This is a genomic window from Ligilactobacillus ubinensis, assembly GCF_024160875.1.
GTDB classification, from domain to species: domain Bacteria; phylum Bacillota; class Bacilli; order Lactobacillales; family Lactobacillaceae; genus Ligilactobacillus; species Ligilactobacillus ubinensis.
The window spans coordinates 1-57671 of sequence record NZ_JAIULA010000013.1; the positions used below are offsets into that span (position 1 = coordinate 1).

The 57671-nt window shown below is 35.0% G+C and carries 50 protein-coding genes, 2 tRNA genes and 1 pseudogene; 39 read left to right on the forward strand and 14 right to left on the reverse strand.

Annotated elements, in window-relative coordinates; genetic code table 11:
• Positions 1-450, forward strand: a pseudogene (locus tag LB941_RS07300) (hypothetical protein); the annotation flags it as partial.
• A gap of 273 nt (positions 451-723) precedes the next feature.
• Here LB941_RS07300 and LB941_RS07305 read toward each other — a convergent pair.
• Complete coding sequence (locus tag LB941_RS07305) at positions 724-918, reverse strand: hypothetical protein (RefSeq protein ID WP_253360766.1); 195 nt, start codon at positions 916-918, stop codon at positions 724-726.
• Positions 919-1245: 327 nt separating this feature from the next.
• On the opposite strand from LB941_RS07305, the gene LB941_RS07310 reads away from it, so the two are divergent.
• The 3 genes from LB941_RS07310 (at position 1246) to dnaB (ending at position 5252) form a co-directional block, all read left to right on the forward strand.
• Positions 1246-3270, forward strand: coding sequence for a DHH family phosphoesterase (locus LB941_RS07310; RefSeq protein ID WP_253360768.1), 2025 nt, complete (start codon positions 1246-1248; stop codon positions 3268-3270).
• A gap of 17 nt (positions 3271-3287) precedes the next feature.
• Complete coding sequence (gene rplI / locus LB941_RS07315; RefSeq protein ID WP_253360770.1) at positions 3288-3737, forward strand: 50S ribosomal protein L9; 450 nt, start codon at positions 3288-3290, stop codon at positions 3735-3737.
• Positions 3738-3863: 126 nt separating this feature from the next.
• A complete protein-coding gene (dnaB, locus tag LB941_RS07320; RefSeq protein ID WP_253360772.1) occupies positions 3864-5252 on the forward strand; it encodes a replicative DNA helicase in 1389 nt (462 codons plus the stop codon).
• A gap of 180 nt (positions 5253-5432) precedes the next feature.
• Here the strand turns inward: dnaB and LB941_RS07325 are convergent, their stop codons facing one another.
• Positions 5433-6911 carry a DHA2 family efflux MFS transporter permease subunit gene (locus LB941_RS07325; RefSeq protein ID WP_253360774.1) on the reverse strand — a complete coding sequence of 493 codons (1479 nt, stop codon included), beginning with the start codon at positions 6909-6911 and terminating at the stop codon, positions 5433-5435.
• 122 nt (positions 6912-7033) lie between these two features.
• Between LB941_RS07325 and LB941_RS07330 the strand changes: the two genes are divergently transcribed.
• Positions 7034-7633 carry a TetR/AcrR family transcriptional regulator gene (locus LB941_RS07330; protein ID WP_253360775.1) on the forward strand — a complete coding sequence of 200 codons (600 nt, stop codon included), beginning with the start codon at positions 7034-7036 and terminating at the stop codon, positions 7631-7633.
• 193 nt (positions 7634-7826) lie between these two features.
• On the opposite strand, the gene LB941_RS07335 is transcribed toward LB941_RS07330, so the two are convergent.
• The gene (locus LB941_RS07335; RefSeq protein ID WP_253360776.1) at positions 7827-9257 is read right to left on the reverse strand and encodes an aspartate ammonia-lyase; all 1431 of its coding nucleotides are present in this window, start codon (positions 9255-9257) and stop codon (positions 7827-7829) included.
• Positions 9258-9413: 156 nt separating this feature from the next.
• Positions 9414-9854 carry an Lrp/AsnC family transcriptional regulator gene (locus LB941_RS07340; RefSeq protein WP_253360777.1) on the reverse strand — a complete coding sequence of 147 codons (441 nt, stop codon included), beginning with the start codon at positions 9852-9854 and terminating at the stop codon, positions 9414-9416.
• Between the two features lie 200 nt (positions 9855-10054).
• Between LB941_RS07340 and LB941_RS07345 the strand changes: the two genes are divergently transcribed.
• The 5 genes from LB941_RS07345 (at position 10055) to LB941_RS07365 (ending at position 14392) form a co-directional block, all read left to right on the forward strand.
• Positions 10055-11341, forward strand: coding sequence for a sensor histidine kinase (locus tag LB941_RS07345; protein WP_253360778.1), 1287 nt, complete (start codon positions 10055-10057; stop codon positions 11339-11341).
• Positions 11338-12072 (forward strand): response regulator transcription factor, encoded by a 735-nt coding sequence (locus LB941_RS07350; RefSeq protein ID WP_253360779.1) that lies wholly within the window; start codon positions 11338-11340, stop codon positions 12070-12072. The genes LB941_RS07345 and LB941_RS07350 overlap by 4 nt, the downstream gene beginning before the upstream one ends.
• A gap of 167 nt (positions 12073-12239) precedes the next feature.
• Positions 12240-12491 carry a hypothetical protein gene (locus tag LB941_RS07355; protein WP_253360781.1) on the forward strand — a complete coding sequence of 84 codons (252 nt, stop codon included), beginning with the start codon at positions 12240-12242 and terminating at the stop codon, positions 12489-12491.
• A 21-nt stretch (positions 12492-12512) separates the two neighbouring features.
• The gene (locus LB941_RS07360) at positions 12513-12809 is read left to right on the forward strand and encodes a hypothetical protein (protein WP_253360783.1); all 297 of its coding nucleotides are present in this window, start codon (positions 12513-12515) and stop codon (positions 12807-12809) included.
• 290 nt (positions 12810-13099) lie between these two features.
• The gene (locus LB941_RS07365) at positions 13100-14392 is read left to right on the forward strand and encodes an adenylosuccinate synthase (protein ID WP_253360785.1); all 1293 of its coding nucleotides are present in this window, start codon (positions 13100-13102) and stop codon (positions 14390-14392) included.
• A gap of 705 nt (positions 14393-15097) precedes the next feature.
• On the opposite strand, the gene LB941_RS07370 is transcribed toward LB941_RS07365, so the two are convergent.
• Positions 15098-15613 carry an acyl-CoA thioesterase gene (locus LB941_RS07370; protein WP_253360787.1) on the reverse strand — a complete coding sequence of 172 codons (516 nt, stop codon included), beginning with the start codon at positions 15611-15613 and terminating at the stop codon, positions 15098-15100.
• 288 nt (positions 15614-15901) lie between these two features.
• On the opposite strand from LB941_RS07370, the gene LB941_RS07375 reads away from it, so the two are divergent.
• The 5 genes from LB941_RS07375 to LB941_RS07395 all read left to right on the forward strand — a co-directional run bounded on the left by LB941_RS07375 (position 15902) and on the right by LB941_RS07395 (position 19416).
• Entirely contained in the window at positions 15902-17137 is a 1236-nt protein-coding gene (locus LB941_RS07375) for a NupC/NupG family nucleoside CNT transporter (protein WP_253360789.1), read from the forward strand.
• Between the two features lie 314 nt (positions 17138-17451).
• Positions 17452-18120, forward strand: coding sequence for an L-serine ammonia-lyase, iron-sulfur-dependent subunit beta (gene sdaAB, locus LB941_RS07380; RefSeq protein ID WP_253360792.1), 669 nt, complete (start codon positions 17452-17454; stop codon positions 18118-18120).
• An 11-nt stretch (positions 18121-18131) separates the two neighbouring features.
• Positions 18132-19007, forward strand: a complete 876-nt coding sequence (gene sdaAA, locus LB941_RS07385) for an L-serine ammonia-lyase, iron-sulfur-dependent, subunit alpha (protein ID WP_253360794.1) — start codon at positions 18132-18134, stop codon at positions 19005-19007.
• Between the two features lie 220 nt (positions 19008-19227).
• Positions 19228-19300 (forward strand) — tRNA-Lys (locus LB941_RS07390).
• Positions 19301-19343: 43 nt separating this feature from the next.
• A tRNA-Lys gene (locus LB941_RS07395) sits at positions 19344-19416 on the forward strand.
• 222 nt (positions 19417-19638) lie between these two features.
• Here the strand turns inward: LB941_RS07395 and LB941_RS07400 are convergent.
• Positions 19639-20196: an ECF transporter S component gene (locus LB941_RS07400; RefSeq protein WP_253360795.1), complete on the reverse strand. Its 558-nt coding sequence runs from the start codon at positions 20194-20196 to the stop codon at positions 19639-19641.
• A gap of 4 nt (positions 20197-20200) precedes the next feature.
• A complete protein-coding gene (locus tag LB941_RS07405) occupies positions 20201-21052 on the reverse strand; it encodes a pyridoxamine kinase (protein WP_253360796.1) in 852 nt (283 codons plus the stop codon).
• 356 nt (positions 21053-21408) lie between these two features.
• Between LB941_RS07405 and yycF the strand changes: the two genes are divergently transcribed.
• The 11 genes from yycF (at position 21409) to rlmH (ending at position 35069) form a co-directional block, all read left to right on the forward strand.
• Positions 21409-22122 carry a response regulator YycF gene (yycF, locus tag LB941_RS07410; RefSeq protein ID WP_253360797.1) on the forward strand — a complete coding sequence of 238 codons (714 nt, stop codon included), beginning with the start codon at positions 21409-21411 and terminating at the stop codon, positions 22120-22122.
• Positions 22123-22141: 19 nt separating this feature from the next.
• Positions 22142-24013, forward strand: coding sequence for a cell wall metabolism sensor histidine kinase WalK (gene walK / locus LB941_RS07415; protein ID WP_253360798.1), 1872 nt, complete (start codon positions 22142-22144; stop codon positions 24011-24013).
• Positions 24003-25319: a YycH family regulatory protein gene (locus tag LB941_RS07420; protein ID WP_253360799.1), complete on the forward strand. Its 1317-nt coding sequence runs from the start codon at positions 24003-24005 to the stop codon at positions 25317-25319. Before walK ends, LB941_RS07420 begins: the two co-directional genes overlap by 11 nt.
• Positions 25320-25334: 15 nt before the next feature.
• Entirely contained in the window at positions 25335-26132 is a 798-nt protein-coding gene (locus LB941_RS07425) for a two-component system regulatory protein YycI (RefSeq protein WP_253360800.1), read from the forward strand.
• 443 nt (positions 26133-26575) lie between these two features.
• Entirely contained in the window at positions 26576-26743 is a 168-nt protein-coding gene (locus LB941_RS07430; protein ID WP_253360802.1) for a hypothetical protein, read from the forward strand.
• Positions 26730-28580, forward strand: a complete 1851-nt coding sequence (locus tag LB941_RS07435) for a glucose PTS transporter subunit IIA (RefSeq protein ID WP_253360803.1) — start codon at positions 26730-26732, stop codon at positions 28578-28580. Before LB941_RS07430 ends, LB941_RS07435 begins: the two co-directional genes overlap by 14 nt.
• Positions 28581-28599: 19 nt before the next feature.
• On the forward strand, positions 28600-30081 hold the full coding sequence (locus LB941_RS07440; protein ID WP_253360804.1) for a glycoside hydrolase family 1 protein: 1482 nt from the start codon (positions 28600-28602) through the stop codon (positions 30079-30081).
• A gap of 390 nt (positions 30082-30471) precedes the next feature.
• The gene (locus LB941_RS07445) at positions 30472-31941 is read left to right on the forward strand and encodes a glycoside hydrolase family 1 protein (protein WP_253360805.1); all 1470 of its coding nucleotides are present in this window, start codon (positions 30472-30474) and stop codon (positions 31939-31941) included.
• 79 nt (positions 31942-32020) lie between these two features.
• Positions 32021-32836, forward strand: a complete 816-nt coding sequence (locus tag LB941_RS07450; protein ID WP_253360806.1) for an MBL fold metallo-hydrolase — start codon at positions 32021-32023, stop codon at positions 32834-32836.
• A gap of 106 nt (positions 32837-32942) precedes the next feature.
• Positions 32943-34259, forward strand: a complete 1317-nt coding sequence (locus tag LB941_RS07455) for a S1C family serine protease (protein WP_253360807.1) — start codon at positions 32943-32945, stop codon at positions 34257-34259.
• Between the two features lie 330 nt (positions 34260-34589).
• Positions 34590-35069 carry a 23S rRNA (pseudouridine(1915)-N(3))-methyltransferase RlmH gene (gene rlmH, locus LB941_RS07460; RefSeq protein ID WP_253360808.1) on the forward strand — a complete coding sequence of 160 codons (480 nt, stop codon included), beginning with the start codon at positions 34590-34592 and terminating at the stop codon, positions 35067-35069.
• Positions 35070-35162: 93 nt separating this feature from the next.
• Here the strand turns inward: rlmH and LB941_RS07465 are convergent, their stop codons facing one another.
• Both LB941_RS07465 and LB941_RS07470 read right to left on the reverse strand, forming a co-directional pair.
• Entirely contained in the window at positions 35163-35657 is a 495-nt protein-coding gene (locus LB941_RS07465; RefSeq protein ID WP_253360810.1) for a hypothetical protein, read from the reverse strand.
• Between the two features lie 68 nt (positions 35658-35725).
• The gene (locus tag LB941_RS07470) at positions 35726-36196 is read right to left on the reverse strand and encodes a nucleoside 2-deoxyribosyltransferase (protein WP_253360812.1); all 471 of its coding nucleotides are present in this window, start codon (positions 36194-36196) and stop codon (positions 35726-35728) included.
• A 196-nt stretch (positions 36197-36392) separates the two neighbouring features.
• Here LB941_RS07470 and LB941_RS07475 point away from each other — a divergent pair, with 196 nt between their 5' ends.
• Positions 36393-37124, forward strand: a complete 732-nt coding sequence (locus tag LB941_RS07475; RefSeq protein ID WP_253360814.1) for a deoxynucleoside kinase — start codon at positions 36393-36395, stop codon at positions 37122-37124.
• Between the two features lie 203 nt (positions 37125-37327).
• Here LB941_RS07475 and LB941_RS07480 read toward each other — a convergent pair whose 3' ends face one another.
• Positions 37328-38689 carry an MATE family efflux transporter gene (locus LB941_RS07480; protein WP_253360815.1) on the reverse strand — a complete coding sequence of 454 codons (1362 nt, stop codon included), beginning with the start codon at positions 38687-38689 and terminating at the stop codon, positions 37328-37330.
• A 280-nt stretch (positions 38690-38969) separates the two neighbouring features.
• Here LB941_RS07480 and LB941_RS07485 point away from each other — a divergent pair, with 280 nt between their 5' ends.
• Entirely contained in the window at positions 38970-39446 is a 477-nt protein-coding gene (locus tag LB941_RS07485; RefSeq protein ID WP_253360816.1) for a universal stress protein, read from the forward strand.
• 95 nt (positions 39447-39541) lie between these two features.
• On the opposite strand, the gene LB941_RS07490 is transcribed toward LB941_RS07485, so the two are convergent.
• Complete coding sequence (locus LB941_RS07490) at positions 39542-40993, reverse strand: amino acid ABC transporter substrate-binding protein/permease (RefSeq protein WP_253360817.1); 1452 nt, start codon at positions 40991-40993, stop codon at positions 39542-39544.
• Positions 40994-41345: 352 nt separating this feature from the next.
• Complete coding sequence (locus tag LB941_RS07495) at positions 41346-41885, reverse strand: TetR/AcrR family transcriptional regulator (protein WP_253360818.1); 540 nt, start codon at positions 41883-41885, stop codon at positions 41346-41348.
• 433 nt (positions 41886-42318) lie between these two features.
• Here LB941_RS07495 and LB941_RS07500 point away from each other — a divergent pair, with 433 nt between their 5' ends.
• The 5 genes from LB941_RS07500 to LB941_RS07520 are packed head-to-tail and all read left to right on the forward strand — an operon-like array spanning position 42319 to position 47574.
• The gene (locus tag LB941_RS07500) at positions 42319-43512 is read left to right on the forward strand and encodes an acyltransferase (protein ID WP_253360819.1); all 1194 of its coding nucleotides are present in this window, start codon (positions 42319-42321) and stop codon (positions 43510-43512) included.
• Entirely contained in the window at positions 43493-45025 is a 1533-nt protein-coding gene (locus LB941_RS07505; protein WP_253360820.1) for an AMP-binding protein, read from the forward strand. The genes LB941_RS07500 and LB941_RS07505 overlap by 20 nt, the downstream gene beginning before the upstream one ends.
• 42 nt (positions 45026-45067) lie before the next feature.
• Positions 45068-46045 (forward strand): aliphatic sulfonate ABC transporter substrate-binding protein, encoded by a 978-nt coding sequence (locus LB941_RS07510; protein ID WP_253360821.1) that lies wholly within the window; start codon positions 45068-45070, stop codon positions 46043-46045.
• 13 nt (positions 46046-46058) lie between these two features.
• On the forward strand, positions 46059-46835 hold the full coding sequence (locus tag LB941_RS07515) for an ABC transporter permease subunit (protein WP_253360824.1): 777 nt from the start codon (positions 46059-46061) through the stop codon (positions 46833-46835).
• Positions 46836-46851: 16 nt separating this feature from the next.
• Entirely contained in the window at positions 46852-47574 is a 723-nt protein-coding gene (locus LB941_RS07520) for an ABC transporter ATP-binding protein (protein ID WP_253360826.1), read from the forward strand.
• 137 nt (positions 47575-47711) lie between these two features.
• Here the strand turns inward: LB941_RS07520 and LB941_RS07525 are convergent, their stop codons facing one another.
• The gene (locus LB941_RS07525) at positions 47712-48749 is read right to left on the reverse strand and encodes a branched-chain amino acid aminotransferase (protein WP_253360828.1); all 1038 of its coding nucleotides are present in this window, start codon (positions 48747-48749) and stop codon (positions 47712-47714) included.
• Between the two features lie 853 nt (positions 48750-49602).
• On the opposite strand from LB941_RS07525, the gene pdhA reads away from it, so the two are divergent.
• The 6 genes from pdhA (at position 49603) to LB941_RS07555 (ending at position 57073) form a co-directional block, all read left to right on the forward strand.
• Positions 49603-50697: a pyruvate dehydrogenase (acetyl-transferring) E1 component subunit alpha gene (gene pdhA / locus LB941_RS07530; protein WP_253360831.1), complete on the forward strand. Its 1095-nt coding sequence runs from the start codon at positions 49603-49605 to the stop codon at positions 50695-50697.
• A gap of 1 nt (position 50698) precedes the next feature.
• Entirely contained in the window at positions 50699-51676 is a 978-nt protein-coding gene (locus tag LB941_RS07535) for an alpha-ketoacid dehydrogenase subunit beta (RefSeq protein WP_253360833.1), read from the forward strand.
• An 18-nt stretch (positions 51677-51694) separates the two neighbouring features.
• Positions 51695-53308, forward strand: a complete 1614-nt coding sequence (locus LB941_RS07540) for a 2-oxo acid dehydrogenase subunit E2 (protein WP_253360835.1) — start codon at positions 51695-51697, stop codon at positions 53306-53308.
• Positions 53309-53315: 7 nt separating this feature from the next.
• Positions 53316-54719: a dihydrolipoyl dehydrogenase gene (gene lpdA / locus LB941_RS07545; RefSeq protein WP_253360837.1), complete on the forward strand. Its 1404-nt coding sequence runs from the start codon at positions 53316-53318 to the stop codon at positions 54717-54719.
• A 38-nt stretch (positions 54720-54757) separates the two neighbouring features.
• Complete coding sequence (gene lplA, locus LB941_RS07550) at positions 54758-55777, forward strand: lipoate--protein ligase (RefSeq protein WP_253360860.1); 1020 nt, start codon at positions 54758-54760, stop codon at positions 55775-55777.
• A gap of 201 nt (positions 55778-55978) precedes the next feature.
• Positions 55979-57073 (forward strand): SGNH/GDSL hydrolase family protein, encoded by a 1095-nt coding sequence (locus LB941_RS07555; protein WP_253360839.1) that lies wholly within the window; start codon positions 55979-55981, stop codon positions 57071-57073.
• A gap of 53 nt (positions 57074-57126) precedes the next feature.
• Here LB941_RS07555 and LB941_RS07560 read toward each other — a convergent pair whose 3' ends face one another.
• Complete coding sequence (locus tag LB941_RS07560) at positions 57127-57465, reverse strand: hypothetical protein (RefSeq protein ID WP_253360841.1); 339 nt, start codon at positions 57463-57465, stop codon at positions 57127-57129.
• Positions 57466-57671 lie beyond the last annotated feature (206 nt).

Here is a 57671-nt window from a genome sequence, read left to right on the forward strand (position 1 = left end):
GCACCAAAAGTAGGTAGTTTATTAGGAGGGATAAATAAGAAATTTGCTTTAATTGGAATATTAAGTGGATTGACATTGTTATTGGTTACCCCGTTGTTTACAATTGGGATTTTAATATTAAGCACTTTTAAGAGCATTTTCAATAGTTGGCTGACTGGCATGTATGTAAGTCAAAATGAGTTGCCAAGAGATAAACGTATCTGGGTTAAATATACTATTCAAAGTATGGGAAGTATAATGCATCAATTTATTTTAATGGTTATAGGTTCTTTACTGGTTTTTGAAAATCAGTCATCAATAAAACATTTTTTTGTTATTACTAGTCAAAAAATCCCTACAGTAGAAAGTAGAGCTTTGATGACAAATTGGAATGAAATCGCAACAGGAATCCTATTGATTGCGCTAAGTATTTATGGATTAAGTTCTATAATCAGATTAAAAGTAAAATGATGATATATTTAATTGCAAATTTATACTTAAATTTAGGAAATTAAAATAAATATTTAGCTTGGGTAGGATAAAAACTGTTATCCAAATGGATAACATTCAAAAATAGAGGGACAACTTTGAAGTAAAAACGAATTAATAATAAATAGTCTCATTTCCTTAATCGAGGTGGGATTTTTGTGTATGCTTTCATTTTTAAAGTTTTTTGAATTATTTTTGGCTAAAAAATAAGCCACATGAAGTGACTTATTTTGTCGTGCTGAAATTAAATCTATGTTAATCTATTGAATCTTTGAGTGCCTCTTTTGTTTCCTCCAAACTTTTGAAACATCTAACTACGTTATTGACATCTTTCAGGACAAAAAACCAAACTTTTTGCCTTTGGTCAAATCTTAAAACTCCATATAATTTTCCATTAACTAAAACTTCAATTTCTTTGCTATCTATTTCATTAAATTCTATTTTTCTCATTTTGAACCTCCATCTTTCTTTTTCTATTTACCTAACAGAATTATAATAACACCGTTGCTATCATAAAAAAAATAAGCCACATAAAGTGACCTAATTTGACCCACAAAATGACCCACTGGAAAAAATATTTAGTAGGTTTAAAACTGGTTTTATATTTTTGGATTATTTGATTAATCGCACATTTAGCTTTTAAAATATTCAAATAGGTATGTTTGTGTTTAAGACTATGATAAAATGATAGGTATATTTAGTTAAGAAGTAGTTATCCTATTTAAACTTTATAGAAGTTGAATAGAATAGACAATAATAGATTGTGAGGAAGAGACTGTGAAACAGATTTTTTCAAGAGACTTCTGGCATCTACCAGACTTCATGAAAAATGAACGTCTACGCTTGGTAGCACTTCTTTTGTTAGGCTTGTCTTTAACAGGAACAATAATGGCATTTGTGATTAACCTTGTTTGGGGTTTTGTAATATTGCTGTTGGTGTTAGTGGTTATTATTCTTGCTTATGGGGCATTGCGCCAAATAACAGAAAGTACAAATGAATATTTATCAGACTTATCTTATCGAATTAAGCGTGGCGAGCAAGATGCGCTTATTAAGATGCCTATCGGTGTTCTTTTTTTTAATGAAAATGCAGAAATAGAGTGGGTAAATCCAACATTACAACGTTACTTTGGTAAAAATGATGTACTTGGAAAATCAATCAATGAGGTTGATGAGCAATTAGCACAAATGATAGTGAAGTACAAAGATGAAAAGCATGCAGTTGAGGTTGAGTTACATAATGGCTTTTTTAATTTGTTAATTCAAAATGATATTCATGCAGTTTATTTAATGGAAGTAACACATTATGCAAAAATTCAGCAACGCTATGATAATTCACGATTAGTCATTGGCCAAATTTTCTTAGATAATTATGATGAAGTTACGAAGTCTTTAAATGATAAGGCTATTTCCAATTTAAGTAATTATGTGACGAATGCTTTGTCTGATTGGGCTCGTCAATTTAAAATGTTTTTAAAACGGGTTGATGACGATCATTATTTCTTTATAGCATATACACAGGCGTTAAATGAATTAGAAAAAGAAAAATTTAAGGTTTTAGATCGAATTAGGGAAAGTACTTCCAAACGCAATAGTCCTTTGACACTTAGTATGGGAATCGCTTATGGAAATGAAAATCTAGCAGAGCTATCGACACTATCACAAAGCAATCTAGATTTGGCATTAGGCCGTGGTGGCGATCAAGTAGTAGTACGTGAAATTGATGGACAAGCCCGTTTTTATGGTGGAAAAACTAATCCAATGGAAAAAAGGACGCGCGTTCGCGCTCGCATGATTTCGCAAGCTTTGCAAGAATTAATTCATCAATCTGATCAAGTATTTGTAATAGGACATAAACGCCCAGATATGGATTCAATTGGTGCTTGTTTAGGAATTAGGCGAATAGCTGCGATGAATAAAAAGGACTGTGAAATTGTCCTAGATCAAGAAAATTTACATTCGGATATTGAGCGACTACTAAGTGGATTACAACAGTATCCGGAAATCAGAAATAAGATTATTTCACCTGAAGAAGCGATGGAAAAAGCAACTAAGCATAGCCTACTGATTATGGTTGATCATTCTAAACCATCGATTTCAATTAGTAAAGAGCTTTATGAAAAAATGAAGAATAGGGTAATGGTAATTGATCACCATCGCCGCGGGGAAGAATTCCCAGAAAATCCAATTTTGGTTTACATTGAACCATATGCAAGCTCAACTTGTGAACTAATTACAGAAATGTTTGAATATCAATCACGAGAAACAGAGCCAATCAATAAGATTGAGGCAACAGCGATGTTGACAGGGATTATTATTGATACAAAGTCATTTTCAATTAGAACAGGGACACGGACCTTTGATGCAGCAAGTTATTTGCGCTCTGTGGGTGCGGATTTAGGGATGACAAGACACTTTATGAAAGAAAGTGTTGATAGTTATCTACAGCGCAACCATCTGATTGATCGAGTTGAGTTTGTTGAAAAAGGCAATGCTGTTGTTGCAGGCGAAGAAAGTAAAAGCTATGATCCGGTGGTTGCTGCACAAGCTGCTGATTCGCTTTTGAATATTAGTGGAGTTGAGGCTTCATATGTAATAACACGGCGTGCTGATGGTCAGATTGGTATTTCAGCCCGGAGCAATGGCAACATCAATGTTCAAGTTATTATGGAAAAAATGGGTGGTGGCGGACACCTATCCAACGCAGCTACCCAGATTTCAGGTGGTAAAATTACAGATACAACAAAAGAACTACTTGAAATTTTGGTAAATGAGCGTGAAAATGAAGAAGAAGCCGAATAAAGTAGGAGGATTTTGAGATGAAAATTATTTTTACACAAGATGTTCGCGGTAAAGGAAAACGTGGCGAAATAAAGGAAATGGCAGATGGATATGCTAATTTCTTAATAAAGAATAACAAAGCAAGACAAGCAAATGCAGCTGCTATGAGTCAATTAGCAGGACAAAAGAGGGCTGAAGCTAAGCGGGATGCAGAAGTTTTGGCTGAAGCTAAAGATTTGAAGCAAAGATTGGAATCAGGCGATTTCGTAATCGAATTAAAGGCAAAAGCAGGTTCGGATGGACGCCTTTTTGGTTCAATTACGAGTAAGCAAATTTCCCAAGCTTTGGAGAAACAATATGGTTTGAAAATCGATAAGCGCAAAATGAATTTGAAAGAACCAATTCGTTCAATGGGTTACGTCAATGTACCAGTAAAGCTACATAATGATGTAGTTGCTAAGATTAGAGTTCATATTTCAGAGAAATAAACATAATCTAGTAAAAAAGAGAAGCTGAGAAGAATCTAACTCTTGCTTCTCTTTTTTACTGAAATTTTACATGCTTTAGACTATAATTATAGGTATGAGTCAATTAAGAAGGGAAGACATCTGAGAATGGATAATGAGATGATTGAGCAAAACCTACCCCCACAGAGTTTAGAAGCAGAGCAAGCGGTATTAGGAGCGGTGTTTTTAAATTCAGATGCTTTAGCTGATGCAATGGAATATGTGGAAGCTAAAGACTTTTTTAGACGAGCTCATCAACTGATTTTTCAAACGATGGTGGATCTAAATGATGCTGGTGAAGGAATAGATGTTTTAACTGTTCAAAATAAACTAGCCGAAACTAGTCAACTTGAGGACGTTGGTGGCCTTAAGTTTTTGATGGAACTAGCACAGTCCGTCCCAACAGCTGCAAATGTGGCATATTATGCGAAAATAGTTGAAGAAAAATCAATGGGACGCAAGTTGATTTCAGCAGCAACAGATATTATTAGTATGACACGTGATCAAAGTGATGATATGCCAACTGTTTTAGATGCAGCTGAACGAAAAGTGATGGATGTTGCAGAAAATAGTAATCGCAGTGGCTTTAGAAAAGTTGCTAATGTACTTGATGAGGCATTAAACGATGTATATCGGTTATCAACCCAAAAAGAGGATATTATTGGTTTGGCTACTGGTTATCGTGATTTTGATAAAATGACGGCTGGATTGCAAAATGATAACTTAATTATTATAGCGGCCCGCCCAGCTGTGGGTAAAACGGCTTTTGTCTTAAATATTGCTCAAAATGTTGGTGTTAGTACAGATAAGGCTGTTGCAATATTCTCACTTGAAATGGGTGCGGAATCATTAGTTAATAGAATGTTGTGTGCAGAAGGTTCGATTAAAGCCAATAACTTGCGGACAGGTCAGCTAACAGAAGAAGAATGGGATAATTTAACGATGGCATCAGGGGTATTATCAAAAACAAATATCTACATTGATGATACACCCGGAATAAAAGTCGCAGAGATAAGGGCAAAGTGTCGACGCTTAGCCAAAGAAACAGGTAATTTAGGACTAATCGTGATTGATTACTTGCAACTGATAGAAGGCTCTAATAAAGAAAGTCGGCAACAAGAGGTTTCCGAAATTTCAAGGCAATTAAAGAAATTAGCGAAAGAACTATCGGTTCCAGTAATTGCGTTATCACAACTTTCAAGAAGTGTAGAACAGCGCCAAGATAAGCGCCCGGTTTTATCAGATATTCGTGAATCTGGCTCAATCGAACAAGATGCCGATATTGTTGCCTTTTTATATCGTGATGATTATTATCGAGAGAATAATGATGAGGATGATGACGGTCCTAAACAAGCGCCAGATGATGATGCCAATGATGCGGGCGAGATCGAAGTAATTATTGAGAAAAACCGTGCAGGAGCTCGCGGGACAGTTAAACTGTTATTTTTAAAATCATATAATAAGTTTGTTAATATTTCATACCAAACTCAAAATTAGTTTAAACATAGGAAAGACAATATTTGAATTCAAAATTATATTTTGGCATAAAAACAGTGACCCTCCAAAAGGTTAGATTTATTAATCCAACTTTTTGGAGGGTACTTCATTTTCTTAAAATTGGTCTGGCATCAACATATAGATGATGAGCATACAAGATTCTTTAATACTGGAATAAGCTTATTTCGCTGTTTTTAGTTTATTCGTTAACAATAAAGTTGGTAAAATAATCATTAGCGCAGCAATGGCAATCACGAGAAAACCTTGTTGAAAAGATGCTAATCGAATACCCTCCAAGTGACTGTTTATAAACGCTTGCATATGAGCAGAACTAACATGAAATTTACCCAATTTTAGATGATGTTCAAATACATTGACTTGGTGGTTAGAATATGCCGTGACAACTGTCGAAATCAAAGCAGAACCAAACGCACTTCCAATATTCTGAATGATTCGAGTACCAATCGTTGCTGCGGGTATTTGCTCTGAGCGCATACCTGTATATGCATCTGCCATTAATGGTGTCAAAATGCCACCGGCACCAATTCCGCGGATAAACAAAATTACTGCTATGATCCAGTATGATATCTGCTGATCAAACCAGTAAAAAGGTAAGGTTCCAATAAAGGTAATCACGGCACTCCCTAAAACAACATATTTAGCTCCAATTTGATCAGTTAGTTTTCCAGTCAGCGTTCGTGAAAATAACATACCTAATCCTTGAGGTAATAATGCCAAGGCTGCATTAATAATACTCATATCTCTGACATCTTGGAAATAAAGTGGTAACAGTAGCATTGCACCGTTTAAAATAGTGCCCGCGATAAATAGCCCCAAACCAGAACCATCAAATGACACAAATTTAAATAGTTGTAACGGAACTACAGCTTGCTCTTTGCGCCAAACAGCCCAAGCAACATAACTGATTAGAGCAATTACACCTAATAGTAACATGTTAATACTCGTGGTATTATTAAAACAATCGGTATGGGCTACGTTAACTAAACTATAAATTACTGCACTGGAGGCCGTGATTAGTAATAAAATGCCGACAAAGTCCATTTTTGCTTCTCGATTTTGTGCAGGATAGTGTGGCATTTTCCATATAATCAATGCTAATGAAATCAAGACCACTGGTACATTAATCCAGAAAATCCAGTGCCAAGACATAAATTTTATGATGATACCACCAATGACTGGACCAATTAGTGGTCCAATAATCATTGGTAAACCAACTGTTGCCATCATTTGCCCCATCACGGCTGCTCCAGCCGTTTGAACAATTAAGGTTGTGAGCAGTGGCATAATTAGACCACCTGCGAAGCCTTGAATTAAGCGTGCAACGATCAATAATTGAATGTTTGGTGCGAGCGCCGAAAAAATTGAACCGATACCAAACAAAACTTCGCCAAATATGAAGACTGCTTTACCATCAAATTTATTGAGTAGCCAACTTGAAAAGGGCACTGCGACACCAGTTGCTAGTAGATAACCAGTAACTGCCCATTGTACTGTAGTCACATTGCTGTGAAAACTATCTGCTAAGTTGTTAATTGCGATATTGATCATTGTTGAATCCAATAATGGTGCCATTGCCCCAAAAACCACAACCCAAGCAATTATCATGGTGGATTTAGGTATTTTAGTTTGTTTTTCCATATTTTCCTCCTGATTTAAGAAACTTTTAGTATCTTAACCCTATAACTGGTATAATACTCTATATAAAGTAAAAGTCAATAAGAAACTTTTGGTATCTTAAAATGGAAAGGGAGAGATATTGTATGACCAAAACACGCCGTCGTGGAGCTGAACTCGACACTGCTATATATCAAGCTACTCGCGATATTTTAAATCAAAATGGACTTGACCAACTAACATTTGCCAATGTAGCAGAACGAGCTGGAACAAGTAAGCCCGTAATCTATCGTCGTTGGAGTTCCCCACTTGAACTTGCGATTGAGGCAATTCAAGATCAAATCATCACGGAGAATCATGGTAAGTTGGATGAGATAGTTTTGACGGGAACATCGCTTTCCGAGGATTTATTCCAGGTATTCAAACGGTTCACAACCAGTATTAACACTTTCAACCAAGCGCAGGTCATTACTTGGGTTCAACATTTCAATCAGCAAAACACTCCGGAAATCGCAAAAATGATTAATGACGCAAAACAAATAGATACAAATATAATCAAACAGGTATGTCAACGTGCACAAAAACGTGGCGAATTGCGATCAGGAACTTTATCCCATGAGTTACAAATTATGCCGTTCGACTGGCTCCGTTATCGAGCATTTGCGAATGAACCAATTACGGATACAATCTTGCAGCTACTAGTTGATGAGTTGTTGGTGCCAGCTTATCAACGTGCATTAGGCTAGTTAATCATTTGGACACTAAGAATACTCAGGTTTGGAAATTAATTGCTAAAACTGGTGGTTTATTCCATGGATAGCAAAAGTTCTGCTAGAAAACTATTTTTAACGTTTCATAGCAGAACTTAGCTTAAATTATTTTTGTGTATCTGTGTAATCATCTAGTTAGTGGCCGTGCCCTGTCCACTTGAAAGATTATTTATAGAATATACTGTTGTTTTGTACTTTTTAACGTAGGTTTAGTAGCCAATGGATGAACAAGATTATTGATACTTAAAAGTTCAGTAACGGTTTCTTTAGGTAATTTAACATCATTTTGTAGTAAAAAGCGGATTGATTTGTGAGACTTTAGTGATTTTTTGACTAATTTTGTTGCAGCAACATAGCCAATTTGTGGAGAAATGGCAGTAGCAATTCCTGCTGATTGTTCAACCATATCTAAACAACGCTTTTTATTAACAACTAAATCTTTAAGGCAATTTTCATTTAAGGTATCAAGCGCACCAGACAGCATTGAAGCTGATTCAAATAAATCATAGAACATTACGGGCTCAAATGCATTAAGCTCGAGTTGTCCGGCCTCAGAGGCAAGTGAAATAGTTGTATCATGACCAATTACTTGATATGCAACTTGAGTAACGACTTCTGGAATAACTGGATTGACTTTACCAGGCATGATTGATGAACCGGCTTGTTTTTTAGGTAATTGTAATTCAAACAATCCAGCTTGGGGGCCGCTACCTAAAAGCCGTAGATCATTGCAAATTTTAGAAAGACTAATTGCTAGACTTTTATATGCTGAAGAAAGTTGAACGTAGCAATCAGTATTTTGAACAGCATCACTTAGATCAAGGGCTTGTGTTAATGGTAAATCAGTTAAGGAACTTAATTCTTTAATAGCATATGAGGCATAATTGCTTGTTGCAGTAAGTCCGGTCCCGATGGCAGTTCCACCTAAAGGAAGGCTTAATAAAGCATTACGTGCTTTTTCAATGCGAGATGTATCGCGTTTAAGAAGTGAATAATATGCATGAAATGTTTTCCCGAAAGTTGTTGGAACAGCATCTTCAAGTTGTGTCCGTCCCATTTTGACAGTCTCATGATGTTTGGTTGCAAGGTTAGATAAAGTAATACATAATTTGCTAAGATTGGTAAGCAATTTATCACTAAAATCGATTAAAGCTAAATGACCAGCTGTAGGATAGACATCATTAGTAGATTGTGCCATATTGACGTCGTCATTTGGATGTACAAGTTGATACTTACCTTTAGTTGCGCCTAGAATTTCGCCAGCTCTATTAGCTATGACTTCGTTAACATTCATATTAGTGCTTGTACCGGCACCACCTTGAATTGCAGGTGTAATAAAATGACTTGCATATTTAGAATAATCTACTAAAATTTCTTGACATGCTTGGAAGATAGCGCAATATTTAGTTTCACTAAGAGTACCAGTTTGGTGATTAGCAGTTGCAGCAGCTAATTTAACCAAAATCATCTTCTTGATTAGTAGCGGATTAACGGTAGCTTTTGTCACTGGAAAATTAGCAATTGCACGTACTGTATGAATACCATAGTAGGCAGAGTCCGTAACACCTTGTTTACCGATAGAGTCTGTTTCAATTCTCATTATTATAAAGCCTCGCTTTGTTAATTTAGATTACATGTAATAATTTATCACATATATTTTCGCTGTAAATACTTCAGAATAATTAGCATGATAAATAATGAAAGGAAGGTCTGATAGTTTGTTTTAATATTAAAAAACAGTTACGGACTTACGAAACTAAACTTCATTTAGATTAAGAGGACGTTCAGGGACGGGGGAAGAAAAAACGATTTGTGTCTGTGTTTCGCCAAAATGATGAATCTTGTTAATAAAATCATCTAGTTCTTTAGTTGTTTTGAAGTAACAAGTTATTATTTGAGAAAATTCACCAGTTACACAATCACATGCAACAACATTTGGAACAGTTTCTATATAAGGATAAAAGTTAGGCTTATCCTTAGGTGAGAGCTTCAAACTTACGAAGGATTTAATAGGATATCCAACAATATCATAATTTACCAAGGCACTATAATTGCGGATGAAGCCTTTTTGTTCTAGACGATTTAAGCGTGTAGAAACAGCTGGCGCAGAAATATAGCATAGTTCACTAAGTTTCTTCAAGGAAATACGCGCGTTTTGCTGGAGATTAGTCAAAATTTTTAAATCAATGTTATCCATAAAAAGTCACTCCTTAATATAATCTATGTTATTAAATATAACATAGATTGATGAGAGTTTTTTATTTAAGAAAAAGATATTTTATATGATAAGAATATTTACGTATAGTTTTATAACATTACTATTCAAAAGGGAACCTTTGTAATAAAATGAAAGGCAAGTAGTAATCTTTAGATAATCGAATCGGAAAGGGTTAATTGATGGATACAACGTTGTTTATAATAGCTATGGCAATTACCGAATTGATCACATTTCGGATGCTGAGTGAAATAAAGCTAAATTGGTTTTATACAATGATATTTTTAGTGGCAGTTATAGCTTTACCAATGGGGATACCAGATTATGGCAATACCTTAGTAATTGGTGCAATTTTTATAATTGTCTTACTTAATGATAGAAAAGAACGACAGCAAAGCATTGCAGCATATCTTTTTTATAGTATGTATACTAAGTTAAGCATGATGCTTTTTTTAGAGGTCGTTTTTTATATTGAGATTGAACTATTAGGATTAACCAGTTGGACTAATGTCAATGATTGGTGGGGCTTAGGCAATACTATAGTGGTTTTATTAATGCAGATTTTTGTTATAAAAACTGTTAAAACGGATTTAGACTTTTTACGCAGTGAGTATAAATTACAACATTCATATGTTCTATTTACGTTAGATGGTTTAATGGTAGCATATTTGATTTGGTCATTACCGATTGTTAAGATCCCAGATAAAATAAATGATAATATTATTTTTGAATTTGGGCTTTTAGCGGTATTCTTATCGTGTTGGATTTATCTTCATTATAATAATATCTTATATAAAAAAAGACAGATTAAAGAAATGGAGCAACGTGAGTTAGCTAATTTAGTAGAGTATACACAAAAAATTGAAACGTTATATTCGGAGTTAAGGCATTTTAGACATGATTATTTAAATGTTTTAGCGGGGTTAGATGCAGCGCTTAAAAATCAAAGCTTATCAGAAGTAAAACAAATCTATGACGACGTTTTAATGTCTTCTAAAAAAGAGATAACTAAGAATAAATATAGTTTAGGTGCATTGAGCAATTTAGACGATGAAGCTTTGAAGGGATTAGTATCCAGCAAATTAATTCCAGCTGTTGAAGCGGGAGTGAAAATCGAAGTTGAAGTACTTGATGAAATAAAAAATACAACACTAACAACACTTGATCTAGTTAGAATAGTAGGTGTTTTCCTAGATAATGCGTTGGAAGCAACTCTTAAAACATCTGAAGCGTGGATAAAATTCAGTTATTTTGAAGTTGATACGGTACAACATCTGATTGTTGAAAATAGTATTGCTCAAACAAAGATAAGTATTGATGAAATTTTTGAAGAAGGGCAGACAACCAAAGGAGATGGCCATGGGATGGGATTAGCAAACGTTAAAAATATTCTTGCTAAGTATCCCCAAGCACACTTAGTTACAGATATGAATGAAAATAAATTTAGACAGGATTTGATTCTTATATGAATATTGTTATTTTGGAAGATAATCTTTTACAACAACAAAGAATGGTGCGTGTGATTAACGAAATTGTAGCAGAAAGAAAATGGGAACAAGTACATATACAAACATTTTCTAATGGGACAAGATTACTTAACTCTTTTCCGTTAGCAAGCCCGCAAAATATTTATTTTTTGGATATTCAGGTGCAAAATAATGATAGAGGCGGACTTGAAGTGGCAAAGAAAATTCGAGCAGCAGATGCATATGCTGCGATTGTTTTTGTGACCACACATTCAGAGTTTTTAAAAACGACATTTGAATATAAAGTTTCAGCCTTGGATTTTATTGCAAAAGAAGATGAGGATAAGTTCAAACAAGAAATAGCAGTGTGTTTAAGTCACGTGAAAAAACAAGAGCTAGCTGATTCAAAGGAAGTATTTCATTTAGAGTCACGCTATGCTGATATTACATTACCCTTTGCAAGCATTTATTATTTTGAAGTTGAACCTGGAAGTCATCGTGTGACAATCCGAGCACATAAGCGTAGATTAGAGTTTTATGGAAGTTTAAGGGAAATTGAAGGCCAAGATGAACGTTTTTATCGAGTGCATCGTGGAATAATTGTTAATTTGCAAAATGTTAGAGGAATAGATAAAAGTAATAATTTGGTACTATTTGATGAGGGTGTTAGTTGTGCAATTTCACGACGCAAGGTGCGTAGTTTAAGTAAGATATTGGCTAAGTGTCATGAATAAACCAGTCAGGCTGTTTGACCAACCGTTTATGCTGTAGAGCTTAACAAATTAGAAAAAGAAGTGGATAATAATTAGAAAATACTATAGAAATGTTAAAGTTAATAAACTAATTAGTAGTTTTTGAGCTATATCGGCTGATGTTTTGAAAATATAACGGGGGTCATTGAATGTTGCAAAATATAAAAATGAAGCAAACCATTAAGAAGATAGATACTTTGTTAGACATTATCGTTATTCTTTTGATGGTAATTTATTTATTTAACAGACAGCTTTTTAGCGTTTGGTTTATCTATTTTTTATGGGGCGTAAAATTTATTCTTACATTATGTACAGCAAAATCCAATGATTTATTGATAGCTATATCTCAAGATGGGTTGGTTATACTAGTATTTATTGCTTTTATTTATGCTTTCCATTAAGCTGTAATTAGAGGTGAGGGCATGAAAAGTCGAAAATATATAGCAGAGACGGCAGTGGCATTGATTGATTCTTTTGATAAGTTAGCACCACAAAATAAAGAAATCCAACAATTGACAACTTATGCACAAAAAAAATTAGCTGCAAGGCAAACAGCACCACAAAATATTTTTGAAAAAATAATCCCTTTGATTTATAAAGTAATCCAACAACAAAATTTAAATTTAAGTCCTGAGGCTTTTAAAGTTTTGAAGCAAATGGAAATTTTAGCGCGTGAGAAAACTATTTTACCTTTTAAAAGATATGATCCATGGGACTGAATGGTGATAAAAGTATAAGATGGCAAAAACCTAGATATCAGATTTTTTTGATATACAGATTCTTGCCATCTTTATTTTAGTTTTGAAGTTATATTTAATGGAAAATAGGACTGAATTTTAAATTAAAGTTCGTTAATTTTAAATTTATTAAGAATCATCACTATAAATATTCGGATTTTACTTGAATATAAAACGATGATTTGCTACAATGAGCAAGGTGCTAAAAGTGTTTTATTACTTTTGGAAAGTTCTTAAAGTGTAGTAGACATAAATTAATGAGGTGAAGACAAATGTCATCAGTAGTAGTTGTAGGTAGTCAATGGGGCGATGAAGGAAAAGGGAAAATTACAGATTTTCTAAGTCGTGATGCAGAAGTTATTGCTCGCTATCAAGGGGGAGATAATGCAGGGCACACAATTGTGTTTAATGGAGAAACATTCAAGCTGCGTTTGATTCCATCTGGAATTTTTTATGCTGAAAAGATTAGTGTCATCGGTAATGGAGTAGTGCTAAACCCTAAATCTTTAGTCAGCGAATTGGAATATCTAACCAATAAGGGTGTATCAACTGCAAACCTACGAATTTCAGATCGTGCGCATGTTATCTTACCTTATCATATTGTATTAGACGGATTGCAAGAAAAATCAAAAAAAGGAAACAAGATTGGAACAACGAACAAGGGAATCGGACCTGCTTATATGGATAAAGCTTCGCGGGTAGGGATTCGTGTTGCTGATTTACTTGATCGTGAAATATTTGAAGAAAAACTACGAACAAATTTAGAAGAAAAAAATCGGTTGTTTGAAAAATTTTATGATGCAGAACCACTTAAATTCGAAGATATTTTTGAAGCCTATTATGAATACGGGCAGAGTTTTAAGGATTATGTAACTGATACATCAGTTGTATTAAATGAAGCACTTGATGCAGGTAAGCGAGTATTATTCGAAGGTGCACAAGGAGTAATGTTAGATATTGATCATGGGACTTATCCTTTTGTCACCTCATCTAATCCAGTTGCCGGTGGAGTAACAATAGGTAGTGGCGTTGGACCATCAAAGATTGATAAGGTGGTTGGAGCATGTAAAGCTTATACTTCCCGTGTAGGAGATGGACCTTTTCCAACAGAATTATTTGATGCAGTTGGCGATAGAATTAGAGAAGTTGGTCATGAGTATGGAACAGTAACAAAGCGTCCTCGTCGGATTGGGTGGTTTGATAGCGTAGTTATGCGTCATTCAAAGCGTGTGTCAGGATTAACTAATCTATGTTTAAATTGTTTAGATGTTTTAACAGGATTAGATGAAATTAAGATATGTACAGCATATAAACTTGATGGACAAGAAATTTATCATTATCCTGCTAGTCTAAAAGAATTGGCTAATTGTCAACCTGTATATGAAACATTACCAGGTTGGACAGAAGATATAACGGGTTGTCATACACTAGAAGAGTTACCCGTGAATGCGCGTAACTATATTCATCGAGTTCAAGACTTAGTGGGAGTAAAAGTATCCACTTTTTCTGTTGGACCCGATCGTGAACAAACAAATGTCTTAGACAATGTATGGGCACATATCTAAATTAAAATATGATAATATGAAAAGCTAGGGAGAAACACTCTCAGCTTTTTTTGTGCTATCAAAACTATTAGTTGCATAATTATTATATTATACATAGTAGTGATAAAATTTAGGGAGCTTTTTAACGTAAAGCTAGTTTTAAATAAAAAAATAGAAGTTTAAAAATTATAAGATAATATAATTTTTTTAATTCATTTAGGTGAAAGTTAATATGTAGGTATTTAGTTAGTAATATGCATCTAAAATGTATATTTGCAAATTTAAAAGCAGAAAAAAATTTTTTTAGGCAATAGAAGCTTGCTGCAATGCATTTATTTCAAATATATTTATTTTTTTAACAATATTAGTACTTTTCTTTTACTTAAAAGCGCGCTAAAATATAAAAGTAGTCATTATTAAGAACGTACGTTTGATAGGATTGGGGTTAGTTTTTAATTCTTATTCAAACGAGATATTGCGGCAAATTGATATATACTAGGAATAGGGAGACGATATAAATGGCAATTTCATTGGAAGATTCAACGGAAGACCTTGTCGAACAAGTAATGTCAGAAAAAAAATGCAGTTATGAAGAGGCAATAAAGCTCTTACTGGAATTAACGCAGGACTAGAACGTCATTTGTTTAGATAATATCTAGAAAAAAATAGCTCAAGAAAAGTTTGGTGAAGGTTCGCTTGATTTTTCTCGAGCTATTTTATATTAAGTTAGTGAATGTCCCATGGGTGTTGCAATGATAAATTACGTTGGAAATCTTTTTGTTTTAAATAAGCAGCTTGACGTGCTTTTTTACGGGAGATGTAGCCTGAACAAATTAGTTTTTCTTCAGCGGTAACAGGAACGATATCGCCTAGAATAACCTTTTTATCTGGAACAACAAAAGTAAGAAAAGCAGTTGAACCAAGATAGCGTTCACCTGTATCAAGATGTTCACCGATGATTTTAGCAAAAACTTCAATGGATCTTGTTCCTGCACCGGTTACATAAGTTTCTATACAAAATGAATCGTTAAGTACAAAGGGTGCAATAAAATTTAATTCATCCAAAGAAGCAGTAACGGTATCAGCTCGACCTAAACGAGAAGCAGAAATCGAAGCTGTTCCATCTAAAATCTCTAACAGTCTTCCGCCGTAAACGGTCCCATGTTCGTTCAAATCACTAGCCAAGACACGATGACTTGTTATGGCTAAAGTGTCACGGCAAGTTAATTCTTTTTTAGACATAATAGTATAAAACCTCCTATATACAATTAGAAAACAAGATACCTAGTAATTTTGTTTAGTTCAAGTTTAGCAAATCCAAAAGGTAAAAGGCTAGTTCTTTTAAAAAAATATATTTTAGCTTACATAATAATATCTTAATTATAATAATTTATTGGTTAAAAGCGATATCATGATAGCAAATAAGATTTCAGTGTGTATTTACAAACGTTCGTAAACTCTATATACTAGAAAAAGTTTATATGTCTTTAAGAAATATTTCATTGTTTAATTTTTTTAGGAGGTATTATTGTGTATTTAGCGATAAACATTATTGGCCTTATTATTTTTCTTGCAATTGGTTGGATTTTTTCGAAAGATAAAAGTGCAATTAATTGGCGTGCTGTTGGTATAATGGTTGTTTTTAATCTATTTTTAGCTTGGTTTTTAACCAGTTTCCCAATTGGTCGAATAATTGTAAAAGGTGCTGCTGCAGGCTTTGATGCATTAGTCCAGGTCGCATATAAAGGGATTTCTTTTGCATTTGCTAATATGGTTGATGTAAAATCAATGGATTTCTTCTTCTCTGTTTTAATGCCAATTTTATTGATTGTTCCATTATTTGATATTTTAACTTATATTGGTGTTTTACCTTGGTTTATTAAATTAATTGGTCGTGGTTTATCGTGGGTAACAGGTCAACCTAAATTTGAATCATTTTTTGCGGTTGAAATGATGTTCTTAGGTAATACAGAAGCTTTAGCTGTTTCATCATTACAATTAAAGCAGATGAAAAAAGAAAGAACACTTACGTTAGCGATGATGTCAATGAGTTGTGTGACAGCTTCAATTATTGGATCGTATACTTCAATGATGCCTGCACAATTTATTTTAACGGCTGTTCCAGTGAATGTGGTTAATGCATTAATAGTTACAACGATGCTAAATCCAGTTACTGTAACTAAAGAAGAAGACACTATTGCAACAATGCATAGTGAGGCTGCTGTTGAATCTGGTGATGTTAATGCCTCTGGCAAACGTGAGCCATTCTTCTCATTTTTAGGCGATTCTATTTTAGGTGCCGGTAAATTAATTTTAATTATTTGTGCTAATGTTATTGCTTTTGTGGCATTAGCTGCATTGGTTGATAAAGTGTTAGGTTCATTTAATTCATGGTTATCATTAGAACACATTTTGGGGATCATCATGTTCCCATTTGCTTGGCTAATGGGCTTACCTGTTAATGATGCTTTCCGATTTGCTCAATATATGGGAACTAAATTGGTTACAAACGAATTTGTTGTTATGGGTGAAGTAACCAAGACAATTAAAACAGCTGCATTTAGTAACCACTTTAGAGCTGTTTTAACAGTATTTGTTACTTCCTTTGCTAATTTTTCAACAGTCGGAATGATTATTGGCTGTTTCAAGGGAATAGTTAATAAAGAAAAAAATGAATTAATTTCTAAAAATGTTGGCTATATGCTCTTATCAGGTATTTTGGTTTCATTATTATCAGCAGCAATGGTTGGTATTTTTGTTTGGTAATTTAATGATATTATGTAATTAAGTATTTAAAAATAAGGGAGTCTAGGACGAGATTGAAGTCCTAGATTTTTTTATCTCAAAATAGCCAGTACTGAATATGCGACCCCAAGCAGGTAGTCACGCTTAATAGGCATAACAAGATAATTTAATCCCTAGATTACTGAGTTTATGTCATTAATGTTTTCTAGCTAACTGCTTTTTGTTTTATCATTGTATCTTTGCCTTTTAATATTAATATAAGGGTGCAAATGGTTAGAAGTATGGTATAGTTTGAGTAAATATTATTAGTAGCAATTAGGCGAGGAGTTGGAAAGATGACAGAGATCAGGTTTCATAGTGTTTTTGATATAATTGGGCCTATTATGGTAGGACCAAGTAGTTCACATACGGCTGGTGCAGCTAGAATTGGAAAAGTTGTTCGCAGTATTTTTGGAGAACAGCCAGAGATTGTTGATATCTATTTGTATGAATCATTCGCAAAAACATATAGAGGCCATGGGACGGATATTGCGTTAGTTGGTGGTGTTTTGGGAATGGATCCTGATGATGAAAGACTACATGACTCATTAAAAATAGCACATAGTTTGGGAATTAAAGTCTTCTTTATACCAAAAAAAGATAAAGCAAGCCATCCTAATACGGTAAAAATGGTATTAACTAAGGGCGATAAAAAGATGTCAATAACTGGGATATCAATTGGTGGAGGAAATATCCAAATTTCTGAATTAAATGGCTTTAAGATATCTCTAAGTATGGGAACACCAACGTTTATTATTGTACAAAAAGATGTTCCAGGAATCATAGCACATATAACTGAGGTGTTATCTAAGGTGCAGACTAATATTGGAACAATGACGGTAACTCGCGAGTCTAAGGGAGAAAAGGCGATTACAATTATTGAAGTGGATTCTCCACAAATTAATAGTACTGTCAAGCAACTATTACAGCTTGATGATATCTATAGCGTCAATTATTTTGATTAAGGGGCAAAAATATGTTTTATACAATAAAAGAATTAGTTAAACAAGCACAAGAATATTCATCAATTGCCGAGTTAATGATTGCTACAGAAATGGAAAATACTGGTCGTTCGCGTGAAAAGATTGTTGCATTAATGGAGAAAAATCTAGAAGCTATGGAACAATCTGTACGAAAAGGAATTGCAGGTGTAACCTCGATTACAAAATTGACAGGTGGAGCAGCACCTAAATTAGACAAGTATTTGAAAACAGGTAATGCTTTATGTGGTGATACAGTGGTAAAAGCAGCTCGCAATGCGATTGCGGTTAATGAAGTTAATGCACAAATGGGGATAATTTGTGCAACCCCCACAGCAGGCAGTGCAGGTGTTTTAGCAGGTGTTTTGACGGCAGTCAGGGATAAACTGGAATTATCACGCTATCGACAAGTAGAGTTTTTATTTACTGCAGGTGCTTTTGGATTGGTGATTGCTAACAGTTCTTCAATAAGTGGTGCAGAAGGAGGCTGTCAGGCAGAAGTAGGCTCTGCGAGTGCTATGGCCAGTGCAGCGCTAGTTACAGCTAAAGGAGGGACGCCTGAGCAAGCAGCTCAAGCAGTTGCAATAACTCTTAAAAACATGATGGGTTTAATTTGTGATCCAGTTGCAGGGTTAGTTGAGGTTCCATGTGTTAAACGTAATGCTATGGGAGCAACACAAGCCTTGGTCTCAGCAGATATGGCTTTAGCGGGAATAACGAGTGTTATTCCACCAGATGAAGTAGTTGAAGCAATGCATAGAGTAGGGATGCAGATGCCATCAATCTTTAAAGAAACAGCAGAAGGTGGATTGGCCACAACACCTACAGGTTTAAAATTGGCAAAAGAGATTTTTGGCGAGAAAAAGAATTAGCAATCGTGGCTAGTGATTCAATATATACAATATGAGTTAGACGTTTTTTATCTGTAAGGAAAGAAAATCGTGTTTAGACTCATATTTTTTTATAATTAAATTATATTAGATAAGGGGGTTACGACTTGTGTCAAGAAAAAAACTCTTGCACATCTTCAAAATTCTTGGTATTATATTTCTTGTTGGTAAGTGACTTAATAGCACTTTGCTGAATCAATATGGGTGGTTAGCTCAGCTGGCAGAGCAACGGACTCTTAATCCGTGGGTCCAGGGTTCGATCCCCTGACCACCCATTGAAGAATTTCTTCATATTTTATTTTGATACATTTAGATATTGGGTGGTTAGCTCAGCTGGCAGAGCAACGGACTCTTAATCCGTGGGTCCAGGGTTCGATCCCCTGACCACCCATCAGAGATTTACAAAGTGACGTTTAAGCGCCACTTTTTTTATATCCTGATTTGCATAGATAGCAAAAGAGTCTGAGAAAAAAATCTCAGACTCTTTTTATCTCTAAATACTTAGTAAGCGGCAGCAAGTTGCACTTAATCATGTAAAATAACTCCCAAGTTATTCAGAGTACCTTTTTAATCTGCTTCAGCTAATCATCTTTTGATTTTTGTTGTAGTCATGCTAACGATGATTTTTTTGAGTAGTTTGATAGATTGACTTAACAAAGAAATAAAGTATCGGTGTGCAAATTGCAGTTGATATCGAATTAATGACTGTTGCGGGAAGGCTGAGAAATGAGGCGACAATTGCTGTTTTGAGAACAGTACCAGCCATTAAAGACTCGACAATAGTTGTACAATAAGATGTGAAAATTTTTGTTATTCCTGCGACTAGTGAAAGGATAACAATATTTTTTTTGCTATCATTATATTTAAACGCTTGGAACAAGCCTGAAATAACATAAGCAACAACGATCACTTCGAGCATTGTAAGCCATGAAGTGGCGGCGTAACCATTTAGAATGTCAAAACCACCTAAACCAATAATCCCGGCTAACATACCATTGCGCCTACCTAAAAATAAAATACCCACAGCAGTTAATGTGTTGCCAAAGTGAATGAAAGGACGCCCAACCATTGCGGGAATTGGAATACGTAAAGCCCAAATACCAATATAAATAAGTGCAGAGAATAATCCGGTTAAAATAACAGCGCGTAGAGAATTTTCTTTTTCGTACATAATATCACTCCTTTGTTTCTTTAAGTTTGGCAAGTAAGTCAGGTAAGCCAGCAGCATAGTTAACCCCGTAACGAGGGTCATGCTTTGCAGATGTGTGTTTAATTGCTGTATAAATAAAATCTATGGCCGTATTTGCACAATGATATAGAGGCATAGATGCTAGTAGACACGCAAGTAACACACTAGCAAACAAGTCGCCTGTACCAAAGAAGGTGCCATCTAATTTAGGCTTTGTTAAGCTCCAACTAGAAGTATTCTTTCTTTCAAAACCAACTACTCCAATTGTAGAGTCCTTTAAGGTTAATCCAGTAATCAAAACAGCAGGAATTTCAAATTTCTCAGCTATTTTTTGCGCAAGCTTTTTGGCTTCATTAATGCTTATTGTAGCAGTATAAAGTTTGGGATCATTTAACAAAAATGCAGCCTCTGTTAAGTTAGGTGTGATAATCGAAGCCTTACGGATTAGTAGCCGCATTTTAGCAACATAGCTTTGATTAAAGCCGCGATATAATTGGCCATGATCTCCCATAACAGGATCAATTAATAGCAAGTTATCAGGTGGATAAAAGTTATGTAATTCGGATAACCAAACATCTAGTGGGTTCATACCCAAATAGCCTAAGTAGATTGCGGGAAACTTTAGGTCTAATTCTTGCCAATGCTGCAGAATTTTAATCATTTCAGGTGCTAAATCAAGATATGTATTATCACCAAAACCGCCAGTATGTGTAGATAGCAGGGATGTCGGGAGAACATTTGGTTGAAAACCGCATGCTCCAAGCAACGGTAATGCGACACTAAGTGATACTTGACCAACACAGGAAAGATCTTGGCTGATTAAAATATTAGCTGACATTTTTAACTCCTTAACGTATAGAAATTAGTTAGCTCAAATTGGAGCTTGGTAGTATTATAGCATGTTTATGAATAAAAATAAGTAAATGTAGTCCATAATCAGATAGATGAAAAAGTTTTCTAGGATTGAGAATTAAGGCTGTTAAAAATGTTTAGGTTTTTGCTAAGTATTTCCATTCCTTGGTTTTAAACAAACAATGGTTTATAATATGTAAGAGTATAGCTAATAATAATTATCATTACTTAAAGCGACAATTAAGATAAGTGTTCTTGCTTGTTGTTGATAATGGTTTATTATGGTTTTGATGATGATAGGAAAAAAGATTGGACAAAAATCCTTCAAGGAGAATTATTACAATGAAGAAAATTTTAGTAGTAGATGATGAAAAACCTATTTCAGATATCATCAAGTTTAACTTAACTAAAGAAGGTTATGATGTATATACTGCGTATGATGGTGAAGAGGCTTTGCAACAAGTAGGTGAAGTTAATCCTGACCTGATTATTTTAGATTTGATGTTACCTAAAATCGATGGGTTAGAAGTTGCGCGTGAAATTCGAAAAACACATGATATGCCAATTATCATGGTAACAGCTAAAGATGCAGAAATAGATAAAGTGTTAGGACTTGAAATGGGTGCAGATGATTATGTTACCAAACCATTTTCTAATCGAGAGTTAGTAGCTCGAGTTAAAGCTAATTTACGCCGCCAGTCAGCGGTAACTGCGAATAACCAAAGTGAAGAAGATGATGCTAATAGTGATATAACGATTGGTGACTTGACAATTCACCCGGAAGCATACATGGTTTCGAAACATGGTGAAAAAATTGAGTTAACCCACCGTGAATTTGAATTGTTATATTATTTAGCCAAACATATTAGTCAAGTGATGACGCGAGAACATTTATTACAAACTGTATGGGGGTACGATTACTTTGGTGATGTACGGACAGTGGATGTAACAGTGCGCCGATTACGTGAAAAAATAGAAGACAATCCAAGTCGACCAATCTGGTTGGTGACTCGCCGGGGAGTAGGTTATTATTTGCGGAACCCTGATGTAGAATAATGAAGGGATAAGTTAAAACATGGGTGTGAACAAGAAATTACACTTTTTTCAATCAATTCATTTTAAGATAGCTCTGGTATTTGCGTTATTACTCTTAATAACGTTCCAAATAGTAGGGGCTGTTTTTGTGCAACGGCTAAAAAGTGATAATATTAAGTCTTTTAAACAGCGGGTAGAGTTGTCAACGTATATTGATAACTCACTTATTAGTAGTTTAAACAGTACTAATACCACTGAAGCAAACAAAAAAATAAAAAAAGTCTTTGAAGATATTAATAATGAAAATATCAGTGAAGTTCAAGTTGTTGATGCTAAGGGAACTATCCGCGGCGATAGTGATGTAAATACACATTCGTTGGTTGGCCAAAAAACGACTGATACAGAAATTAAGCAAGTTATTTATAATGGGCGAACATTTACCAAAACTACATATGATAAAAGTGATAATAATCGATATTACATCTCGATTACACCACTATTAAGTGCAAGTGGGAATACGAATACGGTTGTGGGTGCAGTTTACGTTAAGTCTAATATGGAAACTGTTTATGACTCTATCAATAGTGTAGTTGTTATTTTTGCAACAGCTTCTCTAATTGCGACAGCAATTGGTTTAGCTTTGGCAATTGTAATTTCACGGGCGATTACACGACCAATAGACGAGATGAAAAAACAGACAACACGAATTGCACGGGGAGATTACTCTGGGCAAGTGCATATTTATGGAACAGATGAGTTAGGTCAATTAGCACAAGCGGTAAATAATTTATCTGTGCGAGTGGAAGAGGCACAAGAAACATCAGAAGCTGAACGACGGCGACTAGATTCAGTTTTATCACATATGTCAGATGGTGTGATTGCAACAGATAGAAGAGGAAATATTACGATTATCAATGAAATGGCATCAGATGACTTAAATGTCAATGCAGACGAAATAATTGGTAAATCGATTCTAGATGTTTTAGATATTCGTTCGCAATATACACTACGCGAATTACTAGAAAATCAAGATGAAATTATTTTAGACTTTTCAGATGTTGAGCATGAACAAGTTTTAAATGCATATTTTTCATTGATTCAAAGAGAGTCAGGTTTTATCTCGGGCCTAGTTTGTGTGTTACATGATGTTACTGAACAACAAAAAATTGATCGAGAGCGGCGGTTATTTGTTTCAAATGTTTCGCATGAGTTGCGAACACCATTAACTAGTATGCGTAGTTATATTGAAGCTTTAAATGATGGTGCATGGAAAGATCCTAAAGTCGCACCAGCTTTTTTACAGGTTACTCAAAACGAAACTGATCGCATGATTAAAATGATTAATGAATTGTTAAGTTTATCCAGAATGGATTCAGGACGAGTTCAATTAGAACTAGAATTAGTTAACTTGAATGAACTGTTTAATTATATTTTGAATCGCTTCGATATGATTATTGATAAAGATAATAGTGATAATCAGAAGGAAAATGAAAAGAACTATACAATTAAACGTGATTTTACCAAGCGCGATTTGTGGGTAGAAATAGATACAGATAAATTTATCCAAGTGATTGATAATATTATGAATAATGCGATTAAGTATTCTCCAGATGGTAGTGTAATAACATGTAGATTATTAGAAACGCATAATCATGTTATTTTGAGCATCACAGACCAAGGCTTAGGAATTCCTAAAAAGGATTTAGGCCATGTGTTTGACCGATTCTTTAGAGTGGATAAAGCCCGTTCACGTGCACAAGGCGGAACAGGATTAGGGTTGGCTATTTCAAAAGAAGTTATTGAGATGCATAATGGCAAAATTTGGGTAGATAGTATTGAAGGTAAAGGATCAACATTTTATATTTCTTTACCATACGAAGAGTATGAGGAGGATGCATGGGATGAAGCTTAGCAGATATTTATTACCATTTGGTCTTATTATTGCACTGGCTATTAGTCTCATGTTCTCGTATTTAATCTGGATTAATCCGGCCACCACGCAAAGCGTTGCGACTTCAACGAGTAATTCTAATGAAGCAAATTCGATTGTTAATACAACTCAAAAGAAGTTCAGTGATATTTATATACCTACAAGCATTGTTTTCAATGCTGAAAAAAAGATATATCAATTATCTAATGACAATGTTGACTTAACCATACTTGCTAAAAACCAATTGGCAAATTGGAAATATGGGAGTGTGACACGAAAAAAAGAACTCTCACAAGAAAAATATCAGGCTATATTAGAACAAAGCGATGCCATTGTGTTAAGTTATTCATCTTCTGTAACATTAGGAGCATTGAATAAAGTTTTTGGTATTACAGCTACAAAATACAATAATGCAGGTGTTTCACGAATTGTTGTACCTCTGACCTCAAAGAACAAGATATATCTATTAAATGACGCAAAACAATATGTATATACTGTTAAGGTAAAGAAAAGTACACAGAAAAAGTTATTAGCAATGACGCTAAATAAAAAGTACACTAGGACGGAAATAACTTATCAAAAAATGGGCGATAAATATATTCGTAATTATACGAATGGAATTAGAATTTCGCAGTATAGTTATTTGTTAAATAAAGAAACGGCAGGATTGTTTGTAACTCGTTTGCTTGGTACGAATAGTTCAGGTTCAATCACTACAAAAGAACAAACCAATGAAACAACATACACGGATAGTGCAACACAACGATTGACCATTAAAAAGAAAACAGGGGCAGTAACATATGCTAATTATTCATCGAATTCACAAACACTATCATTTAATGATTATCTAAATCAAGGATTTTATGAATTAAAGAATATCGGTGTATCTTTGGATGATGTTCGGTTTGCTAATTATGATAGTATCAAGCACACGGTTACGTTTAGAAATTATATTAGTGGTTATCCGGTGATTGCTGATAACAATGATGGTTTATATAGTGTACAGTTGTCCAATTCGGGAGCAGAAAGACTTGAGTTTTCAGTATACACATTACAAATTCCAGTTCCAGCTGCAGGGTCTGCCATTGAGTTACCAGCAACTAATTATGTAATTAAAAGACTACTAAATTATGGCTATGATAGTAGTAAAATAAAAGACATCGAAATAGGGTATACGTGGAATGACAATGTTTCTTCGTCACAAGTGATTGATTTAAAGCCAACGTACTTTGTAAAATATAATGGTGAATGGATTGATTACGAGGATATGCTGAACGCAGATGATTAGAAGGAGGATAAAAAAGTGAATTTTAGGAAAATTATTTGGATTTTTTTTGTTGCTTTTATTATCCTTGATGTATTTTTAGTTTATTCTTATATGCAACAAAACGACCTTGTGGATTCAACAACCAATACGGTAACAACTAATTCGGTTAGCTCAATAATGAAAAGTATTCGTAATGATCAGATAACAACTGGCAAGCTTTCCGCAACTACGGAACAAGGATATTATGTAGCTAGTTCGAATAACTCTGATTTACGCGATAAAGCATCACAATTGAAGTATTCTGATTGGACATATTCAAACCATAAACTAAGCGTGACATTTGCTACGTTGATTAGAGTATCTAACAAAAATCCACAAAAGATTATCAATAATTTACTTAAAGACTCAAGTCAAGTAATTCATGGTAAAGACTATAAATATCTAAAAACGTTATCTAGTAGTTCGCAAATCGTTTATGCACAGCAAGTGTATGGAATTCCGGTTTATTCGAGTGTCGGACAAATTAAATTCACTATAAAAAATGGGTATATAACAGGTTATACACAAAGTTATCTAAGTAATGTTCAAGCATTACGGGAAAAGAAAACAATAATCAGCCAACAACGAGCTTTGATATGGCTGTACCAGTATAATAAGATTCCAAGCAGTTCTACGATAGAGTGGAGTGCACTAGGTTATACAAAATTATTGTCGGTAAATAATAGTACAATCTATATACCAACGTGGAATTTTTATATTCGTAATAATTCAGCAGAGAGTTACTATTATCGCAGAATCAATGCTTTTACAGGGGCAGTTATGGAAGATCAATAGTTCTATAAAAAGCCCAGTAGCAAGTAGTGTTAATAGATTAAATAATTAGTTTTTACCTTAAATATTCATAGTTGCTATTAAGCTCATAAATTTCTTGATTTTTTGAAATTTATGGGCTTAATTTTATTCTTGTTAAATGAAAATTGGCAAAATAGTAATTTTTGCAACTATTTTCAACTTGGAACGTATTTATTCAGTTGAAATGATTGATAAATTTTTTCATCCTAGAATGGCCGGAAGTTGCCTAAAAAACTTATAGATCAATTCTTTGTAGATATAATATATATTTAGTTTAGGATAAATATGCTGTCCGATGTAAATAACTTTTCCAGTATAAAAATTCAAAAGAGCAAAATGTCAGGACTTAAAATGGCTTTGTTAGCCAGAAAGTAATGTTGTAAGAAATTAATTAAGTTATAAGCAAATTCACTTATAACGGGGTGATGGATAAGAAAATTTTGACTTTTTTGAAAATTAGTTCAAAGAAAAATGGCAATTTTGCCATTGACAGCGATTCCACTGCCTGTTATGCTTATCTTGTGGAAAAATTACTATGGTTAAATGGCAAAATTATCGAAGGGGAAGGAACTGTGATATATGAACTATCATAAGTTATCAGCAGAAATTGTGAAAAATGTTGGAGGAGTTGACAATATCAAAGCTGTCAATCATTGTATGACGCGCTTACGCTTCAACTTAAAAGAAGTTGGTAATGCTAATAAAGAAGCATTAGAAGCGTTAGATGGGGTATTAGGTGTGGTTTATGCTGGCGAACAGTATATGATCATCTTGGGGCAAAATTTGATTCCGACATATGAAGCGGTTATTAAAGATTTTGATATTCAAGCGAGTGCTAGCGTTGATGAGAGGCTTGATGATTTTTCAAAGCATCAGGAACCATTAACATGGAAAAATTTAGGTACTAAATTTATCGGTTTTATTTCAGCATCTGTTACACCATTAATTCCAGGATTAATTGCCGGTGGCATGTTAAAAGTCGTTTTACTATTAATTGTGAGTTTTGTGGACGCGGCGTATGTGAAGACACCGTCATATTTATTATTATCTGCAATTGCAGATGCTCCGTTTTACTTCATGCCGATTATCGTAGCCTATGGTGCGGCCACAAAACTTGGAGGTACTCCAGTTTATGCAATGGTAGCAACAGCTGCATTATTACATGGTAACTACACAACGATGGTCGCAGCAGCAAAGGGGGTCACACTGTTTGGTATTAACGTCAAATTGCTCAGTTATGGAACTTCCCTATTACCAGCTTTATTAATTGCTATCGTAGCTTACTATGCTGAAAAGTATTTGAATAAAGTTGTTCCAGGAATTTTCCGATCTGTCTTTGTCGGTATGGGCACTATATTTATTTCCGGTTCATTAGGCTACTTGATCTTAGGCCCTCTTGGAAATATGCTAGGACAATATATTGCGAACTTTTTCATGTTTTTAAACAGTACAGTTGGACCGTTAGCAGTTGGTTTACTAGCTGCTGCCTTACCATGGATGGTCATGGCAGGTATGCATACGGCATTAGCACCATTTATGACTCAATTACTTAGCAATCCTGGTTATGATGCGATTTTACGACCAGCCTTTATTTTGCATAATATGTCTGAAGGTGGTGCTAACTTAGGAGTCGCAGCACGGACAAAGAATAGTCAATTTAGAAGTGAATGTATTTCATTAGCTATTGGCTGTATTGTCGCGGGAGTGACTGAGCCCGCAATTTATGGCGTTAATCTGAAGTATCGCAAGCCGATGTACGGCGTCATGGCTGGGGGTTTTGTAGGTGGAATAATTGCTAGCTTATTAGGGGCGAAGGCTTACGTAATGGGTTACTCAAATCTATTAGCGCTACCCATTTTTCAAAAAACTGTGATGGCGATGATCATTGCCGTTATTGCAGCAATTGTAACTTCAGCGATTGTGACTTTCATTTTAGGTATTGATGAAAAACCTGCATTTAAGGTAACATCACCGGTACAAAAAACTTATCCTGATGATGCAATTACTGCTGTTAGTGATGGCGAGTTAATTGATTTAGCAGAAGTACATGATGAAACATTTGCTAGTAAAGTATTAGGCGATGGAGTAGCACTCAAATTGACCAGTGATTTTATTTGTGCTCCTGCTAATGGAAAATTGGTTACAATGTTTCCAACAGGTCATGCTTTTGGTATTGTAACGAACACTGGCGTTGAGCTACTGGTACATATCGGAATTGATACAGTCAACCTTAAAGGTGAAGGATTTGACGTGTTAGTACAACAAAATGAAATAGTTCGGGCGGGACAGCCAGTTGTTCGTGTTGATCGTGCTAAGTTAGAAAAAGAGGGCTATGATTTGACGACTATGTTGATTATTACTAATGCTAATGGACAAAAAATTGACTTACAAACTAATGGTATGGTCAAAGTTGGTACGCAATTAAATTAAGATAAGGGAGATTCTGATTATGAGCAAGAAAGTTAAAAGTTTACCAAAGGATTTTTTATGGGGTGGTGCGACTGCGGATTTTCAATATGAAGGTGGGTTTAATGAAGGTGGCCGAGGAATCTTATCACATGATTATGAAACCGATGGTTCGCAAGCACATCCGCGACATCATACAATGCGGTTATCCGATGGACAACTGATTAATCCTAAGAGTTCGTTTATCTTAGCAGAAGACATCCCTGATGATGCAAAGCCAGTTTTTCTTGATGACCAATATTATCCAAGTCATCAAGCTGTTGATTTTTATCATCATTATAAAGAAGACATCAAATTAATGGCGGGGATGGGATTCAATGTATTTCGTTTTTCTGTTTGTTGGAGTAGGATTTTTCCAACCGGTGAAGAGACAGAGCCTAATATGGCTGGTCTTAAATTTTATGATGATGTTATCAATGAGATGGCGAAGTATAACATGGAACCGCTGATTACGATTTGTCATGATGAAATGCCGATGAATTTAGCGATTAAATACAATGGGTGGACTTCACGGTATGTTATTGATGCGTATGTTAAATATGCCCAAACTTTATTTGATTATTTTGGTGACCGGTGTCGGTACTGGTTAACCTTTAATGAAATCAATGCTGTGCGTGGCTTTGGCCCTACTGGTGTACGGCAAGCGACTGGTCATGATCGTTATTTAGCGGCACATAATATGTTCGTCGCTTCTGCTAAAGCAGTATCTCTTGGTCATAAGATGATTCCAGAAAGTCAATTCGGTGCCATGTATGCTATGAGTGAATTGTATCCAGCTACTTGTAAGCCAGAAGATATGTTCCATCATATGCAAGCGCGGCGTGAAAATTGGTATTTCATTGACATCATGGGACGTGGTTATTATCCAAGTTATGCAGAAGAGATTTGGCAGCACCACGGTTTTAACAAATTAGAAATAGCACCCGAAGACTTGGCAACGTTAAATGCTGGACAACTCGACTATATTGCATTTAGCTACTATCGGTCAAATACAACAAAAGACGGTGATGAGTGGTTTAATGTTGGCGGTAGTGCTAATCCATATTTGGACGAAACACCATGGGGGTGGCCTGTTGATCCGCTAGGGTTACGGTATTGTATGAATGAGATTTATGATCGCATTCAAAAACCAATTTTTATTGTTGAAAACGGAATGGGAGCCATTGACCAAGCTGATGACCAGGACTATGTTGAAGATGATTATCGAATTGACTATTTGCAACAGCATCTCTCAGCAATGGCTGATGCTATTAATATCGACCATGTTCCATGTTTAGGGTATACGATGTGGGCACCAATTGATTTAGTTTCCTTATCGACCGGTGAAATGAAGAAACGCTATGGTTTTGTTTACGTTGATATGGATGACCAAGGACAGGGGAGTTTGAAGCGTACTCCTAAAAAATCCTATCAATGGATGAAGCAAGTTATTGCTACGAATGGTGCTACTTTGACTGATAATTAAATTAATGATTTCAAAGATGCTAATATTAACGATTAGCACCTTTTTTGACGTAGACTTTAAATATACTTATAAAAATGGGAGACTAAACAAAATTGTAATTCATAGTTAATAGAAAATTTGGTAATATCCAATTCTCAAGAAATTATATTATGTGGAAATTTCAAGACAAGTAATTTTATGATTGCACATATTAAAATTATATTAAAGTATCAGGACTATAGTAATGCTTACTTTTAATGCTCGCTTTGTTATTATCGTGGTAATACAGTGCTATCTTTAAGGAATTATAGAACTTGCCAAATGGAAAATGAAAGAGCACCTGTCTGTTAATCTATGAAGTAACGATGGTATAATCAAAATGAATATTCATAGCTATAAAGGAGGAAAACAATGAGTAAAGCAAAATTTCCAGCAAATTTTTTATGGGGTGGCGCAATTGCGGCTAATCAAGTAGAAGGGGCATGGAACACGGGCGATAAGGGACTATCTGTTGCTGATGTTATTAGTTATAAACCTAATGTTAGCAATAAAGATTACGCTAAGCATGCAGCAATTAGTTTAGAAGCAATTAAAGAAGCTATGGCGGAAACAGGAACAAAGAATTATCCTAAGCGAAGAGGAATTGATTTTTATCACCATTACGAGGAAGATTTAAATTTGTTTGCTGAGATGGGCTTTAAAACACTCCGTCTTTCAATTGCTTGGACAAGATTATTTCCAACTGGTGAGGAACTAGAACCAAATGAAAAGGGAATTAAGTTTTATACGAATGTTTTTAAAAAGATGCAAGAACTAGGGATAGAACCGATTGTAACGTTGTCACACTATGAAATGCCACTTAATTTAAGTTTGAAATATAATGGCTGGGTATCGCGACGAGTAATTGCAGATTTTGTTCGTTTTAGTAATGCTTGCTTTGAATATTTTGGAGATTATGTTAAGTATTGGCTGTCATTTAATGAGATTGATAGTGTAACACGCCATCCTTTCACAAGTGCGGGAATTATTCCAGAGTGTTGCGCACCGGGCAAGGAGATTCAAGAAAACTATCAAGCTTTGCACCATCAATTTGTAGCCAGTGCACTAGCTACAAAGAATTTGCATGAAAAATATCCTAAGAGCCAGATGGGCTGTATGCTAACGAAATTGACAACTTATCCATTGACCTGTAATCCACAAGATGTAGAACTAGCATTAAAGAAGAATTTGCATAATTACTTTTTCTCAGATGTACAAGTTAAGGGTGCATATCCAGAATTAATGAAACAATATTTTAAGAATAATAATATTGAACTACAGATAGAAGATTCAGATTATGATATTTTGAGAGAAAATACTGTTGATTTTCTAACATTTAGCTACTATATGTCAACGACTGCTTCAAATGATGAGAATGCAGAAAGAACACCGGGCAATACGGTTTTAGGTGTGAAAAACCCTTATTTGCCATCAACAGATTGGGGTTGGCAAATTGATCCTGAAGGATTAAAGATTTCATTATTAGAATTATATGATCGTTATCAAGTGCCGTTAATGGTTGTTGAAAATGGAATGGGTGCATTAGATAAGTTTGAAAACGGAAAAGTACATGATGATTATCGAATTAAGTATTTTAAAGAACATCTTAAACAGATGAACGCGGCTATAAAAGAAGGCGTCAATTTAATTGGATATACATCTTGGGGACCGATTGACTTAGTAAGTGCAGGAACTTCGCAAATGACCAAACGTTATGGCTTTATTTATGTTGATGCAGATGATGAAGGAAATGGAACGTATGCAAGATATAAAAAAGATTCTTTCTACTGGTATCAAAAGGTAATTGCCACAAATGGTGAAGCTTTATTTGAAGAAGAGTAACAATATTAAATAAGATGAAATTTATGCGCTAAATTGTTATTATGAAGAAGATAGATATTTTTGAAGGAGATAATAATTAATGGCGCAAGAAAAAAAAGATGATGCGTTAAAGATTAGTGTGCTTGCTAGTGGAAGCAGCGGAAACGTAACCTATATTGAAACTCCTAAACATAAGGTATTAGTGGATGCAGGTCTTTCAGGTAAAAAAATTGAAAAACTGATGGGGTCAATTGGACGAACACTAAAAGATGTAGATAGTCTTTTTGTAACGCATGAGCATACTGATCATATTCAAGGAGTGGGGGTACTAGCACGGCGTTATGGACTGGATGTTTATGCAAATGAACTAACATGGCAAGCCATGCTACCCAAAATTGGGAAAGTTCCCACTGAGCAACGACATTTATTTGATATGGGGACAACCAAAAGTCTCGATGACTTAGATGTGATAAGCTACGGTGTTTCCCACGATGCTGTAGCACCTCAATTTTACGAATTTCATCATGCTGGTAAGTCGTTTGTAATTTTAACAGATACTGGCTATGTGTCAGAAAACGTACGTGGTATTATAAGCGATGCAAATGCCTATTTGTTCGAGTGTAATCACGATACAGAAATGTTGCGGGTTGGAAGTTATCCATGGGAGTTAAAGCAGCGAATCTTGGGTGATAAAGGTCATTTATCTAATAGTGATGGCGCTAATGCAATGATGGATGTAATTGGTAATCATACCAAAAAAATTTATTTAGGCCATTTAAGTCGTGAAAATAACATGAAACCTCTAGCGCATATGACTGTGGCCTCTTTAATGAAACAAAATGATTTAGGGGTAGGACATGATTTCAATATCTATGACACGGATCCTCAAGAAGCAACACCGCTGATAGACTTGTAGTAGTTTCAGCAGTTAAATATTTAAGTTACCATTATATTCAAGAAAATTTCATAACTTCTAGCTAAAATAAACTTAATATTATAAAAGATGGAAGGGGAATTGATGCATGGATGAAGATGATAAGAAATTAAACGAAACGGTAGTTGAAAATGAGCAAGAAACTACTGATGGAAGCAATAAGCGACCACCTCGCAAAAAATGGTCATCTCTGACAAAAACATTCATAATTGCACTGATTGCAGGGTTAATAGGTGGAGGAATTGCTGTTGGTGGATATGTACTTTATCAAAATAACAGTGATACTGCCGAAAATAGTCAAGGGACGACGACAGTAAGTAACGTTAAGGTTAATGTTAGTACGCAGGCCACTAAAGCCTATAATAAAATAAAGCATGCTGTTGTAACAGTTGAAGCCTATGAAAAATCATCGTCATCGGATTCTTTATTCGGGTATAGTGATGGAGATTCATCATCAACAACTTCAGAAAGTGAAGGCTCAGGTGTTATCTATAAAAAATCTAACAATACAGCTTTTATTGTGACTAACAATCATGTAATTTCGGGTGCAGATAGCTATTATGTTCTGTTATACAGTGGCAAGCGAGTTAAAGCTAAATTAGTAGGGCATGATTCAGTATCTGATTTAGCGGTATTGAAGATTAATGCAAAATATGTAACGCAAACAGCTACATTTGGCAACTCAGATAACATTAAAGTTGGCGAAACAGCATTAGCTATTGGCTCACCAATGGGTTCAGAATATGCTAGTTCACTAACAGAAGGAATAATTTCAGCTAAGAAACGCACGATTGATATTACAAACAGTTCAGGTGAAACAACCGGTCAGGCAACAGTAATCCAAACAGATGCGGCGATTAATTCGGGTAATTCAGGTGGTCCTTTAATTAATTTAGCGGGCCAAGTTGTTGGAATTAACTCAATGAAACTATCATCTAGTTCAAGTACAAGTTCAAGTAGTAGCAGTAGTTCTGTCGAAGGAATGGGATTTGCAATTCCAAGTAATGAAGTTGTTACGATTATTAATCAGTTAGTAAAAAATGGTAAGGTTTCTCGACCAGCATTAGGAATATCAACGATTGACTTAGATTATGTATCAGATGATGCACAGAAAAATACATTGAAATTACCTACTAGTGTCTCAAGTGGTGTAGTTGTTATGAAAGTTAGTTCAAGTTCACCACTAAAAGGTGTTGTCTCTAAATATGATGTAATTGTTAGTTTAGGTGGTAAAAAGGTAACGGGAATATCAAGTCTAAAGACAGCGTTGTATTCACATAAAGTTGGAAGTACTGTAACCATTAAATACTACCATGATGGAAGCTTAAAGACCTCACAGGTAACATTATCACTTGAGGCAACTGATTCAAATACAACTACCACAACATCAGAATCAGGCAATTAGAAATGAGTAAAAAACAAATCAATTTGAACTAAAAAATTGATTTGTTTTTTCGTGTTCTAGATAATGTATAAAAATTAAGAATAGCTAAAGAACTTATCCACAGAAATGATTTACCCTGTGTATAAGCCTGTGAATTACCTTGGAAATAAAGGCTGAATCTATTGATATTAAAGGGTAAAATGAAAATGTTAAGAAAGAGTGTTGATTAACAAGCGTTGTGGATAACTTTAGGAAAATGATGTCCAGATGTTGCTACAAAAGGATGTTTGCAACAAGATATTGTAGCTAGCCTGTGGATAATCCTGTGGATAAATTAGAAGGGAAAAATGAATGAATATAAAAATTGTTTGTGTAGGTAAGTTAAAGGAAAAATACTTAAAACAAGGAATTTCCGAATATGCTAAAAGATTAACCAAATTTTGTAAATTTGAAATAATTGAAGTCCCAGACGAAAAAGCACCCGAAAAATTAAGCTCAGCTGAAATGGAGGGCGTAAAAACTAAGGAAGGAATCCGAATAATAGATAAACTTAAAGATAAGGAATATGTCTATGCTCTTGCTATCGAAGGTCAGGAACGTTCTTCTGAAGAATTTGCACAGGAATTAGCGAATTTAGCAACATACGGTCATAGTGATTTAGCCTTTGTTATTGGTGGATCATTAGGCTTAAGCAAGGCAGTGATGCAACGTTCCAACGCCCAAATATCATTTGGAAGATTTACACTGCCGCATCAGTTAATGCGAATGGTATTAACAGAACAGATTTACCGGGGCTTTATGATTAATGCAGGCAGTCCGTATCATAAGTGAGATATAAAGCTTTAGTATGTTTTAATCTATAGCATAAGTGAACAGTAAAAAAGCCTATTCAAAAATTTCGAATAGGCTTTTTACAATAATAACTTAGAAGAACAATGGAATAATATAGATTAATAAACTAACGATACCAACAATTATTGTTCCACGTTTATTTTTATTGGAATAAAAGAAGTACAGGCCAACTAATAAAAAGGCACTTAAAACAGTAAAAGGTGCACTGCCTGAATAATTGAAAATAATAGCGGCTAAAGCACCTATTCCAGCGGCAATAATGGTTGAAACAATTATCGCCATAAATAATTCATTACCAGGTTTTTCCTTATTAATGAATCTTAGGACGAGGTAAAAAATAGCATATTCAACCAAAAAGATGATTAAAGAAGCAATAACAGCAGAACCTAAAATATAGAGCCATAAAGCAGCACCGTTAGTAGAAACATACTTTAGCATCGCTTTAATAGTTTTTTCTTTATTGGTAAATTCAATTAGCGCGTAGCTGTTTAGTGTTTCAACTAGTAACATTAAAACGATGAATAGAATACGAAGTGCTAAGGGGAGTTTTTTATTAACAGAGAGCATAATAATTCCTTTCCTGATGTGTGTGAAGTGAAACAAGCATGGTGTCTTAACTTAGAGTCCCAATATTTCTAAATGACAGGGCGATCAGTAACAAAAGCAGGCATTAATTCATCAAAATCATAGTTTGATAATGCAGTTAAACCGTTTTTGTTAACATCGAAGTAAGCAGTCATAGCTTGACGAATCATGAGATTTATTTCTTTTTCAGGATCAAATTGAACAATAATGATAGGAGTTCGCGTGCCATAAGCAAAACCAATTTCAAAAGCTGTACCTGAATCAGCCTCATTATCACTATCTTCAAGTTTATAATCAATAATTGCAACAACAGCATCAGCTTTGACAATTTGAGATGTGTCCAGTCCAAAAGCGGCTTTCTGCCATTCTAATGTGCCAAACTCAGCATTTTTATAGGAATGTTTAGCTGGTTCAAAAACATTTGCGACAGTTGGGTTTTGTTCTAAAGCATGTTTAACGGCAGAAATTCGATTATTTTGCGCGTCATTGAAAAAAGGTGCGGCTAAATAAATTTTGTTCATAATTAAATTCCTCACTGACTATATGTAGTATGTTAAGACGATAAAAATACAATATCTAGAAAATAAAACTTTATTTTTTCCAAAATAACGGGTATTATATTGGAAGTAACTACTTTGATATTATACATTATATATAGTATTTATTGAATGGTAGAAGAGGATATTTTCTTAACACGGAAAGGATGTTTCAGTCATTTTGATTACATTAGCAGGAATAATTGGTTCGGGGAAATCAAGTTTAACAAAAATTTTAGCAGGAGAACTAGGGACAAAGGCATACTACGAACCTGTTGAGGATAACCCTGTTTTACCAATTTTTTATAAAGGAAATGAAATTGCGGCAAAAAAGCGAGCAGCTGGTGAAAAAGACGCTACTAATCCGTATGCTTATTTATTACAAACTTTCTTTTTGAATCGCCGTTTCAAAATGATTAAAGAAGCTATGGTAGAAGATAATAATATCTTAGACCGCTCGATTTACGAAGATGCTATTTTTATGAAGATGAATACAGACATGGGAAATGCGACTAAAGTGGAATATGATATATACCAGAGTCTCTTACAAAATATGCTAGAAGAGTTACCATATGCCGCACATAAAAAATCTCCAGACTTAATGATTGCGATTAAAGTTTCATATGAAACAATGATTAAGCGAATTGAAAAGCGTGGTCGTGATTATGAACAGATTCAAGAAGATCCTTCATTAGTAACATACTATCAACGACTACTTAGCTACTATGATACATGGATGGCAGAATATGATGTTTCACCACTATTAATAATTGATGGTGATAAGTATGATTTTGTAGCCAACAAGGAAGACCGCGTAGAGATTCTTGAAATGATTGAAGATAAACTATCTGAACTGGGTAATCTTTCTAAAGAAAAGGTACTAAGTTTAAAAGAACGGCATCAAAGAAATTAAATAATCGACAAAAAAGCTGAGATAACAATCTCAGCCTTTTTGTATCTTCACAGATTAGTTTGTTAAAATATACGTCAAAAAGTAAGTAATTGCGCTAAATTTCAGAGTATTTAGTAGATAGCGGTAATCTCTTTTAGCAAGGACTCCGTAATATAGGCTTGTAACTTAGGGTTTACTTTCATTTTTGAAATTTATTAATAAAACTAAATCAAGCGGTGATTATGCCATTTTTTACCTCGAAAACGCCATAGAAAAATAAAACCACGAACGGCCCATTCAAGAACCATGATAATCGCAATACCAGGTAAGCCAAATCCAAGTTTAATCCCAACGATGTAGCCACCTAAAACACGGAATAGCCACATAGTAATTAGAGAGACGATGGTTGTAAACTTACCATCGCCAGCTGCACGTAACGTAGATGGTAGGATAAAACTAAATGACCACACTAAAATATGCATTACCATAAAAATTAGATAGATTTTAAAAATTGCAGGAATTAATTTAGGCGCAGGACTGAATAGCAAGATACCTTTATTGAATGAAATTATTAATAAGAAATCAACCAAGATAAACGAAAGAATACCAAGACCTAAAAATGAGCGAGTGATTTTGCGAGCATCATGAATATTATGACGCCCAATACTTTGCCCAACGATTGGAACAAGTGCACTTGCCAAGGCGCTCGGAATAATTTCTGATAATGATGTCCATGAACCAGCAATTGCATTTGTGACAATGACACTGGTTCCTAAACTCACAATCATCATTTGGATAATGATTTTACCGCCATTGAAGAAAAAGGATTCCGCAGCAAATGGAATACTAACAAGAACAACTTTGCGGACCATTGTCCAATCAATATGTAACATAGTTCGCATTTTTAAGTAAAACAAGCTACTTTGTCGCTTTAACATCAGTATTGCAAGGAATGCAGCGATCCAGCGCGAAATATTAAGTGAAATAATCATACCAAGAATTCCCATATGCAACCAAGTAATAAGAATAATGTTTAGTAAAAGATAAAGCATATTCATCAGTAAAGATAGTTGTAATGAACTTTTGGTGCGTCCGATGCCGCGTAAACAGCCATTAGTGCCTTCAACAGTTGATTCAAAAGGATAGCTGAGCAATACGCCAATAAGGTACAGGCGTGAATTTGCCATAACAGCTGCTGAGGCATTACCAAACAGCAGGTTTAACAATACATTATGAAGCAAACCAAAAACAATGGCTAAAGCAGTTGCAATTAAAACGGCCCCAAACACCGTTCCATTAACAACTCTGCTTAGCATATGTATTTCTTTGTGGCCATAGTATTGTGCGATTAGAACAGTTCCACCTAACCCAACAGCTACAAATATTTGAATTAGAAAAATGTTAATACTACCGACTGTATTAACCGCACTTATAGCAGCTTCACCAGATGAACTAATCATAGCTGTATTTAAAAAGTTAAAGCTGACCAAGAAAAACTGATCAATAACGACTGGCCCAAGTAATGAGAAAACAAATTGATAGTCGAAACTTTCACTTGAAAAATATTTCTTAAGTAAGTGTTGCATATTCACCATCCTAACGTTAGTTTGTAGAGGGTGTAAGGAGTAACATGCTACGTGTTAAATACTCAGTGATAAAGCCGTACTCTGCTTACTTTTTTTTATTATACAGCAAATTATAATAAAAGCACTTTATAAGATTGAGTATGGACTTAAAATGACATATAGACAGTTACCATGGAAATATGTAAAATATAAGGTTAAATAAAAATGAGAGTTGTACTTGAAGTTTTACATATATACAGCTATCATTAAAGTAGATAAATGAAGGGATAAGGTGATTAGAATGTCACAAGAATATAAACGCATTTTAGTAGCTGTAGATGGATCCAAAGGAGCGGACATAGCTTTACAAACTGCAGTAGAAGTTGCTAAACGTAACAATACGCACTTGGATATTCTACGTGTTCTTGATTTGAATTCACTTGAGTATGGCGGTGCAGGGATTGCGCTTGATGGTGAAAAGATTTATGGGATTGAACAAGAAACTGAAAAGTATCTTTTAGATTTACAAGATCACTTGATAGATGATGAGAATTTTGAAGAAGCGAACGTTAGCGTGCATTTACGTTTTGGTAATCCTAAAGATGTTATTGTCAATGATTTTCAAGTGGAATATGAAAATGACCTGATTGTGGTTGGATCAACGGGTAAAAATTTGTTCCAACGTATTATTGTAGGCTCTGTGGCATCCTATGTTGTTCGTGCAGCGCATTGTGATGTTCTAATGGCTAGAACTACAGAAAAAGATTTGAAAGATTAATATCTAATTACTACAAAAAAGAATTTAGAAGTTAAAAAGGCTACATAGTCCTAATTACTTCTAAATTCTTTTTTTGTGATTATAGATAAGCTGTATTACTTCGATATTTTCTTTTCGATATATTTAGAAAGAAGTGTGAGTGCGGTAATAACGATTAAATACATTAACCCAATAATAGCCCACACTCTGAAGCCTTCGAGATTACGCGCGATAATAATTTTACCTGTTTGCGTTAGTTCCAGAATACCGATAACTGAAAGAATAGATGTATCTTTTAACGTAATGATAAATTGATTGATGAAAGATGGAATCATAATTTTGATTGCTTGCGGTAAAATAACGCGTCTCATAGATTTAGAGTATGGCATTCCCAAACTACGTGCGGCTTCCATCTGACCAATATCCACAGCCTCAATTCCACCTTTAACAAAAGCAGCGGTGTAAGCTCCCTCATTAAGAGTTAAAGTAATAATTCCGGCAATGAGAGCAGGAATCTTTATTTCAGTTAAGGCGGGGACACCATTATAGATAAACAAAGCTAAAACTAACAAAGGCAGGCCACGGAAGATATAGATAACCGTTGTAGATAAGCCCCGTAAAAATTTAAACGGTAAGACACCAAGTATTCCAAAAATAATCCCAAAAATAGTTGCAAAGAAGATCCCGATGATAGTGAGATACATTGTTTCGCCTAATCCACTGAGCAGAACACTAGCGTTTTGTTTTAGTAATCCTAAGGTTGTATGTTCATTATCAGAAGAGTTGTTATCTTGCTTTTGTTTATTAACAGAACTGCTACTTACATACTTATTAACGATTTTTTTATATGTACCATCTTTTTTTAAGGCACGTAGTCCTTTATTGAACAAGCGCAGTAATTTTTGATTTTCACCCTTCATAACAGCAAAACCATAATAGCCGCCATCAGCAGGTTTGGTAACAATTTTAAGTTTGGTTCCAGTTTTAACAGCGTACTGTAAAACGGGACTATCATCGAAGCACGCAACTGAGTTTCCAGAAACTACATCGTTATACATATTATCTGAATCATCGAAAGTAACGGTAGTAAAACCATATTTTTTTTGAATAGATTGAGCATAGGTTGCGGCTGCAGTACCGGTTTTTATAGCGACTTTTTTACCCTTTAAATCTTTATAGCTTTTGATATTGCTATTTTTAGCGACAGCCATAACATAACCAGTTTTATAGTAAGGATCGGAAAAATCAAATATTTTTTGGCGTTCGGCTGTAATTCCCATTCCAGCAATGACACCATCTATTTGTCCAGATTCGAGTGCTTGAACAGCGGCGTTAAAGCCTAATTCTTTGATATTAACTTTAAATCCTTCTCGTTTAGCAATGGTTTTCATCAAATCAATATCAATTCCAACATACTTATTATTTTTGTTGGCAAATTCAAACGGAGGATAAGTGACATCAGTTCCAATTGTATAAGTTTTGTCTGCATTAACTTTAGATAATGGCACTACTGTAAAAAATAAAATAGAACTTAAAAGTAATAAGAGACAAAAATAAAATTTCTTCATAATTAAATAACTTTCCCTTCTCTGTGAAAAAAACAATAAACACCTTTTCATAATACCATATTTCTTTAATCTAAGGTTAAAAATAAAGAGAGAACTATAAAAATTAGCGTGAGAGTTGGACATAATACGGTTAGCCAGAGAACTTTAAAAGCGTAAATTGAATAAGTTGAAATTTTGGTTGCTTAGAGCATGAATTTAGGCATGCTGGTTGTCTTTTGACGCAAACTATTCGGAGATAAAAAAGGCCTGAGACTTTTAGCTCAGGCCTGGTTTTAAAATTAGAATTAGTGCTTTTTAAATTCTAATAATTAGCTGGTGATTTATAATTTTTAGACAAAGAAACAAAAATTAGTTAAATAGAAGTGAAAGTTTGGTGACACAAAGATTCAATTATTTTTGTTAATTGAGCAGGTGATTCTGTTGCTTTACGTTTAATCCAAAGAACAATAATTGCAGATATGGCGGAAAACGTTGCTTCTCTAGCGTAGATAGCTCTGACTAAAGTTTCTTCATCTTCTAACGGATTATATACAACACTCCGTAATAGTTCAAGGACATGTGTAGTGTGAGCTTTGGTAACTAAAGCGTAGATAAGTTCAAAGTTTATTTGGGTATAATAAAGAGCATGCAAGATAGCATCACTAGAGATGAGTTCATTAGATCGAGGTGGATATTTTTGAAAAATTGATTTTAAATCAGTAAAAATATTTTCTTCAGTCTGTTCTAGTAAATCGAATTTATCTTTGTAGTTTAAATAAAAAGTTCCTCGGCTAAGATGTGCATTTTGAGCAATATCAGATACGGTTATTTTAGCTAGACTTTTTTGATGCAGTAAGTTAGTAAATGAGACTAAGATTCTCTGTTTTGAATCTGTTTTACGAATATTATTCATGTTCCCCTCGCTGGTAAAAAGTACGGTATTTTTAAGTAATTTTAAGCCTAAAAAAAGAGTAATGCAATCTAATTCTCTTAAAAAAAAATTAATAATTAAATTGACATGTGTTCAATTTATAAACCGAGTTTTTGATTAAATTAAACTCATAAGAATCAAAGTATTTCTTAAATCAACAAATGTTCACATATGGAAATTTTGATGATGTCTATATATATAAATATTTTAACGTTCGATAAACCTAGGGATAACAAGACATTATAAGCAAGAAAACATGAGTTTTAGAAAGCGCTAACTACGAAAGGTAAGAATATTATATGAATTTACACGGTAAAAATTTCATATAATATTCATAAAATGCAAGCATAATATTCCTAAAAGACAGATAATATTAAACTTGCAAATTTATAGACAGTTTAAGGAGTTTTGGATTTTGACAAACGCTATACGAAAGAAAAAACGTCCGTATTTATACGAAGTAGATTTGATGCGCTGTATTTTTATTTTTGGTGTTTTAGCAAACCACACAACCTCGGAATTCACCGCAGGGTTTTCAGCATCATCAAAAGAATATTATTTTCTTTTAGCAACGCATCTAGTATTACATTTTACTCGAATGGGTTTTATGTTCATTACGGGACTCGTTTTGTTTTTAGGTTATTATAACAAGCCCAAAATTAATTACCCACAATTTTGGTTTAAACGTTATAAAGGTTCGGGCATTCCTTATCTTTTTTGGAATGGCTTTTTCCTTTTCTTTACAGCTATTGTGGCTGGGGAGACACTAAAGCTTAACACATGGTTTACAGAATGGATTTCGGCAGTGATTCACGGGGATCATTTCTATCTATACTACATTTTAGTTACTATGCAACTATATCTTATCTTTCCGATTATGGTTTGGATATATAAGAAGACAGAAGGACATCATAATCTGGTTTTAACAATCAGTGCTATTATCCAGTTTATATTTTTGATATATACAAAATATATCTTCCCATATATTAGTCATGATGGCTGGCCATTTTTACTACGTTCATATGGGATGTTTGTTCTTTCTTACCAATTTTACTTTATGGCAGGAGCATACGTATCTATTCACTATAAAGAAGTAACAGAATTTGTAACTAAATGGCATAAACGAATTTACTGGATTACTGCTGGTTTAGCAGTTGGAACATTAGGGCTCTTTTATTACAATTACTATATTTTGAAATTGAGTCGTCATTACGTTAATTTGGTACATCAACCTTATTTGATGATTTATGCTAGTTTTATGATTTTGTCAATTATGTCATTGAGTTTACAATACGCAAAGAAACGAACGCAACCTAAATGGCAAGGCTTTGCAAAAGCAGTGGGGCTTTCTTCGAAACTATCATTTGGAGTTTATCTAACGCAAACGGCTTCACTAGCTTTATTAGCATATTTAATTGATTTACTAAAGACACAAGTTAATAGCATAGTACTACTACTTTTATTACCGCTAGGATATCTAATTGTCTTAGGTGGGGCTTGGTTGATATCTTATTTCTGCTATAAAGTTCCACCATTTGGTGTACTAGTAGGCCGACCACAGAAATTACGCAAGAGAAAGGAAAAAGATTATGACAAAGCTAACGCATGATTTACAAGAAAGTTTAATTAAAAACGCAAATCGCCCTTTTTTAAAAGATATTGCTTTGGATCGCTGGTTTACAGGTAACGATGTTGAAGCTGATATTCAAAAGCTACAGCAAGTTTTCTTACAAACAGGTCTTGGAAGAGATGATATTGTATATATGGCTTTAGCTAACTCAACGGTATATATCCCTTTGAATCAAGCTTTATGGCGCTTGGGAATAACAGCACATCCGGTTTCAGCAACCACCTCTCCAGCAGAGCTAGTAGCTGATTTTCATGAACATAACTATCCGGCGATGATTTTTAATGCAGAGATGGCAGAAGCATTTGAAACGGAAGATTTAAACTATGAAAAAATTGAGTTAAAGACTTTCCCGCAAGGGTTGGTTTTCTTGAGTCGTAAAGATATTGTCAAATCGCAGAAAAAAGAAATAACACCAACAGAAAACACATTTGGGTGGATTTTAAATACTTCAGGGACAACAGGCAAACCTAAACAAGTAGGGTTATCGCATGAATATATGCGGATTGCAGCTCAAAATGATTTGGAAAGCCACCGTATGGTTAAAAGTGATACAGTTCTAATTGTGATGCCAATGTTTCATATTAACGCCCAAGAATTAATTGTTGTATCAACTTTATTGAGTGGTGGTCGCATTGCAATTGCACCTAAATTTAGTGCTTCACGTTTTTGGAATTGGGTTATTGAAAATGACGCAACTTGGAGTTCAGTCGTACCTACGATTGTAACTATTCTGTTGAAAAGCAAAACAGCAATGGCAAGTTTTAATCCTGAACATAAACTACGCTTTGTAAGGTGTGCGTCAGCAATGCTACCTGTCTCGCGTAATAAGGAATTTAGTGAGACTTTTGGGGTGCCGATTCTTGAAGGTTATGGGATGACAGAAGCATGTAGTCAATGTACATTAAATCCGTTAGATGCAATTAAGGTAGGATCGGTTGGCAAACCGTACAATACAGAGGTTGCAATTATAGGTGAAGATGACGAAATAACTACAAAACCTGGAGTTCGTGGAGAGATTGTCATCAGTGGGAACCATGTAATAAAGAGTTATTTGAAACCAAATAAGGATTCCTTTAGAGATAAGTGGTTTTTAACTGGTGATTTAGGCTATTTTGATGAAGATGGCTATCTTTGGTTAAATGGGCGAAAGAAATACATCATTAATCATGGCGGCGAAAAGGTTAATCCAACACTAGTTGAGGATGTTATTGGCTCATTAGATTTTGTAAAAAATGTGGCAGTTGTTCCACTACCAGATGAGATATATGGAGAAGCTGTGACAGCTGCAATTATTTTACAAGATAACAAGAAGCCAACAGCTGATTTAAAACAATATATTATTGATTATGCAGCTGAAAGATTAGCTAAGTACAGACGACCAACGGAAATCTTTTTCGTAGATAGTTTTCCGCTTAATCCAACAGGTAAGATTATGCGGCCGCAGCTATCGAAAGTGTTGGAAAAAATTAAAAATGGGTCAACGATTGCATAGTAGTATAAGGTGTGTTTCAGATTAAGGAGAGTCGTAGTTACTATGAAAAAGAAAAATTCAGTTAGAAAGATTTTTATTTTAGGTTTAGTAGTTTTAGGTGTATTAGTTGCTTTTTTTGGTTGGAAGCAAACACAAGATTCAACATCGAAGTCATTGAAGAAAGTCATAATTGGTTACCAAGCTGGTGATGAATTTGATATTTCTAAGACACGTGGCGAATTTGTTAAGAAGATGAAAAAAGCAGGTTATAGCGTCACATTCAAAGAATTTCAAAACGGTGCTGCAATGATGCAGGCGTTAGCTAATGGAAATATTGACTATGGTCGAATGGGCGATTCAGCTCCAATAACATCGATTGCTGCAGGTACAAAAGTTACCTATGTTGCTGCGGGCGGAACAAAGGCGTTAGGTTCAGGTGTGGTTGTTAAAAAAGATTCAGGAATTAACTCAATTTCAGACTTAAAAGGTAAAACAATTGCATATACTAAAGGAACAACGTCACAATATATGATAATTAAAGTTCTTAAGAAGGCAGGCTTAACCACTAGTGATGTAAACTTAGTTAATCTTGATCAAAGTGCTGCTAGTGTAGCATATGCTAAAGGAAAAGTTGATGCCTGGGCTAACTGGGATCCAGCTATCGCGCAAGCAGAAGTAACAGAAAATTCTAAGTTGCTTATCAATGGTAATCAATCAAAGGCATATAACCGCAGTGTGATTGTGGCAACGACAAGTTTTGCTAAAAATAACAAGAGTGTTACTAAAGCCATCATTAAATACTCTAATCAAGATATGCAATGGGCAAATACACACCATAAGAAGTTAATCGCAATGATGGTTAAGAGTCTTAAGTTGAATAAAAAAGTTGTTACAAAGATGGTCAATCGTCGTACTTATTCTATGCATGCGATGACGAAGGCCAGAGTTGCTGAATTCCAAGAAATTGCAGATGTTTTCTATGAAAACAAGATCATCAGTAAGAAGGTTTCAGTAGCTAAATATACACAGTATGTGAAATAGAGGTATTCATAAAATGGAAGAAACGAAATCTAAAAATAAAATAAACAGTATTTTGATGCAGCTCCTTCCGTGGACAATTCCAGTTGCACTAATTATATTATGGCAGATAGCTGTTGATGTAGGTTGGATTACAAGCTCATTTATTCCTTCACCATTGAGTGTTTTAGCCAATGGTGTTAGCCTATGGAAAAGTGGAGAGTTACCTAAAAACATTTCAATTAGCTTGTATAGAGCTCTAGTTGGTTTTGCCATTGGAGGTGGCTTAGGATTTATCTTAGGTTTTCTAAATGGTGTTTCCAAGGTGATGAGAGCATTGTTTGATACTACTATTCAAATGTTACGAAATATTCCTCACCTAGCCTTGATTCCGGTTGTGATATTGGTGCTTGGGATTGGAGAAACGGCAAAAATTAGTTTAGTTGCGATTGGTTGTCTATTTCCAATGTACATCAATACGTATCACGGGATAACATCGGTTGATCCACATCTTATTGAAATGGGTAAGTCATATGGGTTAAGTAAATATAAACTATTTTCCAAAGTCATTTTTCCAGGGGCGTTGCCAACGATTCTAATGGGTGTTCGCTATGCTCTTGGGGTGATGTGGACAACACTGATAGTAGCAGAAACAGTTTCTGCTGATTCAGGAATTGGTTATATGTCGACAAATGCGCAACAATTTATGAATATGAAAACTATTTTCTTATGTATAATTATTTACGCAATTTTAGGAAAGCTTTCTGATTTTATCGCTAAAACTTTAGAAAATATTTTGCTAGATTGGCGTTAGAATAGGAGGCAATAGCATGCAAGAATTAATAACAGTTGAAGATGTTACCAAAAAATATGGTAATAAAACAGCATTAGGTAATGCAAATCTAAAAATTGAACAAGGTGAATTTGTTGCTTTAGTTGGAATGAGTGGCAGTGGTAAGACAACCCTGTTACGCATGATAGCTGGGCTAGAACAGCCAACAAGTGGACAAATCAGACAAGCAGGTCAAGTTGTGGATAGTATTAATACTAATGCACGTGTCATGTTTCAAGATGATCGTCTGTTACCATGGCTGTCAGTGCGTGAAAATTTAACATTTGGAGAACATTCAAAAAAAGACATTACTGAAGCAGACAGTTTATTGAATCTAGTAGGACTAGATGAGTATGCGGATGTATATCCAGAAAAGCTTTCTGGTGGTCAAAAGCAACGTGTGGCTTTAGCGCGAGCATTAATGTCTCATCCAAAGCTTTTATTGCTAGATGAGCCTTTAGGAGCGCTTGATGCTTTAACACGATTGAATATGCAAGATTTGATTTTACAAATATGTCGGAAACGTAATTTTACCACGCTACTAGTAACCCATGACATTAATGAAGCGGTTAGAATGGCTAATCGAATTATTGTTGTTAAAAATTCGATGATTGTGCGTCAAGTAGAAAATCCATATCAAGGACAAGATTCAGTTGATGCTGAAGCTAAGCAAACTGGGATAGTCAATGACATACTGCATACAATTTATGAAAAAGATTAATCTTTAATATCAACAAAACAACCAAAAGACCCTATCTATATATAGACAGGGTCTTTTGGTTGTTTTGTTTGGAGTTTCCTGGAGGAAGTTATGTCCTGTCCTCCAAGAACTAAATAGATAAATTAAGGCTTACTATTTTATGCTTCGATAGCTTTAACGATCCAACCTTCTGGTGCTTCACGATCGCCAAATTGGATGCCAGTTAATTCATCATACAATTTTTTAGTTACAGGGCCAACTTCTGTTGTGCTGTAGAAGACATGGAAGTCATCACCAACTTGGAAACCACCAATAGGTGAGATAACAGCAGCTGTTCCACAGGCACCTGCTTCTGCAAAGTGATCTAATTCATCAACATAAACATCACCTTGGACAGTTTCCATTCCAAAACGTTCTTTAGCTAAATAAAGCAAAGAGAATTTAGTAACGGAAGGTAAGATAGATGGTGATTTAGGTGTAACAAATTTACCATCTTTTGTGATTCCAAAGAAGTTAGCTGAACCAACTTCTTCAATCTTTTTGTGGTTAACCGGATCAAGATAGATGGCATCTGAATAACCAGCCTTATGTGCTTCTTCACCAGGATAAAGACTTGCAGCATAGTTACCACCAACTTTGCTAGCGCCGGTACCTTTATGGGCAGCACGATCATAGTTTGAAGCAACAAAGTTTGTTGGCACCATACCACCTTTGAAGTAAGAACCAACAGGCATTGCAAAAACGGAGAATATGTATTGATCTGCAGGGTGAACGCCAATGTTTTCACCGACACCGATGATGTATGGACGAAGATATAAGGTTGCATCGGTACCATATGGTGGAACATAACCTTCATTTGCTTTAACAACTTGTTTTAATGCATCGATAAACATATCGGTTGGTACTTCAGGCATCAACAAGCGTTGACAACTTTTTTGCATTCGTGCAGCATTTTGATCAGGTCTAAAAAGATTAACACTACCATCCTTACAACGATAAGCTTTTAAGCCTTCAAAAGCAGCTTGTCCGTAATGTAAAACGGGTGATCCTTCATTGATGGTAACGTTAGAATCTTCTGTTAAACCAGCTTTGTGCCATTGACCATCCTTCCAAACGGCGCGATATCGATATGGTAAATCCATATATTCGAAACCTAAGTTTGCCCAATCTAAATCTACTGTTTTATGTTCTGTCATAATTTAGTTCCTCCTTGATGTTCGTATAATTAAGGATAAGTTTAATAAACTTACACATAAAGTTGAATTGATTTCATTATAGCAACCAAAATGAAAAAATCAATAGTTTATCTAATAATTTTGTAACTATTTTTAATGTTTTTGATGTTAGAATATCTCCCATTGATTAGACTGGTATGCTTAATTAATCAATATTCACAGCCTAAAAAAGGGTTGAATTGATAATACTAAGATCAAAGTGCATTAGAAATTAAAATAGCGATAAGTAATAAAATGATTATTTCTTTAACTTGTTCTTTATCTTCTTATAAAGATAGATTCCTACTATTGTAATGGTAGTAAATATTCCAGTAAACGCGATAAAATCAAGAAATAGTAATATAAAGAAGAAAGCTGTGTTAGCAAGAACATGAATGGCATAGAATGTCAACACTAAAAAAAGCAGACCGCAAAACCAGGAAATGCAACCTAGAATAAGAAGATATTTTTTAACTTTTTGCAAAATGTATACCTCGAAGTTCAATTAAATAAAATTAAAATCATGTCCTAATTATACAGGGGATATCGAATAGTTTCTATAACATAAATGTTAAAATAATGTAATTACAAAGACAAGTGATAAAAATCACATTATAGGTGATTTATCTTTGAAACATTGTGCAAAACATATAGTACAACTAACTTTAGCAAGATGTAGCAATAGTGCATAAAGCAACAATGTTTACAACAATATTTAAGCAAGGTATTATTTAAGATGTAAGCGGTATATTAATGGGTAGAAAGGCTATTTTTATACACAGCAACATTTATAAAATGTATTAATTAAAGGTATTGGATTGAGGAGGAATTAATAATGGCTAAGGGTATTGATTTGAAAAAATATCTAGGAACTCCTAGAACCAAAACGGTCAGTGTTTTAGACAGTAATGGTAAAATTATAGATGAAGGGTTATTCCCAGAGATAAGCGATAAAGAACTTGTTGAATTATTTAAACAGATGGTTTGGTCACGAGTATTAAATGAACGTTCCACCAAGCTTAATCGGCAAGGAAGATTGGGCTTTTTTGCACCAACTGCAGGTGAAGAAGCCAGTCAAATTGGCTCAAATTTTGCTATGGAGAAAGAAGATTTCTTATTGCCAGCATACCGCGATGTTCCGCAATTAGTTCAACATGGCTTACCATTGTATAAAGCATTTTTGTGGTCACGTGGACATGTCGAAGGAAATGAATATCCAGAAGACTTACATGCATTACCACCACAGATTATTATTGGAGCTCAATATGTTGAAGCTGCTGGTGTTGCTTTAGGGTTACAAAAGAAAGGTGCTAAAAATGTCGCCTATACGTATACTGGTGATGGTGGCACTTCACAAGGCGACTTTTATGAAGGAATAAATTTCGCGGGAGCATTTGGTTCACCGGCAGTCTTTATTGTGCAAAATAATGGCTATGCAATTTCGGTTCCGCGTGCAGTTCAGACTAATGCAAAAACGTTGGCGCAAAAAGCAGTTGCAGCTGGAATTCCAGGAGTTCAAGTTGATGGAATGGATGCTTTAGCGGTTTATGCGGTAACTAAAGCAGCACGTGATTGGGCAGTTGCAGGAAATGGACCAGTATTAATTGAAACATTAACTTACCGTTTTGGCCCACATACTTTATCAGGTGATGATCCTAAGCGTTATCGAACAGCTGAAGAAGAAACAGAATGGAAAGAAAAAGATCCATTAATTAGAATGCGCACATACCTAGATAATAAGAATCTATGGTCAGAAGAACAAGAAAATGATTGGATAGCTGAAGTAAATACACAAATTGATCAGGCAATGGAACAAACAGAAAAAGTACCTGTACAAAAAGTTAGCGAGTTTTTACAAAATACGTTTATAAATACGCCTAAATCAATTCAAGAACAAATTGATGTGTATACAGCTAAGGAGGGTAAGTAAGATGGCTAAGACAACAATGATAAAAGCTATCACGCAAGCTTTGGATCAAGAAATTAAGCGCGATGAAAAAGTCCTAGTTTTTGGTGAAGATGTAGGTCGTAATGGCGGTGTTTTCCGTGCAACTGATGGTTTGCAAGATGAAAATGGTAAAGAGCGTGTTTTTGATACACCTTTAGCTGAGTCTGGAATCGGTGGTTTAGCGGCTGGATTAGCATTACAAGGATTTCGGCCAGTTCCAGAAATCCAATTTTTCGGTTTTGTGTTTGAAACAATGGATCAAATAGCAGGACAGATTTCACGGATTCATTATCGTTTAGGTGGCACACGTAAAATGCCAGTTACTTTTCGTGCGCCATTTGGTGGTGGCGTGCATACACCAGAATTACACTCTGATAGTCTAGAAGGTTTAATTGCGCAAACACCTGGTTTAAGGGTAGTTGTACCTAGTGGGCCATATGATGCAAAAGGGTTATTAGCATCAGCAATTCGTAGTGATGATCCAGTTTTCTTCTTAGAACATATGAAACTATATCGTTCACTAAAAGAAGAAGTACCAGACGAAGAGTATCTTATTCCACTAGATAAAGCTGAAGTAAAAAAAGAAGGAAAAGATGTTTCCATTATTTCATATGGTTATATGGTTCAAGAAAGTCTAAAAGCAGCTCAGGAGTTAGCTAAAGACGGTATTGAAGCAGAAGTTTTAGATTTGAGAACAATCTCTCCTTTGGATGAAGAAGCTATTTTAGCAACGGTGAAAAAGACAGGTAAGGTTGTTATTGTTCAAGAGGCACAACGACAAGCAGGTGTGGCTGGGCAAGTTGCCTCTGTGATTGCAGAAAAAGGCATTTTAAGTTTGGATGCACCTATTGGCCGGGTTAGTGCTCCTGATACACCATATCCTTTTGGTGAAGCAGAAAGTGCATGGCTGCCAAATAAGACGGATATTATTGCTAAAGTTAAAGAAATAGTCAACTTTTAAGTGAGGAGTGCATAGTTAATGAGCAAGTATCAATTTAAACTACCAGATATAGGTGAAGGTATTGTTGAAGGAACTATTGGAGAATGGCATGTCAAAGTAGGCGATGAAATCCAAAAAGACGGTGATTTGGTTCAGATAGAAAATGATAAATCAGTAGAAGAGTTACCATCACCAGTTGCTGGCAAGGTTACTAAAATATTAGTTTCAGAAGGGCAAACGGCTGAAGTTGGTGATTCTTTGATTGAACTAGAAGTTGCTGCAGGTCAAGGTAACGTTGCAGATGAACCTGTAAGTGAACCTAAACAGCAAAGCAAAGCACCAACAACAACGGAAACGACAAGTGAAAGTTCAATTTATCAATTTAAGTTGCCAGATATAGGTGAAGGTATCGCAGAAGGAACAGTTGGAGAATGGCACGTCAAAGTAGGCGATGAGATTCAAAAAGACGGTGATTTAGTTCAAATAGAAAATGATAAGTCAGTAGAAGAATTACCATCACCAGTCGCTGGGAAAATTACTAAGATTGTTGTAGCTGAAGGTGAAAGTGCTGAAGTAGGCGATCCGTTAGTTGAATTAGAAGTTGCTGCCGGTCAGGGAAATGTGAGCGCAACAGTAGCAACGCCTACAGTTGACAAAACGCAAACAAGCACACCTACTGTTAGTGCAACAAGCCAACCGCAAGATCACAGTTTACCTGTTTTAGCAATGCCGTCAGTTCGTGCTTATGCACGTGAACAGAATGTTAATTTGGCAGATGTTAATGGAACGGGAAACCATCATCAAATTCTGCGAACAGATATTGATGCATTTGTAGCTGGCGGTAATGCAGCACCTGCTACAAAAGTTGTTCCAACAGAAGATTTACGTGAAGGAACAACAACTAAAGAGAATAAAACCGTGGCAGCTAAAGCAGCGCTTTTAGATGAACAATGGCCTGAAACACGAGAAAAGATGGATCAAATTCGTAAAGCAACTGCGAAGTCAGTTACACGTTCTGTGGCTGAGATTCCGCATGTCCATATTTTTGATGAAGTCGTAGTTGACAAGCTATGGGCACATCGAAAGAAATATAAGGAAGCTGCAGCCAATCGGGGAGTTAAGTTAACGTTCCTTGCATATGTAGTTAAAGCATTAGCTGTGGTGATGAAAGAATATCCGGTCTTCAATTCATCTGTTGATATGGCTAATAATGAAATTGTGTATAAGAATTATGTCAATGTCGGTATTGCAACCGATACACCACGTGGATTATTTATGCCTAATGTGAAAAATGCAGATCGACTAAGCTTATTTAATATTGCTCGTGCAATTAGTGACAATACAACTAAAGCAAAAGATGGGAAATTAACAGTTGCTGATATGCGTAATGGCGGTATGTCAATAACGAATATTGGTTCTGTTGGTGGTGGCTATTTCACACCAGTAATTAATTGGCCAGAGGTAGCTATTTTAGGAATTGGTCGGATTAGCCAAGAACCTGTTGTATTAGATGAAAAAGTTCAGGTTGCTCGTGTTATGAAATTAACATTGGCCTTTGATCATCGGGTAATTGATGGTGCTACAGGCCAAAGTGCGATGAATCGTTTGAAAGAATTATTAGGCGACCCAGAAATATTATTGATGGAAGGATGATCAAATAATGGTAGTTGGAGATTTTGCAATTGATCTAGATACAGTTGTTATTGGAGCGGGACCTGGTGGATATGTTGCTGCTATTCATGCAGCAGAACTGGGACAAAAGGTAACGGTTATTGAACGCGAGTTTATTGGGGGCGTTTGTTTAAATGTAGGTTGTATTCCATCTAAAGCACTTATTGAGGCAGCACACCGTTATCAACATGCAATGGATTCACAAGATATGGGATTACGTGTAACTGCTGCTAAACTTGATTTTAGTAAAACACAAGAATGGAAACAAAATGTTGTTAGTCGTTTAACTGGTGGCGTGGCTAGTCTTTTCAAAAAGCACCAAATTGACGTTATTTGGGGGAATGCTTATCTTAAAGACGCCCATAGTTTGCGGGTGATAGGTGAAGATAAAGCACAAACTTATACGTTTAATAATCTAATTATTGCAGCTGGCAGTCATCCTATTGAAATTCCAAACTTTAAATTTGAAGGTCGTGTAATTGATTCTACAGGAGCTTTAAGCTTGACAGAAGTACCAAAGGAATTAGTTGTTGTTGGTGGTGGTTATATAGGTTCAGAGTTGGCTTCAGCATATGCTAACCTAGGAGCGCATGTAACCATTTTAGAGGGTTCTAACAGTATCTTAGCTAATTATGAAAAAGATTTGGTTAAAGTAGTTGAACATCATTTCAGTAAGCAAGGAGTAGATATTTATACTGAAGCGATGGCTAAGAGGACAGAACAAACTGCAGATAAGGTTGAAGTTACATTTGAAGTTAAGGGCGAAGAAAAAACGATAACAGCAGATTATTGTATTGTTTCAGTTGGTCGTCGCCCAAATACGCAAGATATGGGGCTTGAACAAGCAGGTATAAAAAAAGATAAACGTGGCTTGATTGAGGTTGATAATCAAAGTCGGACCAGTATAGCTAATATTTATGCTATTGGCGATGTTGTGGCTGGATTTGCACTAGCACACAAAGCTTCATATGAAGGTAAAGTAGCAGCAGAAGCAATTTCGGGTAAAAAAACAACTGTCGATTATCATGCAATGCCAGCTGTTTGCTATACAGATACTTCAATTGCAACGACGGGCTTAACGTTTGCTGCTGCTAAAGAGCAAGGCTTGGATGTTAAAAAGGCACAGTTCCCATTTGCAGCTAATGGTCGTGCAATTTCAATGAACGAGACAAATGGATTTGTGCGCTTGGTTTTCTTAAAGGACAGTAAAACACTAGTTGGGGCACAAATTGTTGGAGTACATGCTAGCGATTTAATAAGTGAGTTAACATTAGCGATTGAATCTGGAAATACAGTAGATGATGTAGCATTAACAATTCATCCACACCCATCTGTAAGTGAGGCAGTAATGGATGCAGCTGATGTAGCACTTGGTTTTCCAACAAACATTTAATTTAGTACAGAACTGGAAGTGTAATTATTATGCAAAAAATGCGATATATTGTGATGAAAACCGATGATATTCGAACTAATTTAGCCACTGAGCAGTATTTAATGAATAGTGGAAAATTACAACCACCTTTTATGCTGTTTTATATTGAAAAACCATGCATTATTGTAGGTCGTAATCAAAATACACTTGAAGAAATTAATCAAAAATATTGTGATGAAAAAGGAATAACCATTACACGTCGGCTTTCTGGTGGTGGTGCGATGTATCAGGATTTAGGAAATTTATGCTTTAGTTTTGTGGTTGAAGCGGACAAGCAAAAGTTTGGTGATTTCAAGGCGTTAGTTCAACCGGTTGTGAGTGCCTTGCATGCGATGGGTGTAACAGGTGCTGAGGTTACAGGACGCAATGATATTGTGATTGACGGTAAGAAATTTTCAGGAAATGCGATGTATTCACGGAATGGAAAAACATTTAGCCATGGGACTTTAATGTTTGATGTTAATACAGATAGTGTCGCTAATGCTTTACACGTTGCAAAAGATAAGATTGAGTCTAAAGGTATTAAGTCTGTGAGAAGTCGGGTTACGAATGTAAAACCATATGTAGATAAACAATATCAAAAGATGGATACCTATCAATTTAGAGATGAATTGATTAAGAAAATTTGGCATGTAGCTGATATTAAAGATGCACAACAATATGCATATGAGCTAACTAAAGAAGATCAATTAGGGATTCAAGCAATTGAACAACGCTTATATAAAAATTGGGATTGGGTTTATGGTAAGTCGCCTGAATTTACAATTAAAAAGCGAAAACATTTTGCTGGCGGTACTATTGATGCTCGTTTCTTAATAGAAAAGGGAAAAATCAAAGATCTTAAAATATATGGTGATTTCTTTGGTCCAAGTGATGTAGCTGAAGTTCAAACGGCATTAATCGGAATAGAATATGCGCCAGAACAGATAGTGCAAGCTTTGGATAAACTTGATTTAAGTAAGTATTTTGTTGGCATTTCGGCAGATGATGTAAAAGAGCTTTTAGCATACCAACATTAAAAAAAGAGGAGTCTGGGATAAAAGTCCTAGGCTCTGTTTGTCTTCAAATGTTTAGTACTAAGATGTGTACCAAAAGTCAGTTAGTTATGTAATCAAAGTAGGCAAAACACCAGGGGCTCTGCTGATGATGTAAATATTTTCTAACTAACCGTTGTTTGTCCCACTTTGACATATTTTAGTAATGAGAGAAGGTGATTCAAAATGGACAGTTGGCAAGAAAGTTGGGTTCAAAGCTGTGATGATTTTACAGCTATGCCATTTCATATGCAAGAACTCTCGCAAGTAGTTAAGTTAACGTCGTGCTTAAGTGGGACTAAACTAAGTTTTATTTTAAGCAATCTGTATGGAAAAACAGATTTGTTATTTGACGAAATTTGGATTAGTCGTAGTCCCTCGTTTCATGTGAAACATAGAGTAACGTATTTCGGCAAGTCAGCGATTACGGTTGGTAAAGGATCAAAAATACAAGTAGATGCTATCGAGATGCCAATCAAGTGTAAAGAAACAATTTATGTTTATCTACGTGCAAAGACAGCTCAAGTATATGCAGATTTTTGTTGCACTTATGCGACTAAGTTGGTTAATGCAAGTATAAGTCGGAAAGCTGAATACATACCGCGATTAACGGAGAATAATGAACACCGCAAAGGCTGGTTTTGTCTAGAACAGCTTTTAGTGTGGTCACAAGCTCAACCACTAAAAGTACAAATAGGTGGCGACTCATTAGCAGAAATGGGATTGATAACACAACATATAAGTCAGTGGTTACTCAATAATTATCCTGAGAAAGTGACGTGTGCAAACACGGGGGTCTCGGGTAGTCGTTTATTGCATGATGCTCCTAACGATAAGCCAATATTACAAACGTATGGAAAAAGTTTAGTTAAGAGAATGCAAGAAACGCAGTATCAAACAGATATCAGTATTATTTTTTGCGGTGGAAATGATTTGATACTACCATTTTATAGTACTGCTGCAGCAAAACAGGCAGTAACTGTAGCACAACTTATAGCAGGATTCAAAAAAATACAACAGCAATACTCGGGACACTTATTATTAGGGACTATTTTACCAACTAGTAAAATAGACCAAAAAACAGAAGAAATAAGGCTGCAGGTTAATAATGAATTATTGGGTTGGACGAATGTTTTTGATGCGGCAGGAGTTGTTCAAGGGGCTAAGTCAGAGATTGCAGCTGAATTTGATTTTGGAGATCAGTTGCATGTAAATGCTGCAGGTGCAAAGAAGATAGTTCAAAGGATCATACCATTGTTACAACAGTATCTAATAAAATAAAACAGTTCCTTTAGTTGATGGATAATGTATACATCAACAATAGGAACTGTTTTTTAATTTGCCTTAATAAGTTTTTCAACTTGTGTGGAGATATTTAGCCATGTCGAAGCTGGATTTTGGATAAAATCTTCACTAAAGGTGTTAAAAGTGGTGCGTGGAGAAATAGCACCTAAGTTTTCACCTAAAGCACCGCGAACAAGTAAGGTTTTATTTTCTTCTTGCCATAAAACAGTCCAGTACGGACCTTCTAAAGCATCTTCAAACATTAAGTCTGTACCAGCAAGAATGCCATCTGTAATAACACTTTCTTGGGTTGCTGAATAACCATTTGCAAGAAGCCAGGAAAGTTTTGTTTGAACTTCTTGTAGTGTATCTGGAATCATATTGTACATTTTTAGTCACCCTTATTAATTATTTACAAAATCTAAATATCGATAAATCGAAGTTAATTGGTTAATAATTCTTCAATTTAAGGATTATGGATATTGAGTTTATAGGCTTAAATTCTATTTTAAGTATAGCATATCTTAGGTAAACCAAGTTCTTTAAAAGCTAAAAGACGAACAAAAACCGATTAAAATGAAAATTAATTTGTGGT

Bases quoted from the DNA above. Each gene is read 5' to 3' on its own strand.
- LB941_RS07305 (WP_253360766.1), bottom strand. From the start codon at position 918: ATGAGAAAAATAGAATTTAATGAAATAGATAGCAAAGAAATTGAAGTT.
- rplI (WP_253360770.1), top strand. From the start codon at position 3,288: ATGAAAATTATTTTTACACAAGATGTTCGCGGTAAAGGAAAACGTGGC.
- dnaB (WP_253360772.1), top strand. From the start codon at position 3,864: ATGGATAATGAGATGATTGAGCAAAACCTACCCCCACAGAGTTTAGAA.
- LB941_RS07325 (WP_253360774.1), bottom strand. From the start codon at position 6,911: ATGGAAAAACAAACTAAAATACCTAAATCCACCATGATAATTGCTTGG.
- LB941_RS07330 (WP_253360775.1), top strand. From the start codon at position 7,034: ATGACCAAAACACGCCGTCGTGGAGCTGAACTCGACACTGCTATATAT.
- LB941_RS07335 (WP_253360776.1), bottom strand. From the start codon at position 9,257: ATGAGAATTGAAACAGACTCTATCGGTAAACAAGGTGTTACGGACTCT.
- LB941_RS07340 (WP_253360777.1), bottom strand. From the start codon at position 9,854: ATGGATAACATTGATTTAAAAATTTTGACTAATCTCCAGCAAAACGCG.
- LB941_RS07345 (WP_253360778.1), top strand. From the start codon at position 10,055: ATGGATACAACGTTGTTTATAATAGCTATGGCAATTACCGAATTGATC.
- LB941_RS07350 (WP_253360779.1), top strand. From the start codon at position 11,338: ATGAATATTGTTATTTTGGAAGATAATCTTTTACAACAACAAAGAATG.
- LB941_RS07355 (WP_253360781.1), top strand. From the start codon at position 12,240: ATGTTGCAAAATATAAAAATGAAGCAAACCATTAAGAAGATAGATACT.
- LB941_RS07360 (WP_253360783.1), top strand. From the start codon at position 12,513: ATGAAAAGTCGAAAATATATAGCAGAGACGGCAGTGGCATTGATTGAT.
- LB941_RS07365 (WP_253360785.1), top strand. From the start codon at position 13,100: ATGTCATCAGTAGTAGTTGTAGGTAGTCAATGGGGCGATGAAGGAAAA.
- LB941_RS07370 (WP_253360787.1), bottom strand. From the start codon at position 15,613: ATGTCTAAAAAAGAATTAACTTGCCGTGACACTTTAGCCATAACAAGT.
- sdaAB (WP_253360792.1), top strand. From the start codon at position 17,452: ATGACAGAGATCAGGTTTCATAGTGTTTTTGATATAATTGGGCCTATT.
- sdaAA (WP_253360794.1), top strand. From the start codon at position 18,132: ATGTTTTATACAATAAAAGAATTAGTTAAACAAGCACAAGAATATTCA.
- LB941_RS07400 (WP_253360795.1), bottom strand. From the start codon at position 20,196: ATGTACGAAAAAGAAAATTCTCTACGCGCTGTTATTTTAACCGGATTA.
- LB941_RS07405 (WP_253360796.1), bottom strand. From the start codon at position 21,052: ATGTCAGCTAATATTTTAATCAGCCAAGATCTTTCCTGTGTTGGTCAA.
- yycF (WP_253360797.1), top strand. From the start codon at position 21,409: ATGAAGAAAATTTTAGTAGTAGATGATGAAAAACCTATTTCAGATATC.
- walK (WP_253360798.1), top strand. From the start codon at position 22,142: ATGGGTGTGAACAAGAAATTACACTTTTTTCAATCAATTCATTTTAAG.
- LB941_RS07420 (WP_253360799.1), top strand. From the start codon at position 24,003: ATGAAGCTTAGCAGATATTTATTACCATTTGGTCTTATTATTGCACTG.
- LB941_RS07430 (WP_253360802.1), top strand. From the start codon at position 26,576: ATGGATAAGAAAATTTTGACTTTTTTGAAAATTAGTTCAAAGAAAAAT.
- LB941_RS07435 (WP_253360803.1), top strand. From the start codon at position 26,730: ATGAACTATCATAAGTTATCAGCAGAAATTGTGAAAAATGTTGGAGGA.
- LB941_RS07440 (WP_253360804.1), top strand. From the start codon at position 28,600: ATGAGCAAGAAAGTTAAAAGTTTACCAAAGGATTTTTTATGGGGTGGT.
- LB941_RS07445 (WP_253360805.1), top strand. From the start codon at position 30,472: ATGAGTAAAGCAAAATTTCCAGCAAATTTTTTATGGGGTGGCGCAATT.
- LB941_RS07450 (WP_253360806.1), top strand. From the start codon at position 32,021: ATGGCGCAAGAAAAAAAAGATGATGCGTTAAAGATTAGTGTGCTTGCT.
- LB941_RS07455 (WP_253360807.1), top strand. From the start codon at position 32,943: ATGGATGAAGATGATAAGAAATTAAACGAAACGGTAGTTGAAAATGAG.
- rlmH (WP_253360808.1), top strand. From the start codon at position 34,590: ATGAATATAAAAATTGTTTGTGTAGGTAAGTTAAAGGAAAAATACTTA.
- LB941_RS07465 (WP_253360810.1), bottom strand. From the start codon at position 35,657: ATGCTCTCTGTTAATAAAAAACTCCCCTTAGCACTTCGTATTCTATTC.
- LB941_RS07470 (WP_253360812.1), bottom strand. From the start codon at position 36,196: ATGAACAAAATTTATTTAGCCGCACCTTTTTTCAATGACGCGCAAAAT.
- LB941_RS07480 (WP_253360815.1), bottom strand. From the start codon at position 38,689: ATGCAACACTTACTTAAGAAATATTTTTCAAGTGAAAGTTTCGACTAT.
- LB941_RS07485 (WP_253360816.1), top strand. From the start codon at position 38,970: ATGTCACAAGAATATAAACGCATTTTAGTAGCTGTAGATGGATCCAAA.
- LB941_RS07490 (WP_253360817.1), bottom strand. From the start codon at position 40,993: ATGAAGAAATTTTATTTTTGTCTCTTATTACTTTTAAGTTCTATTTTA.
- LB941_RS07495 (WP_253360818.1), bottom strand. From the start codon at position 41,885: ATGAATAATATTCGTAAAACAGATTCAAAACAGAGAATCTTAGTCTCA.
- LB941_RS07505 (WP_253360820.1), top strand. From the start codon at position 43,493: ATGACAAAGCTAACGCATGATTTACAAGAAAGTTTAATTAAAAACGCA.
- LB941_RS07510 (WP_253360821.1), top strand. From the start codon at position 45,068: ATGAAAAAGAAAAATTCAGTTAGAAAGATTTTTATTTTAGGTTTAGTA.
- LB941_RS07515 (WP_253360824.1), top strand. From the start codon at position 46,059: ATGGAAGAAACGAAATCTAAAAATAAAATAAACAGTATTTTGATGCAG.
- LB941_RS07520 (WP_253360826.1), top strand. From the start codon at position 46,852: ATGCAAGAATTAATAACAGTTGAAGATGTTACCAAAAAATATGGTAAT.
- LB941_RS07525 (WP_253360828.1), bottom strand. From the start codon at position 48,749: ATGACAGAACATAAAACAGTAGATTTAGATTGGGCAAACTTAGGTTTC.
- pdhA (WP_253360831.1), top strand. From the start codon at position 49,603: ATGGCTAAGGGTATTGATTTGAAAAAATATCTAGGAACTCCTAGAACC.
- LB941_RS07535 (WP_253360833.1), top strand. From the start codon at position 50,699: ATGGCTAAGACAACAATGATAAAAGCTATCACGCAAGCTTTGGATCAA.
- LB941_RS07540 (WP_253360835.1), top strand. From the start codon at position 51,695: ATGAGCAAGTATCAATTTAAACTACCAGATATAGGTGAAGGTATTGTT.
- lpdA (WP_253360837.1), top strand. From the start codon at position 53,316: ATGGTAGTTGGAGATTTTGCAATTGATCTAGATACAGTTGTTATTGGA.
- lplA (WP_253360860.1), top strand. From the start codon at position 54,758: ATGCGATATATTGTGATGAAAACCGATGATATTCGAACTAATTTAGCC.
- LB941_RS07555 (WP_253360839.1), top strand. From the start codon at position 55,979: ATGGACAGTTGGCAAGAAAGTTGGGTTCAAAGCTGTGATGATTTTACA.
- LB941_RS07560 (WP_253360841.1), bottom strand. From the start codon at position 57,465: ATGTACAATATGATTCCAGATACACTACAAGAAGTTCAAACAAAACTT.